Source organism: Caulobacter sp. 05L422 (assembly GCF_056397765.1).
This window is the reverse complement of record NZ_JBFTOB010000002.1, coordinates 113874-167913: the sequence shown is the minus strand read 5'-3', so window position 1 is coordinate 167913 and position 54040 is coordinate 113874. Positions and strand designations below refer to the sequence as shown.

At 69.9% G+C, this 54040-nt stretch carries 59 protein-coding genes and 2 tRNA genes (2 of these 61 only partly in view); 35 read left to right on the top strand and 26 right to left on the bottom strand.

What is annotated here, in order from left to right:
- The 3 genes from AC1DMQ_RS03105 to infC all read right to left on the bottom strand — a co-directional run.
- A protein-coding gene (locus AC1DMQ_RS03105) for an MFS transporter (protein WP_477032087.1) crosses the window boundary here: on the bottom strand, positions 1–703 show its 5' portion. Its footprint begins 548 nt before the window's first position; the window shows 703 of its 1251 coding nt (coding positions 1–703); it begins with the start codon at positions 701–703; its stop codon lies beyond the left edge, outside the window.
- A 77-nt stretch (positions 704–780) separates the two neighbouring features.
- Entirely contained in the window at positions 781–2721 is a 1941-nt protein-coding gene (locus tag AC1DMQ_RS03100) for an alpha/beta hydrolase family protein (RefSeq protein ID WP_477032086.1), read from the bottom strand.
- Positions 2722–2876: 155 nt separating this feature from the next.
- Positions 2877–3398 (bottom strand): translation initiation factor IF-3, encoded by a 522-nt coding sequence (gene infC, locus AC1DMQ_RS03095; RefSeq protein ID WP_007672122.1) that lies wholly within the window; start codon positions 3396–3398, stop codon positions 2877–2879.
- A gap of 270 nt (positions 3399–3668) precedes the next feature.
- Between infC and AC1DMQ_RS03090 the strand changes: the two genes are divergently transcribed.
- The 3 genes from AC1DMQ_RS03090 (at position 3669) to AC1DMQ_RS03080 (ending at position 5647) form a co-directional block, all read left to right on the top strand.
- The gene (locus AC1DMQ_RS03090; protein ID WP_477032085.1) at positions 3669–4280 is read left to right on the top strand and encodes a YitT family protein; all 612 of its coding nucleotides are present in this window, start codon (positions 3669–3671) and stop codon (positions 4278–4280) included.
- 155 nt (positions 4281–4435) lie between these two features.
- Positions 4436–4948 carry a hypothetical protein gene (locus AC1DMQ_RS03085; protein WP_477032084.1) on the top strand — a complete coding sequence of 171 codons (513 nt, stop codon included), beginning with the start codon at positions 4436–4438 and terminating at the stop codon, positions 4946–4948.
- Positions 4949–5224: 276 nt separating this feature from the next.
- Positions 5225–5647, top strand: coding sequence for a hypothetical protein (locus AC1DMQ_RS03080; protein WP_477032083.1), 423 nt, complete (start codon positions 5225–5227; stop codon positions 5645–5647).
- 7 nt (positions 5648–5654) lie between these two features.
- On the opposite strand, the gene AC1DMQ_RS03075 is transcribed toward AC1DMQ_RS03080, so the two are convergent.
- Both AC1DMQ_RS03075 and AC1DMQ_RS03070 read right to left on the bottom strand, forming a co-directional pair.
- Positions 5655–6626: a glycosyltransferase family 9 protein gene (locus AC1DMQ_RS03075; protein ID WP_477032082.1), complete on the bottom strand. Its 972-nt coding sequence runs from the start codon at positions 6624–6626 to the stop codon at positions 5655–5657.
- Complete coding sequence (locus AC1DMQ_RS03070) at positions 6623–7789, bottom strand: glycosyltransferase family 4 protein (protein ID WP_477032081.1); 1167 nt, start codon at positions 7787–7789, stop codon at positions 6623–6625. The genes AC1DMQ_RS03075 and AC1DMQ_RS03070 overlap by 4 nt, the downstream gene beginning before the upstream one ends.
- Before the next feature lie 56 nt (positions 7790–7845).
- Between AC1DMQ_RS03070 and AC1DMQ_RS03065 the strand changes: the two genes are divergently transcribed.
- Positions 7846–8721 carry an alpha/beta hydrolase gene (locus AC1DMQ_RS03065; protein WP_477032080.1) on the top strand — a complete coding sequence of 292 codons (876 nt, stop codon included), beginning with the start codon at positions 7846–7848 and terminating at the stop codon, positions 8719–8721.
- A gap of 71 nt (positions 8722–8792) precedes the next feature.
- Positions 8793–9149, top strand: a complete 357-nt coding sequence (locus tag AC1DMQ_RS03060) for a hypothetical protein (protein WP_477032079.1) — start codon at positions 8793–8795, stop codon at positions 9147–9149.
- A 19-nt stretch (positions 9150–9168) separates the two neighbouring features.
- Here the strand turns inward: AC1DMQ_RS03060 and AC1DMQ_RS03055 are convergent, their stop codons facing one another.
- A complete protein-coding gene (locus tag AC1DMQ_RS03055) occupies positions 9169–10029 on the bottom strand; it encodes an SDR family oxidoreductase (RefSeq protein ID WP_477032267.1) in 861 nt (286 codons plus the stop codon).
- Positions 10030–10233: 204 nt separating this feature from the next.
- On the opposite strand from AC1DMQ_RS03055, the gene AC1DMQ_RS03050 reads away from it, so the two are divergent.
- From AC1DMQ_RS03050 to AC1DMQ_RS03035, 4 genes are all read left to right on the top strand, one after another.
- Positions 10234–10308 (top strand) — tRNA-Gly (locus AC1DMQ_RS03050).
- 46 nt (positions 10309–10354) lie between these two features.
- Positions 10355–10429, top strand: a tRNA-Gly gene (locus AC1DMQ_RS03045).
- Positions 10430–10560: 131 nt separating this feature from the next.
- Positions 10561–11196 carry a hypothetical protein gene (locus tag AC1DMQ_RS03040; RefSeq protein WP_477032078.1) on the top strand — a complete coding sequence of 212 codons (636 nt, stop codon included), beginning with the start codon at positions 10561–10563 and terminating at the stop codon, positions 11194–11196.
- A 63-nt stretch (positions 11197–11259) separates the two neighbouring features.
- The gene (locus AC1DMQ_RS03035; RefSeq protein ID WP_477032077.1) at positions 11260–13020 is read left to right on the top strand and encodes a DUF885 domain-containing protein; all 1761 of its coding nucleotides are present in this window, start codon (positions 11260–11262) and stop codon (positions 13018–13020) included.
- Here AC1DMQ_RS03035 and AC1DMQ_RS03030 read toward each other — a convergent pair.
- The gene (locus AC1DMQ_RS03030) at positions 13017–14516 is read right to left on the bottom strand and encodes an alpha/beta hydrolase (protein ID WP_477032076.1); all 1500 of its coding nucleotides are present in this window, start codon (positions 14514–14516) and stop codon (positions 13017–13019) included. The two genes, AC1DMQ_RS03035 and AC1DMQ_RS03030, sit on opposite strands and share 4 nt — an antisense overlap.
- Before the next feature lie 91 nt (positions 14517–14607).
- On the opposite strand from AC1DMQ_RS03030, the gene AC1DMQ_RS03025 reads away from it, so the two are divergent.
- From AC1DMQ_RS03025 to AC1DMQ_RS03010, 4 genes are all read left to right on the top strand, one after another.
- A complete protein-coding gene (locus AC1DMQ_RS03025) occupies positions 14608–15114 on the top strand; it encodes a MarR family winged helix-turn-helix transcriptional regulator (RefSeq protein WP_477032075.1) in 507 nt (168 codons plus the stop codon).
- Positions 15115–15164: 50 nt separating this feature from the next.
- Entirely contained in the window at positions 15165–16094 is a 930-nt protein-coding gene (locus tag AC1DMQ_RS03020) for a sugar kinase (RefSeq protein WP_477032074.1), read from the top strand.
- A gap of 140 nt (positions 16095–16234) precedes the next feature.
- Positions 16235–16621 (top strand): helix-turn-helix domain-containing protein, encoded by a 387-nt coding sequence (locus AC1DMQ_RS03015; protein ID WP_477032073.1) that lies wholly within the window; start codon positions 16235–16237, stop codon positions 16619–16621.
- On the top strand, positions 16618–17340 hold the full coding sequence (locus tag AC1DMQ_RS03010) for a DUF6456 domain-containing protein (protein WP_477032072.1): 723 nt from the start codon (positions 16618–16620) through the stop codon (positions 17338–17340). The genes AC1DMQ_RS03015 and AC1DMQ_RS03010 overlap by 4 nt, the downstream gene beginning before the upstream one ends.
- A gap of 90 nt (positions 17341–17430) precedes the next feature.
- Here the strand turns inward: AC1DMQ_RS03010 and AC1DMQ_RS03005 are convergent, their stop codons facing one another.
- The gene (locus tag AC1DMQ_RS03005; protein ID WP_477032071.1) at positions 17431–17883 is read right to left on the bottom strand and encodes a PA2169 family four-helix-bundle protein; all 453 of its coding nucleotides are present in this window, start codon (positions 17881–17883) and stop codon (positions 17431–17433) included.
- A 78-nt stretch (positions 17884–17961) separates the two neighbouring features.
- Positions 17962–18288 (bottom strand): hypothetical protein, encoded by a 327-nt coding sequence (locus AC1DMQ_RS03000; RefSeq protein WP_477032070.1) that lies wholly within the window; start codon positions 18286–18288, stop codon positions 17962–17964.
- 113 nt (positions 18289–18401) lie between these two features.
- On the opposite strand from AC1DMQ_RS03000, the gene AC1DMQ_RS02995 reads away from it, so the two are divergent.
- Complete coding sequence (locus AC1DMQ_RS02995) at positions 18402–18716, top strand: hypothetical protein (RefSeq protein ID WP_477032069.1); 315 nt, start codon at positions 18402–18404, stop codon at positions 18714–18716.
- On the opposite strand, the gene trhO is transcribed toward AC1DMQ_RS02995, so the two are convergent.
- Positions 18713–19660: an oxygen-dependent tRNA uridine(34) hydroxylase TrhO gene (gene trhO, locus AC1DMQ_RS02990; RefSeq protein ID WP_477032068.1), complete on the bottom strand. Its 948-nt coding sequence runs from the start codon at positions 19658–19660 to the stop codon at positions 18713–18715. The genes AC1DMQ_RS02995 and trhO overlap by 4 nt on opposite strands.
- 78 nt (positions 19661–19738) lie before the next feature.
- Here trhO and AC1DMQ_RS02985 point away from each other — a divergent pair, with 78 nt between their 5' ends.
- The gene (locus tag AC1DMQ_RS02985) at positions 19739–19900 is read left to right on the top strand and encodes a hypothetical protein (protein WP_477032067.1); all 162 of its coding nucleotides are present in this window, start codon (positions 19739–19741) and stop codon (positions 19898–19900) included.
- Positions 19901–19926: 26 nt separating this feature from the next.
- Here AC1DMQ_RS02985 and AC1DMQ_RS02980 read toward each other — a convergent pair whose 3' ends face one another.
- Positions 19927–20352: a SufE family protein gene (locus AC1DMQ_RS02980; RefSeq protein WP_477032066.1), complete on the bottom strand. Its 426-nt coding sequence runs from the start codon at positions 20350–20352 to the stop codon at positions 19927–19929.
- A 40-nt stretch (positions 20353–20392) separates the two neighbouring features.
- Positions 20393–21256, bottom strand: coding sequence for a sensor histidine kinase (locus AC1DMQ_RS02975; protein WP_477032065.1), 864 nt, complete (start codon positions 21254–21256; stop codon positions 20393–20395).
- A 188-nt stretch (positions 21257–21444) separates the two neighbouring features.
- On the opposite strand from AC1DMQ_RS02975, the gene divJ reads away from it, so the two are divergent.
- Positions 21445–23199, top strand: coding sequence for a cell cycle sensor histidine kinase DivJ (gene divJ, locus AC1DMQ_RS02970; protein ID WP_477032064.1), 1755 nt, complete (start codon positions 21445–21447; stop codon positions 23197–23199).
- Positions 23200–23352: 153 nt separating this feature from the next.
- On the opposite strand, the gene AC1DMQ_RS02965 is transcribed toward divJ, so the two are convergent.
- Positions 23353–24246: a hypothetical protein gene (locus AC1DMQ_RS02965; RefSeq protein ID WP_477032063.1), complete on the bottom strand. Its 894-nt coding sequence runs from the start codon at positions 24244–24246 to the stop codon at positions 23353–23355.
- Between the two features lie 69 nt (positions 24247–24315).
- On the opposite strand from AC1DMQ_RS02965, the gene AC1DMQ_RS02960 reads away from it, so the two are divergent.
- Positions 24316–24657, top strand: a complete 342-nt coding sequence (locus tag AC1DMQ_RS02960) for a DUF1491 family protein (protein WP_477032062.1) — start codon at positions 24316–24318, stop codon at positions 24655–24657.
- A 144-nt stretch (positions 24658–24801) separates the two neighbouring features.
- On the opposite strand, the gene AC1DMQ_RS02955 is transcribed toward AC1DMQ_RS02960, so the two are convergent.
- Positions 24802–25542 carry a 2OG-Fe dioxygenase family protein gene (locus tag AC1DMQ_RS02955; protein ID WP_477032061.1) on the bottom strand — a complete coding sequence of 247 codons (741 nt, stop codon included), beginning with the start codon at positions 25540–25542 and terminating at the stop codon, positions 24802–24804.
- A gap of 177 nt (positions 25543–25719) precedes the next feature.
- Between AC1DMQ_RS02955 and AC1DMQ_RS02950 the strand changes: the two genes are divergently transcribed.
- The gene (locus AC1DMQ_RS02950) at positions 25720–26100 is read left to right on the top strand and encodes a hypothetical protein (protein WP_477032060.1); all 381 of its coding nucleotides are present in this window, start codon (positions 25720–25722) and stop codon (positions 26098–26100) included.
- Between the two features lie 57 nt (positions 26101–26157).
- Here the strand turns inward: AC1DMQ_RS02950 and AC1DMQ_RS02945 are convergent, their stop codons facing one another.
- The gene (locus tag AC1DMQ_RS02945; RefSeq protein WP_477032059.1) at positions 26158–26301 is read right to left on the bottom strand and encodes a hypothetical protein; all 144 of its coding nucleotides are present in this window, start codon (positions 26299–26301) and stop codon (positions 26158–26160) included.
- Positions 26302–26556: 255 nt separating this feature from the next.
- On the opposite strand from AC1DMQ_RS02945, the gene AC1DMQ_RS02940 reads away from it, so the two are divergent.
- The 9 genes from AC1DMQ_RS02940 (at position 26557) to AC1DMQ_RS02900 (ending at position 36790) form a co-directional block, all read left to right on the top strand.
- Positions 26557–28101, top strand: a complete 1545-nt coding sequence (locus AC1DMQ_RS02940; protein WP_477032058.1) for a DUF1570 domain-containing protein — start codon at positions 26557–26559, stop codon at positions 28099–28101.
- Positions 28102–28220: 119 nt separating this feature from the next.
- A complete protein-coding gene (locus tag AC1DMQ_RS02935; RefSeq protein ID WP_477032057.1) occupies positions 28221–29705 on the top strand; it encodes a DUF1570 domain-containing protein in 1485 nt (494 codons plus the stop codon).
- 79 nt (positions 29706–29784) lie between these two features.
- On the top strand, positions 29785–31269 hold the full coding sequence (locus AC1DMQ_RS02930; protein WP_477032056.1) for a tetratricopeptide repeat protein: 1485 nt from the start codon (positions 29785–29787) through the stop codon (positions 31267–31269).
- Between the two features lie 9 nt (positions 31270–31278).
- Positions 31279–32880 carry a peptide chain release factor 3 gene (locus tag AC1DMQ_RS02925; RefSeq protein ID WP_477032055.1) on the top strand — a complete coding sequence of 534 codons (1602 nt, stop codon included), beginning with the start codon at positions 31279–31281 and terminating at the stop codon, positions 32878–32880.
- 35 nt (positions 32881–32915) lie between these two features.
- Positions 32916–33791 (top strand): hypothetical protein, encoded by an 876-nt coding sequence (locus AC1DMQ_RS02920; RefSeq protein WP_477032054.1) that lies wholly within the window; start codon positions 32916–32918, stop codon positions 33789–33791.
- A 113-nt stretch (positions 33792–33904) separates the two neighbouring features.
- Positions 33905–34999: a hypothetical protein gene (locus AC1DMQ_RS02915; protein ID WP_477032053.1), complete on the top strand. Its 1095-nt coding sequence runs from the start codon at positions 33905–33907 to the stop codon at positions 34997–34999.
- Positions 34996–35556, top strand: coding sequence for a hypothetical protein (locus tag AC1DMQ_RS02910; RefSeq protein WP_477032052.1), 561 nt, complete (start codon positions 34996–34998; stop codon positions 35554–35556). The genes AC1DMQ_RS02915 and AC1DMQ_RS02910 overlap by 4 nt, the downstream gene beginning before the upstream one ends.
- Before the next feature lie 87 nt (positions 35557–35643).
- Positions 35644–36024 (top strand): methylglyoxal synthase, encoded by a 381-nt coding sequence (locus tag AC1DMQ_RS02905; RefSeq protein WP_477032051.1) that lies wholly within the window; start codon positions 35644–35646, stop codon positions 36022–36024.
- A gap of 1 nt (position 36025) precedes the next feature.
- The gene (locus AC1DMQ_RS02900) at positions 36026–36790 is read left to right on the top strand and encodes a DUF6438 domain-containing protein (protein WP_477032050.1); all 765 of its coding nucleotides are present in this window, start codon (positions 36026–36028) and stop codon (positions 36788–36790) included.
- Between the two features lie 3 nt (positions 36791–36793).
- Here AC1DMQ_RS02900 and AC1DMQ_RS02895 read toward each other — a convergent pair whose 3' ends face one another.
- On the bottom strand, positions 36794–37264 hold the full coding sequence (locus AC1DMQ_RS02895) for a ribonuclease H family protein (RefSeq protein ID WP_477032049.1): 471 nt from the start codon (positions 37262–37264) through the stop codon (positions 36794–36796).
- A 119-nt stretch (positions 37265–37383) separates the two neighbouring features.
- Between AC1DMQ_RS02895 and AC1DMQ_RS02890 the strand changes: the two genes are divergently transcribed.
- From AC1DMQ_RS02890 to AC1DMQ_RS02875, 4 genes are all read left to right on the top strand, one after another.
- On the top strand, positions 37384–37833 hold the full coding sequence (locus AC1DMQ_RS02890) for a DUF2214 family protein (protein WP_477032048.1): 450 nt from the start codon (positions 37384–37386) through the stop codon (positions 37831–37833).
- Between the two features lie 363 nt (positions 37834–38196).
- Complete coding sequence (locus AC1DMQ_RS02885; RefSeq protein WP_477032047.1) at positions 38197–39573, top strand: hypothetical protein; 1377 nt, start codon at positions 38197–38199, stop codon at positions 39571–39573.
- Positions 39574–39634: 61 nt separating this feature from the next.
- Positions 39635–39952 (top strand): hypothetical protein, encoded by a 318-nt coding sequence (locus AC1DMQ_RS02880; RefSeq protein WP_477032046.1) that lies wholly within the window; start codon positions 39635–39637, stop codon positions 39950–39952.
- A 74-nt stretch (positions 39953–40026) separates the two neighbouring features.
- A complete protein-coding gene (locus tag AC1DMQ_RS02875; protein ID WP_477032045.1) occupies positions 40027–40470 on the top strand; it encodes a hypothetical protein in 444 nt (147 codons plus the stop codon).
- Positions 40471–40472: 2 nt separating this feature from the next.
- On the opposite strand, the gene AC1DMQ_RS02870 is transcribed toward AC1DMQ_RS02875, so the two are convergent.
- The 8 genes from AC1DMQ_RS02870 to AC1DMQ_RS02835 all read right to left on the bottom strand — a co-directional run bounded on the left by AC1DMQ_RS02870 (position 40473) and on the right by AC1DMQ_RS02835 (position 49428).
- Positions 40473–41093 (bottom strand): hypothetical protein, encoded by a 621-nt coding sequence (locus AC1DMQ_RS02870; protein WP_477032044.1) that lies wholly within the window; start codon positions 41091–41093, stop codon positions 40473–40475.
- Between the two features lie 98 nt (positions 41094–41191).
- Entirely contained in the window at positions 41192–42283 is a 1092-nt protein-coding gene (locus tag AC1DMQ_RS02865; RefSeq protein WP_477032043.1) for a DUF2336 domain-containing protein, read from the bottom strand.
- Complete coding sequence (locus AC1DMQ_RS02860; RefSeq protein WP_477032042.1) at positions 42280–43020, bottom strand: hypothetical protein; 741 nt, start codon at positions 43018–43020, stop codon at positions 42280–42282. Before AC1DMQ_RS02860 ends, AC1DMQ_RS02865 begins: the two co-directional genes overlap by 4 nt.
- A gap of 130 nt (positions 43021–43150) precedes the next feature.
- Positions 43151–43909 (bottom strand): ABC transporter permease, encoded by a 759-nt coding sequence (locus AC1DMQ_RS02855; protein ID WP_477032041.1) that lies wholly within the window; start codon positions 43907–43909, stop codon positions 43151–43153.
- A gap of 139 nt (positions 43910–44048) precedes the next feature.
- Positions 44049–44792, bottom strand: coding sequence for an ABC transporter ATP-binding protein (locus AC1DMQ_RS02850; protein WP_477032040.1), 744 nt, complete (start codon positions 44790–44792; stop codon positions 44049–44051).
- Positions 44789–45769 (bottom strand): ABC transporter substrate-binding protein, encoded by a 981-nt coding sequence (locus AC1DMQ_RS02845; RefSeq protein ID WP_477032039.1) that lies wholly within the window; start codon positions 45767–45769, stop codon positions 44789–44791. Before AC1DMQ_RS02845 ends, AC1DMQ_RS02850 begins: the two co-directional genes overlap by 4 nt.
- 224 nt (positions 45770–45993) lie before the next feature.
- Positions 45994–48057, bottom strand: coding sequence for an MASE1 domain-containing protein (locus AC1DMQ_RS02840; protein ID WP_477032038.1), 2064 nt, complete (start codon positions 48055–48057; stop codon positions 45994–45996).
- A gap of 99 nt (positions 48058–48156) precedes the next feature.
- Complete coding sequence (locus tag AC1DMQ_RS02835; protein WP_477032037.1) at positions 48157–49428, bottom strand: cation:proton antiporter; 1272 nt, start codon at positions 49426–49428, stop codon at positions 48157–48159.
- 118 nt (positions 49429–49546) lie between these two features.
- On the opposite strand from AC1DMQ_RS02835, the gene AC1DMQ_RS02830 reads away from it, so the two are divergent.
- The gene (locus AC1DMQ_RS02830; protein ID WP_477032036.1) at positions 49547–50032 is read left to right on the top strand and encodes a low affinity iron permease family protein; all 486 of its coding nucleotides are present in this window, start codon (positions 49547–49549) and stop codon (positions 50030–50032) included.
- 54 nt (positions 50033–50086) lie between these two features.
- Here the strand turns inward: AC1DMQ_RS02830 and AC1DMQ_RS02825 are convergent, their stop codons facing one another.
- A complete protein-coding gene (locus AC1DMQ_RS02825) occupies positions 50087–50398 on the bottom strand; it encodes a polyhydroxyalkanoic acid system family protein (RefSeq protein WP_477032035.1) in 312 nt (103 codons plus the stop codon).
- 126 nt (positions 50399–50524) lie between these two features.
- On the opposite strand from AC1DMQ_RS02825, the gene didA reads away from it, so the two are divergent.
- Positions 50525–50734, top strand: a complete 210-nt coding sequence (gene didA, locus AC1DMQ_RS02820) for a DNA damage-induced SOS-independent cell division inhibitor A (protein WP_477032034.1) — start codon at positions 50525–50527, stop codon at positions 50732–50734.
- Between the two features lie 90 nt (positions 50735–50824).
- Positions 50825–51838, top strand: a complete 1014-nt coding sequence (gene dgcA, locus AC1DMQ_RS02815; protein ID WP_477032033.1) for an N-acetyl-D-Glu racemase DgcA — start codon at positions 50825–50827, stop codon at positions 51836–51838.
- On the opposite strand, the gene AC1DMQ_RS02810 is transcribed toward dgcA, so the two are convergent.
- The gene (locus AC1DMQ_RS02810) at positions 51835–52779 is read right to left on the bottom strand and encodes a winged helix-turn-helix transcriptional regulator (RefSeq protein WP_477032032.1); all 945 of its coding nucleotides are present in this window, start codon (positions 52777–52779) and stop codon (positions 51835–51837) included. The two genes, dgcA and AC1DMQ_RS02810, sit on opposite strands and share 4 nt — an antisense overlap.
- A 133-nt stretch (positions 52780–52912) precedes the next feature.
- Here AC1DMQ_RS02810 and AC1DMQ_RS02805 point away from each other — a divergent pair, with 133 nt between their 5' ends.
- A protein-coding gene (locus AC1DMQ_RS02805; protein ID WP_477032031.1) for an acetyl-CoA acetyltransferase crosses the window boundary here: on the top strand, positions 52913–54040 show its 5' portion. Its footprint extends 93 nt past the window's final position; 1128 of the gene's 1221 nt are visible here — the first part of the coding sequence; the start codon lies at positions 52913–52915; its stop codon lies off the right edge, out of view.

Genomic DNA, 54040 nt, shown 5'->3' with positions numbered 1-54040 from the left:
GCACCGGATGGGCGGCGGCGGCGGCCAGGTGGTCGCGACGGCGGATCACCGGCGCGTCCTTGTGGCTGGGCGCGCGGCTCTCGACCACGAACAGGAAGACGCCCAGTGAGGCGATCGCCGCCAGGGCCGCGGCGGTCAGCAGCGGGATCTGGAAGGCCAGGCGGCCGGTGTCGGAATGGCCGAAGAACTTGGCCAGGCCCGGCAGCAGCCCGCCCAGGGTGGGGCCGACCACGAAGCCCATGCCGAACGCCGCGCCCAGCAGGCCCATGCGTCCGGCCCGCTTCTCGGGCGGGGTGACATCGGCCATGTAGCCCTGGATCGTCGAGATGTTGCCGCTGCCGAAGCCGCTGGCCAGGCGGATCGCGAAGGCCCAGCCGATGCTCGGGGCGAAGGCCAGGGCGATGTACGACACGGTGTTGGCCAGGATGGTGACGATCAGCACCGGCCGCCGGCCGATGCGGTCGCTCAAGCGTCCCCAGAACGGCTCGGCGATGAACTGGCCCAGCGAATAGGCCGAGAACAGCGCCGTCACCTGCCAGGGGCTGGCGCTCAGCGACTTGGCGTAGAAGGGCAGCAGCGGGATCACCAGCCCGAAACCGACCAAGTTGATGAACACCACCAGCAGCAGGACATAGAGCGCGCGCGGACTGGCGTCCGGCGATGTGGCGGTGGTCGGGTCGGCGGGCGTGGAAAGCGTGGTCATCAGGCCGCGCGGTTTACGCCTCATCGCGCGCCGTGGCGACCGCTATCTGAAATTTCAGATAGCGGTCATTTGTCGCCTCAGTTCGATGGGTTGTTCTTCTCGAGGAAGTCGACCACCGAGGTCAGCATCTGGAGGCGGGTGGCGCCGCGCGACAGCCAGTGGTCTTCGCTGGGCAGGGTGACCAGCTCGACCGGCTTGCCGGCCTTCTTCAGGGCGTCGGCCATCAGGGTGCTCTGGACGTAGGGGACGACGGTGTCGTCCTTGCCATGGATCAGCAGCACCGGGATTTCGGCCTTGCCCGCCTGCTGGACCGGCGAGATGGCCGCCAGATCGGGGTCCTTCAGGCCGTCCGCGCCCATGAACTGCAGCCAGAAGCGCGTGGTCGAGTTGGCGCGGCCCTCGTAGAGCCGGTCCTTGTCCAGCACGAAGCGCTTGAGGTCGGCCGGCCCGGCGATCGAGGCCGCGCACCGATAGACGCCGCGGTCCAGCGTGGCCCCGGCCAGGGCCGCGTAGCCGCCGTAGCTGGCGCCGACGATGCAGACGCGCTTGGGATCGATGGTCCCCTGCTTGGCCAGGTAGCGGACGCCGTCCGACAGGTCGGTCTGCATGGCCTTGCCCCATTGGCCGAAGCCCGCCTCGACGAACGCCCAGCCAAAGCCGTCCGAACCCCGGAAATTGGGTCGCAGCACCGCATAGCCGCGCGAGGCCAGGGCCTGGCTCCACCAGTCGAAATCGGGCGTGTCGCGGGACTTCGGGCCGCCGTGCGGCAGCACCACCAGCGGCAGGTTCTTGGGATCCTTGCCGCGCGGCAGGGTCAGGTAGCCGGTGATCTCCAGCCCGTCGGCCGCCTTGTACTTGATCGGCTGGACCTTGGAGACGCCTTCCTCCGTCAGGCCCCGATAGACGTCGGTCAGGAAGCGGGCGCTCTTGGCGTTCAGGTCGACCAGGGCGTAGGCCGGGCCCATGGTGGGGGAGTCGACCTCGACCACCAGCTGGCGCTTGTCGGCCGACCACGAGGCCAGCGACACCCGATCGCCGGGGAACGCCTTGACCACGGCGGCCCAGCTGGCGTGCAGCTTGGCGTCGAAGAAGGTGTAGCGGCGCTCGTCGCCGACTAGGCTGATCGCGCCCACCAGGCTGGATCCGTCCGAGGCGTGGATCAGGTTGTCGAACTTGGCGCTGTCGGGGATGACCACGTAGCTGCCGTCCTGCGCGTATTCGCGCAGCACGGTCTTGTCCTCGTCGTCCTCGTCCTGCATCCAGGAGAGCACCGAGCGGCCGTCGCGACCGACGCCTGCCAGGCCGAGCGAGCCCAGTTTCGAAACGACGCGCTCGGTGGTGACCCAGCCCTTGTCGCCCCTGATCCTCAGCGACCAGTCGCCCTTCTTCTCGTCGTATCGCGACTGCGCCAGGGGCTGACCGTCCAGCGACACGGCCCAACCGTCGGTGTCCTCGTCGCCGCCGCCGTCGAGCATGCGCGTCGCGCCGTTCTTCAGATTGACCCTGTACAGCGTGTTCTGGCCGTAGTTGTCGACGAAGTGGACGGCCTTGACGAAGGCGTAGGGCACGCCCTCGACGAAGCGCACGTCCGGCGCGCCCAGGACGACGTTCATCGCCTCCTTCTCGTTCTCCATCAGCAGCCGCTGCTTCTTGGTGACGAGATTGTAGTCGAAGGCCATCCAGTATTCTTGCTTGGGCCCGGTCAGGCCGTAGGGCTGGGCGGTGCTGGAGGTGGTGACCAGCACGTGCTCCTCGCCGGCCCATTGCACGCCGCGCAGCTTGGTCGAGGCGAAGTTCATGGCCCCCAGCAGCTTGCCGCCTTCGGCCGCCTCGCGGATCACCAGCATCCGGTTCTCGCCGTCGGTGACGGAGAGCGCCAGCTTGCTGCCGTCCGGCGAAATCTCGACCTGCTCGACGTTGGGCAGGCGCCCGTAGACCGAAAGCGGCGGGGTCTCGGCCCAGGCTGCACTGGTCATGGCTATACCGGCCGTCATGACGGCCAAGACACTCTTCAACACGCGAAACTCCCCCCAACTGCGCTCAAGCTAGCAAAGCTCAGCGTACTGTCGAGCTTGTTCTCACCGTGGGGTTGCGCCGCCCCCCGTCGCGCGAGGCAAAGAAAAACGCCCCGGCCTTGCGGGCCGGGGCGTTCTGCAGAGCTTGGTTGGAAGCCTTAGCGCGGCGCCAGGATCATGATCATCTGGCGGCCTTCCATGCGTGGCTCGTATTCGACCTTGGCGATCTCGTCGAAGTCCGCCTTGACCTTGAGCAGCAGCTTCATGCCCAGTTCCGGGTGCGCCATTTCCCGGCCGCGGAAGCGCAGGGTCACCTTGACCTTGTCGCCTTCCTCGAAGAACCGGGTCATCGACTTGGCCTTCACGTCGTAGTCGTGAATGTCGATGTTGGGGCGCAGCTTGATTTCCTTGAGCTCGACGATCTTCTGCCGCTTGCGAGCCTCGTTCTTCTTCTTCTGCTCCTGGAACTTGAACTTGCCGTAGTCCAGGATCTTGCAGACGGGAGGGTTCGCGTTGGGAACGATCTCGACCAGGTCCAGGCCAGCTTCCTCGGCCGCTTCGAGCGCGGCGGAGATCGGCATCTCGCCTTGCTTCTCGCCGTTCTGGTCGATCAGCAGGACGCGAGGGACGCGGATGTCATCGTTGATACGCGGACCATCCTTGACGGGCGGCGTTTGCATAGGACGGCGAATAGGGCGGCTCCGGTGTTGTTTAAGGGCTTTTGCCACCGGACGTGTCGATCCGGGGGCGTATCGTTGAATGAGTTCGCGCGGAGTCCAGGGGACGCCGCGTTCGCAAGTGATATATGACGAAGGAGTCCCGCGCTATCAAGGCGCATGCGTACGAGAGGCCCGTCTTTTAAGGGTTTGGGCGCGCCAACAAGGGATCGGGGAGCGAAACGTCGGGGTCGGGTCGATCTTCATTTCCAATCGTGACCCGTTTTCGCCGCCATGAGCACGCCCACTTCCGCCGCCCGCCACACCCCGATCGAGGACGTTCACGCCCTGCTGATCGGCTCCAGCTTCATCGCCGTGGGCCTGACCCTGCTGAAGGCGGCCGGCCTGTCGACCGGCGGCGTCGCGGGCGTGGCGCTGATCGTCTCGTACCTGATCCACTGGCCGGTCGGGGTGCTGTTCTTCCTGCTGAACATCCCGTTCTACGTGCTGGCCCAGCGCACCCTGGGCTGGACGTTCACCGGCAAGACCCTGGTCACCAACCTGCTGCTGGCGGGTCTGGCCCTGGGCATGCCAGCCTGGCTGAAGATCACCACGGTCGATCCCGTCTTCGCCGCGCTCTTCGGCGGCACGGTCATCGGCATGGGCATCCTGGCCCTGGCCCGGCACAAGTCCAGCGTCGGCGGCATCGGGGTTCTGGCGCTTTGGCTCTACGAAAAGCGCGGGATCAGCGCCGGCAAGGTGCAGATGGCGTCCGACGTGGTGATTGTGGGCGCGGCCTTCGCGGTGATGTCGTGGGACAAGCTCTTGCTGTCGATCCTTTCGGCCGTGGCGCTGAGCGTGGTGATCATCGCCAACCACAAGCCCGGGCGATACGAAGGGTACTGAAATACCGTTCCGGATACCGACGATATTCCACTGTCAAGATTGGTTAATTTATTGTAAAGCTAAGCAGAGCCGCACGCCGTCGCGGGCGCTGTGTTGGCTCGATCAAGGCCGCGCGTCGGAAGCCTGTGGCCCTGGTCCTTTTGGGGGATGGGGACGTGCGGAAAGTTCATCTGATCATTGCGGCCGCGTGCGCGGTTCTGGGCGCGACGGCGGTCTATGCGGCCGATCCGCTGGGCATGATGTCCAAGGGCAGCGTCTGGAGCGCGACCAACGCGCTCAAGAGGCTGGTGGCCGCCGACAATTCCCCCATGAACCGGTTCAACCTGGCGACCGGCTACCAGCGCACCGGGCGTATCGAGCAGGCCCGCGGCCTCTACCGGGAACTGCTGGTCGACGGGCAGGCCACCACCGCCACCTCGACGCCTTCCAGGGACGCTCCCTCGCGGGTCTTCAACGTGGCCGACGAGGCCGCCTCGCGGCTCGTCTATCTCGATTGGATGAGTTCCGAAGCGACGCGGCGGGTCATGGCGCGCAACCAGGGAGCCGTTTCGGCCGACGTCGTCGGCGTCGACGCCTCGACCACGGTGGGCGGTCCGACCTATGGCGACGTGTCCGACGAGGCGGCGAAGAATCTCGATCGGCAGGCGCGTCGACGCGCGTCTTACTAGCCCGTCACCGTGTCGAGCGATTATTTACGAATCATAGTGAACTAAAACCTTCACCGCACGCTCTTGTTTCCGGAACAAGTCTTCACACGTCGGAAGCCTGTGAAAATTTGAAATTTGGAGGACGGAAAAGTGCGGAAATTCCACGCTATGCTTTTGGCTGCCTGTGGCGCCTTGGCCTCGACGGCGGTCCATGCTCAAAATAGTGCAAATGCACTAACGTCAGGCGCGGCGGTCACTCAGTCTCAACCTGTGGCCGAATCCGATGCCTTGAAGATGATGGCTCAGGGCGATGACTGGGCCGGGACCAACGCCTTCAAGAAGATCGTGGCCAAGAAGGGCGGTCCGGTGGATCGGTTCAACCTGGCGACCGGCTATCAGCGGACGGGCCGGCTCAATCAGGCCAAGACCCTCTATACCGATCTGCTGGTCGACGGCCGCACCACGATGATCTCAGCGATCCCCATCGGCGGTCTCGGCGGGCGGACGTTCAACGCCGCGGACGAGGCCGCGTCGCGTCTGCTCTATATCCAATGGCTGCAGTCGGGCGGCGTGCGAGCCAAGTCGGCTTCGGGCGTCACCTCGGCGGACCAGCTGGGCGTCCCCGCCGCCACGATCGAAGGCGGTCCGCGCGGCGAGGTCACCGACGCCCAGGCCGTGGCGCTTGATCGCCAGGACCAGGGCCAGGGCGTGACCCCCTAAAAAGGGTCTAGCGCGGCAGCAGCGCGATCGCGGCGCTGGCCACGGTGCTGACCGGCAGGGCCTTCAGGTCCGGCGAGCGGATCACCGCCACGTGGCCGCGCGGCCCGCACAGCTCGGGGTCCGAGGCGTCGGAGAACAGGGCGATGGTCGGCGCGCCGGCGGCGGCCAGCAGGTGGGTCGGGCCGGTGTCGTTGCCGACGGTCAGGGCCGCCTTGGCGCCCAGCACGGCCAGTTGCGCGAAGTCGGTGCGGCCGGTCAGGTCGCGGGCCTGGCCCACGGCCTTCTGGATCTGGCGGGCCATGGCGCTTTCCTGCGGACCGCCGATGATCACGATGTCCAGTCCGCGCGCCTTCAGCAGCGCGGCGAGCTGCGCGTAGCTCTCGGTCGGCCAGCGCTTCTCGGGCCGGTGGGCCGAGCCGCCCGGCACCAGCAGCACATAGGGCTTGGCCGCCGTCGCGCCGGCCACCGGCCGCGCTTCCTTGGTGCGGCGCAGGATCCACGACAGGTCGGGGGCGGGCGCGCCGCCCGGCTCGGTCGGGGCGTCGGGCCAGATACCGGCCTGCTTCAGTTGGTCGGCCTGCCGTTCCAGCGTGTGCATGTGGTAGCGGGCCTTGCCGCGCTGGGGCAGCGAGCAGCCCGCCGCGATGCCCGACCATTGCGGCGCGAACGGTCGCAGAGCCTGGAAGTACCAGTTGGTGCGGCTGTTGGTCTGCAGGTCGTAGACGCGGTCGTAGCGGGCCTTGCGCAGCCGGCCGAGCAGGGCGGTCAGGTCGCCGAAGTCGCTGGGACGCCCGTCGGTCTCGACGCTGTTGAAGTAGGGCGACAGCTTGGCCAGGGCTTCGAAGGGCGGGGTGGTCAGCAGCGTGATCTTGGCGCGCGGATGGGCTTCGCGGATCTTCTTCATCGCCGCCAGGGCCAGTACGAAATCGCCGAGGGCGCCCAGCTTGATCACCAGGACCTTCTTGATTTCCTTGCTCAACTTTTCGTCTCCAGAACGCGTGCGTAGACCTTGAGCGTTGCTTCGACCATCGCGTCAACAGAATACAATTTTCGGGCGCGGGCCCGGGCCGCCATACCCATGACCTGGCGTCGCGCGGCCCCCGTTTCGCAGGCGTTGGACAGGGCTTCAGCCCAGGCCTCGGCGTCGCCCGGCGCGACCAGCCAGCCCGTCTCGCCGTTGATCACGGTCTCGCGCGCGGCGCCGTGATCGGCGGCCATCACCGGCTTGCCCATCACCTGCGGCTCGACCGCGGTTCGTCCGAACGCTTCGGGCTCCAGCGACGGGGCGATGGCCAGGTCGGCGACCAGATAGGCGGCCGGCATGTCGTCGCAATGGCCCACCAGCTTGACGCTGTCCTGCAGCCCGGCCTGGGCGATCATGTGCTCCAGCTCGGCGCGGTAGGCCTTGCGCCCCTGGTCGTCGCCGACCAGCAGCAGCAGGAAGCGGGCGTCGGAGACCGCCTTCAGCCGCGCCATCGCCTCGATGACTAGGGCCTGGCCCTTCCAGCGGGTCAGGCGGCCGGCCAGCAGAACCTTCAGCCGACGGTCCTCGGACGACACGCCCCAGGCCTCGCGCAGCGCCTTGACCCGTTCGGCCGAGACCAGGCCGGGCTCGAAGCGGGTCAGGTCGACGCCGCGCGGAATGGCCACCACGCGGTCGGCCGGGATGCCGTGCTCGGCGATCACGTGGGCGCGGGTGTATTCGGAATTGGCGATCACCAGGTCGCCCTTGGTCATCACCGCGTTGTACCAGCGCTTGAGGCTGGACTTGGCGTTGTAGACGCCGTGGTAGGTGGCCACGAACGGCACCTTGGTGGCGTGCGCGGCCCACAGGGCGCTGAAGGCCGGGGCGCGCGAGCGGGCGTGGACCAGGCTCACCTTCTCGCGACGGATCAGGTCGATCATCCGGGCGGCGTTGCCCAGCATGATCAGCGGGTTCTTGGACTGGGCCGGCATCTGGGCCAGGCGGCCGCCGTCGGCCTCCAGGCGCGCGGCCATGCGGCCGCCCTTGGTGGCGACCAGCGCCTTGCCGCCCTGGGCGATCACGCCGTGGGCCACGTCGATTGTCGTCTGTTCCGCGCCGCCGGTTTCAAGCTCCGGGGTCACCTGCAGAAGAGTGAAATCGTCGGGGAGGATGGACACGCGTTGCTCTAACGAGGTTAGGGGGTCGTAGTTATCGAAATGAACAAGGCGGCGCCATGACCGATTCCCTTCAGCACCTCGTTCGCAACGACAATCTGCGGTTGGCGTACCGCATCGTCCATGGAACCCAGCCCACGGTTGTGTGGCTCGGCGGATTCCACTCCGATATGACCGGGACCAAGGCCCAGGTCCTGGCCGAGCAGGCCCAGGTCGCCGCCGGCGGCTACCTGCGGTTCGACTATTTCGGTCACGGCGAGTCGGACGGCGACTTCGCGGACGGCACGATCAGCCGCTGGCGCGAGGACGCCCTGGCGGTGATCGACGAACTGACCGAAGGACCGCTGGTGCTGGTGGGCTCGTCGATGGGCGGCTGGCTGGCCTGCCTGGCCGCCATCGCCCGTCCCGACCGGGTCAAGGCGCTGGTGCTGATCGCCCCCGCGCCCGACTTCACCGAGAAGCTGATGGAGCCCGAACTGTCGGTCGAGGCCAAGGCGGCGATCGCCCGCGACGGCCGCTGGATCCGGCCTTCGGAATACGACGACGGCGGCTATCCGATCACCCGCCAGTTGCTGGAGGACGGCGCGCGGTGGTCGATCCTGCCGGGCCCCGTGCCGATCGACATGCCGGTGCGCGTGCTGCAGGGCGGCGCCGATCCCGACGTGCCGTGGACCCACGCCCTGGAGCTGGCCAACGGCCTGACCTCGACCGACGTGGTCTTCACCCTGATCAAGGACGGCGACCACCGGCTCTCGCGGCCGCAGGACCTGGACCGGCTGGCGGCGGCGGTGGCCGAGGCGCGCGGTCTGGTCGAGGCGGCGGGCGAGGGCGACCTGATCGCGCGCCGCCTGGCCCGGGCGGCGGCGGCGCGGGCCGCCGGCGTGGCTCCAGCCCCGCCCTGGGCGGCGGCCGAGATGGGGCCGGACGAGGACTAGCGCTCTTGATCGCAAAGCGTCGCCCATGGAAGGCTGCCCTCGGAGCGTGTGGCTCCGTTGGGGGATTTCCGATGATTCGAAGCGCGACCTGCGCCGCCCTGGTCCTGGCGCTGACGGCGGCCGCGCCGGCCCGAGCCGAAGCGCCGGAAACCACGACCGACCTGAAGTGCCTGGCCTTCGCGTTCAACATGAGCAGCGACGCCGATCAGGCCAAGGCCTCGGTCGGCACGATGGCGGCGCTCTACTTCCTGGGTCGGATCGATGGGCGCGAGCCCGGGCTGAGCCTGGAAAAACGCCTCGTCCAGCCCGATCTGCAGATCAAGCCGGGCGAGGTGGCCGGCCTCGGCGTGAAGTGCGGCGGCATGCTGCAGGCTCGAGGGCGCGAGCTCACGACGATGGCCGAGCGCCTCAAGCCCGCAGGGCAGTAGACGCCGTCAAAGCCCTGTTTCAAGCGCCCTGTTTCAGGATCGCCGCCAGGCCTTCGCGATAGGTCGGGTATTTCGGGCGCCAGCCCAGTTCGGCCTTGGCCAGAGCGTTCGAGACCCGCTTGTTCTCGGCGTAGAAGCGGCGGGTGGCGGGCGACAGGCCCAGCTCGTTGAACGGCAGGTCGGGCGGCACCGCCACGCCCAGCAGGCTGGCGGCGTGCTCCATGACGTCCTGCGGCGGGGCCGGCTCGTCGTCGACAAGGTTGTAGACGCCGCCCGCGCGTGGGCGGTCCAGCGAGGCCAGCAGGCCCGAGACGATGTCCTCCAGGTGGATGCGGCTGAACACCTGGCCCGGCTTGACGAGGCGTCGGCCTTCGCCGGCCCGCAGGCGGTCCAGGGCGCTGCGCCCGGGGCCGTAGATGCCGGGCAGGCGGAAGGTGGTCACCGTCAGGCCCATGCCGCGCCCGACCTGCCGCCAGTCGCGCTCTGCCCCGACCCGGCGCGCGCCCTCGACCGACTGGGCCTTCAGCGGCGAGCTCTCGAACACCCAGCGGCCCTCGAAGTCGCCGTAGACGCCGGTGGTCGACAGGTAGCCGATCCAGTCGGGGAACGCCTCGGCGGCCGCCAGGGCGGGGATCGTCGCCTCCAGGCCCGGACAGCCGTCGACGGTGGGCGGGGCGGTGATCAGCACGGCGTTGACGCCGACCAGGGCGGCGGTCATCGCGGCGCGGTCTTCGGCGTCGACCGGCTCGATCCCCAGCGCGCGCAGCTGCGCCGCGCGGTCGGCGTCCCGCGCCGTCGCGGCGACTGCCCAGCCCCTGGCCATCAGCGCCTCGGCGAAAGCCCGGCCGACATAACCCAATCCGAACACGAACAGACGCAAAAGGCTCAAGTCCCCGAAATGAAGGGAGGATTGAGCGCGTAAAACGTGCGTTCGCGCAAGTGGGGTTCCTCCCCCTGCGGGGGGAGGTGCTATGTGTTGTCCACAATGACGCGCCCGAACCGGCGTCAGACCGCTTGCCAACCGCAAGGCGCTCTGCCATAAGCCGCCTCCTCGTCGCGGGGCGCTGTTTTCAGCCTCGCCGATGCGGGCGTAGCTCAGTGGTAGAGCACAACCTTGCCAAGGTTGGGGTCGAGAGTTCGAATCTCTTCGCCCGCTCCATTCTCCGGTCTTCCGGCGGTGGAACGAGACCCGAAATATCCCGGATGCGGGCGTAGCTCAGTGGTAGAGCACAACCTTGCCAAGGTTGGGGTCGAGAGTTCGAATCTCTTCGCCCGCTCCAATTTCCCTCCCAGAATTTGAAGTGACGCATCCGGTGGGCAACTGATAGCCCTAGGGAACTCGTTGCGTGGGCCGCCGTTGCTGATCGGTGATCATCCTGCTCGGAGCGGGTGGGACTGGGGATGCGGGACAATGACTGACTTCAAGCTCGGACAAACGCAGGCGGCCCGCATGGCGGCGCTCGCGACGCTGCTGATCCTGACGGGGGCCGTTCAGGCCCAGGCCGAACAGGCCAAGCCTCAGTACCCGACCCGGAAACCCGCGGCCGAGGCCCCAGCCGAGAAGCCTCTCAAACACGTCACGCCGCCTGCCTCGTCCACGACTCCGGCAAGCGCAGAGCCGAACGATGGCGGCTGGACCGAGGTCCGCAAGAAGTCCGTGAACATCGGCACCCAGCCGGCGCGCGACGTCGGCATCATGAAGCGCCAGGTCCCGCCGATCCTGGTCAAGGCGCAGAACGATCCCTACAGCCTCAAGGGCCTGAAGACCTGCAAGCAGCTGTCCGGCGAGTTGACGGAGCTCAACGAGGTGCTGGGCGCCGACTACGTGGTCGGCAACGAGGTCAAGGAGAACCGCGCCGGCAAGCTGGCCGAGGCCGGCGGCAAGACGGTGATCAACTCGATCATCCCGTTCCGCGGCCTCGTCCGCGAGGTCACGGGCGCGGCCCCGGCCGACCGCCGCCTGAACGCCGCCCTCGACGCCGGCTACGCCCGACGCGGCTTCCTGCGCGGCGTGCACGCCAATCGGGGCTGCAAGACGACGTTCTAGCGCCCGCCTTCTAGCAACGCGCGATTGCTGATCTAACCCGCACAGACCTGCGGGGAGTTTTCGATGTCCAAACGCGTCCTTCTGGGCCTGGCCCTTGCTCTGGCCCTGAACGGCGTCGCCGTCGCCGCGACATCGACCGCCGCCGACAAGTTGGCCCAGGCGGTCAAGGCCTATGAGGCGGCCGGCGCCGGCGAAGACGACGGCGAGGGCGGGGCGGACGAGGCTTCGCGGTTCAAGTTTCCCCCGGTGGGGCCCAAGGCCGACATCGACCGCAAGGCCCTGCTGACCTCGGCCCGCCAGTCGCTGGACGGCGTCGACCTGGCGGCCCTGACCCCCGATCAGCGCCTGACCCACGCCATCCTCAAATGGAGCCTGGACGAGCGGCTGGAGGGCCTGTCGTTCGACGAGGCGCGGATGCCGTTCAGCACCGACGGCGGCTTCGACGTCATCCTGCTGTATCGCGCCAACGGCATGCGGCTGAAGTCCGAGGCCGAGGCCAGGAAGTGGATCGCCCTGCTGGCCCAGACGCCAGACTGGTACGCGGCCAATATCGCGGGCGCCCGGCGTGGGGTGGCCAGCGGCTTCGTCCAGGCGGTCCCGACCGCCCAGGCCGTGCTGGACCGCGCCCGCCGCACCGCCGCCACGCCCCTGGCCGACGAGCCGCTGCTGGCCCCGCTGCGGAACCTGCCCGCCAGCATCCCCGCCGATCGCCAGGCCGCCCTGCTGGCCGAGGGGACCCAGGTGGTCACCGACAAGGTCGCCCCCGCTCGCGCCGGCCTCGTGACCTTCATGGAGTCGGAATACGTCCCGCACGCCGCCAAGAGCCTGGCGGTGTCGGACCTGCCCGACGGCCAGCGCTACTACGCCTTCCTGGTGCGTCGTCACACCACCACGACCATGACCGCCGACCAGGTCCACGCCCTGGGCCAGTCCGAGGTGGCGCGGATTCGGGCGCGGATGGAGGTCGTGATGAAGCAGGCCGGCTTCCAGGGCGACCTGCCGGCCTTCATCGCCTATCTGCGCAAGGACCCGCGCTTCTACGCCACCAGCCGCCAGCAACTGCTGGAGAAGTCCAGCGAGATCGCCAAGCGGGCCGACGACCAACTGCCGGCCCACTTCGGGACCTTGCCGCGCCTGACCTACGGCGTGCGGCCGGTGCCGGCCAGCATCGAGCAGGGCTACACCACCGGCCGCTATTTCGGCGGCGACCCCAAGACCGGCCGGGCCGGCGGGCTGATGATCAACACCTCGGCCCTGGACCAGCGGCCGCTCTACGAACTGCCGGCCCTGGTGCTGCACGAGGGCGCGCCCGGCCACCACATCCAGACGGCCCTGGCCCAGGAGCAGACCGGCGTGCCGGAGTTCCGCAAGACCGTCTATTTCAACGCCTATGGCGAGGGCTGGGGCCTCTATTCCGAGTGGCTGGGCGAGGAGATGGGGATCTATCGCGACCCCTATGAGCTGTTCGGCCGGTTGTCCTACGAGATGTGGCGCGCCTGCCGGCTGGTGGCCGACACGGGCCTCCACGCCAAGCACTGGACGCTCGACCAGGCCAAGGCCTGCTTCCTGGACAACACCGCCCTGTCGCCGACCAATATCGACGTCGAGGTGGCCCGCTACGTTTCCTGGCCCGGCCAGGCCCTGGCCTACAAGGTGGGCGAGCTGAAGATCCTGGAGCTGCGCCATCGGGCGGAGAAGGCCCTGGGCGACAGGTTCGACGAGCGGGCCTTCCACGACGCGGTGCTGCTGAACGGCTCGCTGCCGCTGGCGGTGCTGGAGGCCAAGATCGACGCGTGGATCGTGGAGCGGAAGAAGGCCGGTTAGTTCGGCGGGGCGAAGTCGGGCCTGGCGAAGACCATCGGGTCCAGGGAGGCTTCGGCCGGCAGGTCGGCCGTGCTTCCGTCGCGCAGGAAGGCGTAGACCTTGGCCGCCAGCTCCGGACGGGTTCGCAGCAGGGCGAAGGTTCCGTTGTGCTGCGCGCGGTGCAGGACGATCGCGCGGCTGTTCGGGAAATAGGGCAACATGGACAGGGTGTTCTCGATCGGGGTCGAGGTGTCCCAGTCGCCCTGCACGAACACGATCGGCGTAGGGTCGAGCACCGGCCTGCGGAAGGCGTCCCCCGCGTCGGGCGTCGGCCACTCGCCCTTGGTCGCCAGGTAGCCGGCGAAGTTCCAGGCCCCGAGCATCGGCAGCGCCGGATCGCTCCACAGCAGACGCTTGCGGGCGTCCGTCATGTCCAGGCCGACGTTGATCAACGGGTTGATCAACGCCCGCTTTTCGGAAGCGCGCCAGCCGACGGCGTCCCTGGCCCAGTCCTCGTAGCGCTGGTGATAGGCCGAGAGCACGAAGCGCGGAAAGGTCGAGGCGTCGGCTGAATAGGTTATCAGCGCCAGCTGGTAGTCCTCAGCGCCTAGGACGATGCGGCGCGTCTGGCCGTCCTCCGTCGTGGTCTCGACCGTCACCGGGCTTTGGGCGAGTCGCTCGCGGGTGGCGTGCATGGCGGCGACGAGGCCGCCTGGTGGCAGATAGGGCTTCAGGCCAGGATCCTGGTCGGTCTCGACGGCGATCCGCTGCAGGGCGGCGAACACCTGGGACGGCATGTCGTAGCCCTGGTCCAGGGGTTCGGCGGACGAAATCACCGCGCGCGCAACGCGGCCCGGATGGGCCTTCATGACGGCAAAGGCCCATTGCGAGCCGAAGCTGGCGGCGACGAGGCTGATCTTGTCGTAGCCCAGGGCGCGCCGCAGGTCGTCGACGTCGTCGGCGATCTGGGTGATCGAGTAGCCAGACAGGTCGGCGTTCGGATAGGCCGCCTGGGCGCGGCGCGCCAGATCGCGGGTGATCTCGATGTCCTGCGCCGTCGTCGACGGACGGTCGAGCGGCAACGCGCCGCTGTCGATCTCCATCAGATCGCCGCGCAGGGTGTAGCCGCGCTGCTCGATGACCACCAGGTCGGCGACCTCGGCGTAGGCCCGCCAGGCCTTGAGGCGGCGCCGGGCGAGGTCGTCGTGGTCCAGCACGATGTCCAGCATCGTGACGCCAGGGCCGCCGGCCAACAGGAAGATCGGCGGCGCGCCGGTCGGATGCGTCGCCTTGATCCTGGCGAAGCCCACCCCGATCAGCCGGCTGTCGGCCTTGTCGCGGTTTTCCGGCACGTAGAGCGTGCCGATCTCATAGGGCGTCGCAAGTCCGTCGATCGTGGTGGCGATGGCGCTTTCCGTCACGATGTCGCCGGCCCGTCGTGGCTGCGCCTGGGCGGAAGTCGCCGCCAAGGTCAGGAGCGCCAGGGCCAAAATGGAGAGCGCGGCGAGCGATTTCATGGTGCGATCTTCCCTGAGAGGGTTGCGGAAGGTTCGCTGAAGATGTCTTCATGTCAAGATATCTTCAGCGAACCGCAAGGAGGGCACGGCCATGGCGAGGGACGATGAGGGCGGGGATCTGGTCGATCGCCTGCAGGAGGACTGGGCGCGAGAGCGTCCCGAGCTCGACGTCTCGGCCATGGCCGTCGTCGGCCGTCTGCTGCACCTGGGACGGGCGCTCGAGGCGCGGGCCAACGCGGCGCTCAAGCCGGTCGGGCTGGCCTATACGGACTTCGATGTCCTGGCGACCTTGCGGCGAGCTGGCGAGCCGTTCCGCCTGACGCCCACCGCGCTGCGCCGCTCGGTGGTGCTGACGTCCGGCGCGATGACCGCCTGCCTCAACCGCCTGGAGGCCCAGGGCCTGCTGACGCGCGAGCCCGACGCCGAGGACGGGCGCGTCCTGACCGCCCGCTTGACCCCGCAAGGCCGCGCCCTGGTCGATCGCGCCGCGGCGCTGAGGTTTCAGGAAGCCGCGGAGGCGCTGAAGGGGCTGACGCCCCGGCAGGCCGAGGATCTCTCCAATCTGCTGCGGACATTGAACCTGAGCCTGGGCCGCTAGAAGCCGCCGCGAAAACCCCCTATCACCGCGACAAACAGGGGACCCACCACATGGCGCGCATCACCGTCCTGGGCGAATGCATGGTCGAGCTGTCGCCGGAGGGCGAGGGGCTGCACCGGATGGGGTTCGCGGGCGACACCTTCAACACCGCCGTCTACATGGCGCGGCTGGGTGACGCGGTCGCCTACTGCACGGCCCTGGGCAAGGGCGATCCGTTCAGCGACGGGGCCCTGGCCGCCATGCGGCGCGAGGGGCTGGACACCACCCTGGTGCGCGAGGCCGAGAACCGCCTGCCGGGCCTCTACGCCATCGTGCTGGACGACAGCGGCGAGCGGAAATTCCACTACTGGCGCGAGCGGGCCCCGATCCGCGACCTGTTCTCGCAGCACACCGCCGACCAGCTGATCGCCGCCGCCAAGGCCAGCGACCTGGTCTATCTGTCGGGCGTCACCCTGGCGGTGATCGGCGACATCGGGCGGGCGCGGCTGAAGGACATTCTCGCCTACGTCCACTCGCTGGGCGTGGCCGTGGCACTGGACTTCAACTACCGCCCGGCCCTGTGGGCGTCGCCGGAGGCGGCGCGCGAGGCGCTGGACGGCGTCGTGCCGTCTTGCCGCTACGTGTCGCTGAGCAGCGAGGACAGCCGGCCGCTCTACGGCCGCGAGGCCGAGGACCTGGCCGTCGAATGGGCCGCCCCAGGAACCGGGTTTGGGGCCGAGGTGGTGGCGCGCGACGAGAGCCACGCGGTCAACGTCCACACCCCGCAAGGCCGGATCGCCACCCCGGCGCCGGCCCGGGTCAAGGCGCTGGACACCACCGGCGCGGGCGACAGTTTCAACGCCGCCTACCTGTCCTCGCGCCTGGCCGGACTGCCGGTCGAGACGGCCGTCGCGCGCGGCCACGAACTGGCCGCGGCGGTGGTCACGAGCAAGGGCGCGATCATCCCGAAAGCCTCGATGCCCGTTTGGTCGCGGGGATAGAGCGGGGCCGACGTTAACGCAATCAAAGGTTTATATTCCTACTGGACGCGCGTAATAGGAAAGTTATCCTCACCCCTGGAATATCGACCTAGGATTCGGGTCAGAGGCGTCACGGGGACGCCGTTCGCAGGGGGAAGCCGATGCTGGCTCAAGCTCTCGAGGATCTGTGGGCCATATCGCCCGACCCACGCCGTGATCGGCTGACGGCCGCCTTCATCACCCACGCCGTGGCCTTGGCCACCGGAGTCTCGCCCGCCGACATCGCCTCGGCCAAGCGGACCAGCAAGGCGGCGGCCCGGGCCCGGCAGATCGCCATCTACCTGGCGCACGTCAATTTCAACTGGCCGCTGATCCGGGTGGCCTTCGCGTTCAACCGCGACCGCACCACCTGCGGCCATGCCTGCCACCGCATCGAGGACATGCGCGAGAACGCCGCCTTCGACGCCCGGATGAGCGTGCTGGAGGCGTGCGTGAAGCAGGCGCCCGAGAGCATTCCGGAACTGACCCAACTGGGGGCGGACCGATGAGCGGCGGGGGGAGCGGCGCGTTCGAGAGGGCGCTGGAGGCCGAGCACCTGGCCGCCCGCGCCGAGCGGCTGCTGCGGCGGCCGGGCGCGCTGATCGAGGTCAAGGGTCTGGGCTATGTGGTCCGCTTCGGGCCGCGGCGGCGGACCATGCTGACCGTGGACGAGCCCGCCTTCCGCATGCTGGCCCGCGACGGCGCCCTGGCCGTGCGTCGCGAGGGCGGCTGGCGGCTGGTCAAGCCGCTGGGCCCGCCGAAGCCGCCGCCGGGACGTCCGGGCGTGATCGAGGGCGAGCGCGTGGTGATCGAGGGCAGCGACCAGCACGTGGTGCTGCGGGCCAATCTGGGCGAGTCGCCTCTGGCGTGGCTGGCGCGACGGGGCGGGCTGGAAACGGTGGAGATCGCGGCTGGCGAGCGGCTGCGCGAGGACTTCCAGAAGGCCGGGACGGTGGGCCGCCTGACCATGAACTGGGACGCCCAGCCGCGCGGCGAGGGCGGCGGCCAGGTCCTGGAGCCGGCGCTGCGGGCGAGGGCCGCCAAGGACCGGATCGCGGCGGCGCTGGCGGCCGTGGGGCCGGGCCTGCGCGAGATGTTGGAACGGGTGTGCCTGGCCGAGACCGCCCTGCAAGTCGCCGAGCGCGAGCTGGGACTGCCGCGACGGGCGGGCAAGACCGTGCTGAAGCTGGCGCTGCAACGGCTGGCGATGCACTACCGGATGGTTTGAGGGGCCGAAGGAGGGGACACACACTCGCGCTTGGCGCCTCGCCATCCTGGCTCGGACCTTGCCGCGAGTGTGTGTCCCCCGTGTCGGTCGCTAGTGCTTCAGCATGTGCTTGATGTCGCGCATCTGGTCGTGGCCCGACTTGACCGAGGTCCAGGCCTTTTCGATCGCGGCGCGGGTCTGGGGCTGGACGTCGGAGTCCTGCAGGGCCTTCTCGAACTTGGCCTTGATGTAGTCCTCGCCGGACTCGACCTCGTTGACGACGGCTTCGTCGCCCTTGGTCAGGCTGTCCTTCAGATTGACGAAGGCGCGGTGGGCGGCGGCCAGGATGGTGCCGTCGTCCTTGGCCTCGCCGCCCAGGCGGCGGACCTCGTCCTGCAGCTCCGACGCCACCGAGCGGCGCTCCTGGGCGCGCTGGGTGAACAGGGTCTTGAAGCGGGCGCCGTCGGCGTCCTTGGCGGCTTCGGCATAGCCGTCGGCGCTGTCGATGGTGGTCTCGACCAGGCTGTTGACGAGCTTGATGTGGTCTTCGTTGGTATGGGCCATGGAGGCTCTCCTTGAATGGGACCAGAAACGGGGGACCGGCCTAACGCGGGGCGTCGGCGAAAGGTTCGAAGCGTGGCCTTACTTGGCCAGCTTGGAGCCGAAGAAGCTCCAGGCCGTGGTGGCCGCGGCGATGGCCGGGGCGCGGGTGCGGCGGTTGATCAGCAGGGCGGCCACGAGGCCGGCCCCGATCACGGCGACCGCGACCGGCACCTTGTAGCCGGCCAGGGTGACCTTGCCCTCGGCGTCGGGCGTCAGGGCGTAGTCGGCCGGCGGGGCCGGGGCGTACGGATCGGCGGTGTTTTCCGGCGACTTGTGGAACAGGCCCGAAAGCTTGTCGGAGAGGCTGGACAGCAGGCCCTGGCGAGCAGCGGCGGGCGTGCCGTAGGAGGCGTCATAGGCGGCCATGGGAGGCTCCGTCAGATATGGGAGCCTCGATAACGCGGTGGCGGCGGGGACGATCCGTTCGGACTTGTCGGATCGGGCGGCCAGCTAGACTATGAGGTATGTCGGAAAGTCTCGTGGACGCCTTGTTGAACGTGCTTCTCTCCCTGGTCGTCATCGGGGTGTTGGCGGCGAAGTGGGCCCCGGCGTTCTTCAGGAGCGGATCCGACGCGCCCCGGATCAAGCGTGACTACGAGGCGAATGGAGCGCGCGTGACCAGCATCGAACCGGCGGGAATCCAGCTGGGCGGCCGGTCATCGCCGAGCTATCGGAAGTACGAAATCGTCGTCGACCATCCGTTCAAGGGCCGGCGCGGCTATCTCGTGGGCGTTCAGGCGTCGGTTCTGTCCGGCGACCTTGATCTCAAGCTGTACAGGGAGTGGCGTTCCTAGTCGTCCAGGCGTGGAGCCGGCGGCTCCATCACCGCCCCCACATGGGCGATGCCCAGCTCCTTGGCCCGGGTCGCCTGGCGGTGGCGTTCGGCGTAGCGGGCCTTCGCCTCGTCGTCGCGGGCGTCGTGGCAGGCGGGGCAGGACACGCCCTCGACATAGTGCTCCGAGCCGCGGTCTTCCGGGCTGACCGGCATGCGGCAGCCTCGGCACAGGGCGTGGCTACCCGGCGTCAGGCCGTGGCCGACCGCCACCCGCTCGTCGAACACGAAGCACTCGCCATGCCACAGACTCTCTTCGGCCGGCGTGGTCTCCAGATAGTTCAGGATTCCGCCCTTCAGGTGGAAGACCTCTTCGACGCCCTCGCTCTTCAGGAACGCCGTCGACTTCTCGCAGCGAATGCCGCCGGTGCAGAACATCGCCACCTTGGGCGGCGCGGCCGGGCCCCAGGTCTGGCGGAAGGCGCGGAACCAGGCGGGGAAGTCGCTGAAGCTGGCGGTCTTGGGGTCGATCGCGCCCTCGAAAGTGCCGATCGCCGCCTCGTAGGCGTTGCGGGTGTCGATCACCACCACGTCGTCGCGGGCGATCAGGGCGTTCCAGTCGGCCGGCTCGACATAGGTCCCGGCGTTGTTGACTGGATCCAGGTCGCCGGCCCCCAGGGTGACGATCTCGCGCTTGATCCGCACCTTCATGCGGTGGAACGGCATGACGTCGGCGTCGGCGAACTTCAGTTCCAGCGTGTCGCAGCCGGGCAGGGCGCGGATATGGGCCAGGACCTGGTCGATCGCCTCGGGCGTTCCGGCGATCGTGCCGTTGATCCCCTCCCGGGCCAGCAGCAGCGTGCCCTTGACGCCCAGGCCGCAGCACAGCTTCGACAGCGGCCGCATGATGGTCAGCGGGTCGGCGAAGGTCGTGAAGCGATAGAGGGCGGCGACGCGGAAGCTCATGGAACGGCTGATAAGCGCAGGTCGGCGGCTTCTCAAGCGTCAGTGGAACTTTCAACCCATGGACGCGCTTACACCGACATGAGCATTCTGATCGTCATCGTCGTCGCCCTCGTGCTGCTTGGCCTGGCTCTTTACGCGGTCCAGCGCAGCCCCATTCCGTCGCCGGTCAACTGGCTGTTGCAGCTGGTGCTGATCATCATCGCGATCTGGTTCATCGGGACGCGCGCCGGGTTCTTCTGAACCTAGCGAGGCGCGCGGGAGGGCGGTTAGCCCGCCAGCGCGCCGGCATCCCGCTGGATTCGCGCGACCATCGCCTTCAGTCCGTTCGACCGCTGTGACGACAGCGCCTCCGACAGGCCCAGCCGGGCCATGGCGGCGGCGGCGTCGAAATCGACGATGTCTCGGGCCGGTCGTCCCGAATAGAGCCGCATCAGGATGGCGATCAGCCCGCTGACGATGTGGGCGTCGCTGTCGCCGCGGAACAGGATCGTGCCGTCGGCCTGAGGCTGGGTCACCAGCCACACCTGGCTGGCGCAGCCGCGCACCTTGTTGGCTTCGGAGTGCTCGGCCTCGCTGAGCGGGGCCAGCTCCTTGCCCAGCTCGATCACGTAGCGATAGCGCTCTTCCCAGTCGCCGAGCAGTTCGAACTCGTCGGCCAGTTCGTCGAGGGCGGCGTCGATAGGGCGTTGCATGGGCGGGACTTAGTGCGGCGGCGCCGAAAGGGGAAGACCTTTACGGCCGCGCGCGCGCCATCGAGGTCCGCGCCGTGGCTTCCGGCAGGGTGACGATGGCGGTGAAGCCCTCGCCCTGCGCCGATTTCAGCCGCAGGCTTCCATCCATGGCCCGGGTCAGCAGGTCGACGATCGGCAGGCCCAGGCCCGCGCCGCCGGACACCCGGGTCAGGGTGGCCCCGCCCTGTTCGAACGGCCGGACCAGCCGGGCCAGGTCGGCCGGATCGGCGCCTTCGCCATGGTCCCGGATCGCGACCTCGACAAAGCCGCCGTCGATTTGCCGGGCCTCGATCACCACCAGCCCGCCCTGCGGCGAGTGGGTGATGGCGTTCTGCAGCAGGTTGGTCAGGATGGTGCGCAAGCCCCGGCCGTCGGCCCGCAGGCAGGGCAGGGTTCCGCACTCGGGGGCCACGATGCTGATCCCGCGGGCCGAGGCCTCGCCGCGCAGCTGCAGGACCACGTCCTCGACGGCGTCGTCCAGGCTCTCCTCGCCCAGGTCCAGGTCGGTCACATGGCCTTCCAGACGGGCGATCTCGACGATCTGATTGACCAGCCGCAGCAGCTTCAGGCCGCTTTCGTGCACCAGGCTGGCGTATTCCTTGTACTGCGGCGCGCCCAGGGGGCCGTACAGCTCGCAGGACAGGATCTCGGAAAAGCCGATCACCGCGTTCAGCGGCGTGCGCAGTTCGTGGCTGACCATGCGCAGGAACGAGCGCTTCTGTTCGTCCAGCGCCTGCTGGCGTCGCGCGCGCGCCGCCGCCCGCCGGAAGGCGGTGGTCTGCGACATCAGGCCCGTATCGGCGCCGGCGCTTTCGCGCGGCGTCTCGGCGGGGCTCGATGCGTCGGTGATCGCCGGTGGCGGCATCAGGGACTCCCGGACCTTCTGTCCGTAACTTCGATGGGCCAGAATGAACCAAGGCGCTTACGAATCCGTTTCCGTCCACAAGAAGCTCTGGCGTTAACGATCGCGCGCCGATTGTGCGGCCTTGGGAGACTCCCCGGCCCGCGTTAAGCTTTGACGACGAAGACTCACCGAAAGGGATTCTCGCGGCCTTGCCCATCGACGGCGCCCCGCTCCAGACCGGCTCCAGGCCGGGTCCGGCCTCGTCCACGACGACGGCCTTCGGCGCGGCGCATCTGTGGCGGCTGGGCTGGCTGGCGACCGTGATCTTCGCGACCGGCGCGGCGGCCTTCACGCCCGGCGTCGTCGGCCTTCCGATCTGGCTGGCCCTGGCGGCCGGCGCGCTTCCCGCCCTCGCGGCCCTGGCCGTCGGCGACCGACGCGACGAGCGCCTGCAATCGCTGATCCTGGTCCTCTGGGCCACCTGCGGCGCGGGTGCGGCGGTGGTGACCGGAGGCGTTTCGGGCGCGATGAGCGCCTGGATACTGGCCCCGGTGGCGGCCGCCTCGACCCTGTCTTCCCCCCGACGCCTGGCCGAGGGCGCCAGCCTGGCCTTGATCGGCGGCGCGGTGGCGGCCCTGACCCAGCTGTCGGGCCTGGCCCCGCCCGCGCCCACCGGCCCGCTGGCCTTCATCCTGGGCTTCCTGTCGTTGGCCACGGTCGGCGTCGGCCTGGCCTCGGGCCTGATCCTCACCCACCGCCGGGCCGGCGAGCGCGACAACCGCAACGTCGGCGAGCTCAACACCCTCCAGACCCTGGTCGACGGCGCGCCGCAGCTGCTGCTGGTCATCGCCGCCAACGGCCGGGTCAAGAGCGTGCGCGGGGCCGCCCCGCGCGGCGTGGCCACGGTCAGCCTGGTCAACGAGGGCCTGGCCTCGGTCGCGATGGCCGGCGACCGCCAGAAGGTCAGCGCCGCCCTGGCCGCCGCCCTCGACGCCGGCGAGGCCAGCGTCGCCTTCGCCCCGCTGCTGGATCCCACCCGCACCGTCTGCCTGGACCTGCGCCAGGTCTCGCCCGACCTGCTGGTCGGCGTCATGCGCGACGCCACGATCGACAAGGCCCGCGAGACCGCCCTGCAGCAGGCCCGCGCCGAGGCCGAAGGCCTGGCCGCCGGCCGCGCCCGCTTCCTGGCCAATATGAGCCACGAGCTGCGCACGCCGCTGAACGCCATCATGGGCTTCTCCGACATCATGCGCGCCCGGATGTTCGGCCCCCTGACCGACCGCTACGGCGAATACGCCGAGCTGATCCACGAAAGCGGCCGTCACCTGCTGGACCTGATCAACGACGTGCTCGACATGTCGAAGATCGAGGCCGAGCGCTTCGAGCTGCAACGCGGCGAGTTCGACGCCCGCGAGGCGGTGACGGCGGCCATGCGCCTGCTGCGCGTCCAGGCCGACGCGGCCGGGGTGCAACTGCGCGGCGTGTTGCCGCCGGGCGAGCTGGAGGTCGACGCCGACCGCCGGGCCCTGAAGCAGATCGTGCTGAACCTGGTGTCCAACGCCCTGAAGTTCACCCCGCGCGGCGGCCAGGTGACGGTCACCGCCGACGGCCACGACGGCGAGTTCGAACTGGTGGTCGCCGACAGCGGCGTCGGCATCAGTCCCGAGGACCTGGAACGCCTGGGCCGCCCCTACGAGCAGGCCGGCGGCGTCGACCAGCGGGCCAAGGGCACGGGCCTGGGCCTGTCGCTGGTGCGGGCCTTCGCCAAGCTGCACGGCGGCGAGATGAATATCGAAAGCCGCCTCGGCGCGGGGACCAGCGTCTCGGTGCGCATGCCGGTGCTGCTGGGCGTTTCGCGCCCGGCGATGGAGGCTCCGCTGCTGGAGCCGCTGTCGTTGTCGGAGGTCGAGCCGGAAGAGGCCGAGCTAGGCCCGAACGTCGTGAAGTTCGCCCCGCCGCGCTGAAAGCGCGGTCGGGCCCTCCCCCCGTGGGGGAGGTGTCGGCGAAGCCGACGGAGGGGGAAGTGATCGGCTCTCTCCGCATCTCGGATCGAAGACCCTAAAACTCCCCCCACCGATCGCTGAGCGATCGCCTCCCCCACAGGGGGAGGGCCTGAGCTACCGCAAGAAAGCCCGCCCGGCCGCGAAATCCCCCACCTCCACATAAGCCCGCCGCACCGCGTCCACGCCGCTGCGGCTGGTGAACACGAACTCGACGGTGGCCGCCTCGCGCGGGTCCAGGCGGCTCATGGCGTCGGCGGCTTCGCGGGGGAAGCGGAACGACAGGCCGGTCTTGGCGCCGGTCGGCAGCAGGGTGACGGGGGCGGTGTCGCGGGTCTCGGCCCCGAACACCCGACTGGCGTTGCGCGGCGCGGCGTTGGCGGCCAGGCCCTTGGCGTTTCGGGCGTTGAGGTACGGCCCCTGGGTGCGCAGCGTGTCGCGCAGCACCAGGCGGGCGGTGTAGGGCTGGGCGTTGTCGGCGAAGGTCGCCACGGCCAGCATGTCGTTGCCCCGGCCCGACAGGCCGAACACCAGCCGGTCGCCGCCGAAGCCGGCCGGCTGCGACAGCCGCCAGACCGGAATGGTCGCCGAAACCGAGCGGTCGGCCTGCCACGCGGCGCGGTCGCCGGGATAATTCATCCGCAGCATGGTCGAATAGCCGTCGAAGGCCTGGCGCACGCGGCCGGCGGCCGTCTGCAGGTCCTTGGAGCCGCACGCCGCCGCCCCGGCCTTGGCGCGGGCCCGCTGTTCCACCGCCTGGACCTGGACCTCGCTGGCGCCCGAACGCAGGGTCGCGCCGCGCGCCTGGGCGCGGGCGGCGTCCAGGGCCGAGCCCACGGCGGGCTTGAACAGCCGGCAGCGGGCATCGGCCGAGGTCATCAGCGTGCGTTCGTAGAGCTGGTCGGCGGCGGAGGCGGCATGGGCCTGGCTCGACGCGCCGAGCCCGGCGGTCGTGACGAAAATCCCTAGCCACCGCGCCATCCGACCCCCAAGGGTCTTTCTTGACGTCATAATCTCGTATTCTGCGAGAGCGGTTTCAGCAGGCAGCCTTAGGGCGCCGAGGTTGCGGTTCGGTTAGCGATGCTACTTTCGACGGACATCTGGGTCGGGGCGCTGATCCGCCGCGCCGAACTGGGCGGCGCCTTCGCCATGGTGGCCCGCAAGGGCGATCCCCGGGCCGGGGCCGTGCTGGTCAAGGCCGTCGACCGCCGCGCCAACACCGCCAAGCTCTATAGCGAGGCCACGCGGGGCGACGGCGAGCGCTTCTGGATGCAGCCGGTCCGCTCGGACTTCGAGCCGGATCTGGACGCCTACGCCGAACGCGCCGCGCGGATCGATCCGGACATCTGGGTGATCGAGATCGAGGATCGCGAGGGGCGGCACTTCCTGACCGAGCCGGTGGAAGCCGATCCCAAGGGCTGACGATGATGTAGCTCAAGAAGCGACTGTCATCCCGGACAAGGCCCGAAGGGCCGCCGATCCGGGACCGCCGGAAGCGCTGAGTTCACGCGTCGGTCCCGGATCTTCGCGCTGCGCGCTCGTCCGGGATGACAGCCTTTGTGGCGCCTATTCCCGCCGGAAGGTCGCCACCAGCACGTCGCGCCGCGCGGGCCGGCCCGGCTCTAGAGGATGGATCGCCGTCACCCCGTGCAGCACGCGGTGGTCGTCGAGGAACACCGTGTCGCGCGGCTGTTCCAGGGTGAAGGCCCCCAAGCGGGGGCCGTCGTTGGCGAAGATGTCGGTGACGCCGCTGGCCACGTTGTGGCGCTCCACAAGCATGACGATCACCCAGTCCACGCCGTCGCGGTGCGCGCCCTCCGGCGTGGGCAGACCCGCCTCGCCTTCGCCGGCCTCGATGCGGAACTGGTGCAGCTCCACGTGCCAGCGCGCGGGCGGATCGATCGTCAGGGGATGGAACAGCGCCAGGCCGGCGGCCAGCACGCCCCGGGTCACCGGGTGGTCGGCGATCACGTCGACCACCGGCTCGAACCAGCGCTGCACCCCGCCGTTCAGGCCGTTGTAGTCGCGGCTTTGATAGTGCGGCTGGTGCGGCTTGCGCACGACGCCTTCCGGCGAAGCCGAAAAGGCCGCGAACCGCCGCCGGCGATAGCGGCCGCCGTCTGCCATGAAGCGGTCCAGGCCCAGATCGTTCCAGCTGTCGGCGAACGCGTCCCAGCCGGCCACGGCCTCGGAGCCGAGCAGGGCGTCGGTTTCGACGGGCGGGACACGACAGAAGCCGGTCTCATGCAAGGCAGCGGTGATGTGGGGCGGGATCAAGCGCTGCCTCCGGCGGAACGAGGCCTCCACATGGGACGCCGAGGCCCTCGCGCCAAGCCTTGTTCCGTGTCCCCGCATTTATCCGGGCGTCTCATTTCCCACGCCGTTAACCCTGATCCTAAACCGGACCGAAAGCTCGATGCGGCAGGGTGACACACGTCTCCCCGACCTCCCCGTCCGCCGCCGCCAGGCCTCACCAGGGTTCCGATGCTCTTCCTGCTTAACGACGTCATTCTCAGCATCGACTCGGCGGAACTGACCCCGCCGATCACCAGCGATCGTTTCGCGCAGGTGTCGCTGAACTATGTCGCCAAGCTGGGCCAGGAGCTCTACGCCGCCGAGCCGCTGCTGCATCACAAGGATCCGGAGAAGGCCCAGCGCCTGGCCGCCCTGATCATCGCCAAGGCCCCGGACATCAACGCGGCCCTGTTCATCGCGCCGTCGCGCGGCTGCCTGGTCGACCAGGTGCAGGTGCGCTACGCGCAGCTGGGTCTGGAGATCATGGGATCGCTGTTCGAGCGCCAGAAGGCCGGCGCGCTCAGCAACGTTGAAGCGGACCGCCAGGTATGGCGGCGTCTGGCGGCCTGACCGCCGGGGCTTGAAGCGCCCCTGGGACCCGTTCGTGGTCCCAAAAGTCCTGGTCGCCTACAGAAAGCCGACCAGGCTGAACAGCCAGCTCAGGACCACCGCCAGGATCACCAGGCCCGCGAACGCGGTGCCCAGGCAAAGGGCGTTGCCTTGAGGGGTGCAGACTCCGCGCCGGTGACGCGGCTCGTGAACCATAGCCATTGTCGTTTCCTCTTTCGCGGCCGCCCCTCTGACGTGGGCAGGTCCGCAGTAACGTCAGCATGACTCTAAAACCCTGCAATGACTAGGGTCGTTCCCCGGTTTTCGTAGGCTGGGTACGGGCCAGGATGTCGCAACGCCCGCGGCGCGCCGCGCCGGCGCCGATCGTCACGTTTTGGGCGTACTCAATCTGCACCGTATGGTTGTCCGATGGCGTGCCGACATGCCACAACGACCAACGCCGCCTGGAGAATCCGCATGTCGCAGCGCTCGATGTCCCGCCGGACGTTCGCCCTGTCCGCCGCCGTCGCGCCGCTGATCGGCCCCGGGGTCGCCGCCGCCCGCGCGGGCGGCGACTGGGTGCGCACCGAGACGCCGGGCTTTGTCCTGTACGGCGACGTCGGCGAGAACACGCTGCGGGGCTTCGCGCGCGATCTCGAGGATTTCGACGGCCTGCTGCGAACGCTGCACGGGGCGATGGAGCGGTCCGACGGGCGGCCTCTGCCGATATACCTGGTGCCTCGCCGGTCCGACCTGCGGCGGGTGAAGCCCGACCTCGACCAGGCGATCGGCGGCTTCTACTCGGCCTCGATCGGCGACACCTTCGCGGTCATGAGCATCGAGGGCGGGGAGGACCGCGGGCGCGGCACCCTGTTCCACGAATACACCCACCATTTCATGAGTCAGCACGCGCCGGCCGCCTATCCGTCCTGGCTGATCGAGGGCTATGCGGAATATTTCAAGACGGTGCGGTTCAAGCCCGACGCCGTCGAACTGGGCGTGACCAACGAGCGGATCGCCTGGCTGCGCGGCCGCGTCTGGGACCCGTACGATCAGATCCTGAGCCGCCAGGCCCTGGAGGGCCGCGACCGGGACGTCGACGCGTTCTACGCGCAGTCCTGGATCCTGACCCACTACATGATGTCGGATCCCGAGCGACTGAAGCGCCTGACGGCTTATGCTGGGGCGGTGGCGGCCGGCGGCGATCCGGTCGGCGAGATGGTCACGGCGGCCGGCATGCCCCTGGCCGATCTGGACCGCACGCTCAAGCGCTACATGGCCAAGCTGCCGGGACTGCGGATGCCTCGGCCCACGCCCAGCGCCACGCCGGCCGCCGTCGTGCGGCTGCCGCCCTCGGCCGACGACCTGCTGCTGGAGAACCAGCGCCTGAAAATGGGCGTGCCGCCCGCCGACCGGCCGGCCGTGCTGGCGATGGTGCGCGAGCGCGCCGCCCGCTATCCCGACGATCGGCTGGCCGATCTGACCCTGGCGCGGGCCGAGAACGACTTCGGCGACAGGCCCAAGGCCCAGGCCATCCTCAAGCGCCGGATCGAGGCCGATCTCCGCGACGTCGAGGCGATCCAGATGCTGGGCTGGTCGTTCATGCTGCAGGCCCGCGCCGACCGGCCGCAGGCCGCAGGCCTGCTGAACGAAGCGCGCAACTGGTTCGGCAAGGGCTTCGCGGTCGATCCGAACGTTCCCCTGCTGCTCTACGACTATGGGATCAGCCGGCGCGGCGAGACGGGCTATCCCAACGACAACGCCGTCAACGTCCTGCTGAAGGCCCAGCAACTGGCGCCGCAGGTGGCGGCCTTCCGGCTGGCGGCCGCCGACGCCCTGATGCGCCGCGACCGCTTCGACGAGGCCGCCGCGCTGCTGGAGCCGGTGTTCAACAATCCGCACGGAGGTCCCGAACGCCAGCAGGCCCGCGCGCGGTTCGAGCAGGCGGTGGCCCGCCGCCGCCCGGTCGGGACTGGCGCGGAGCCCGCCGCCGAGGACGACAAGGCCGCGCCGGCCAACTGATCGCCGGTCTTGCGCATGGTGGCGATACCCGTCTAGCTTCGGTGCAACGTTAGGGGGAGTGGCGTCGCGTGCGTGGATTTCTGAACCGGCTCTTGCCGGGGCTGTTGGCGGCCGCTGTCTTGGCGGCTGGTTCTCCGGTCAGGGCCGAATGGCTGCGGGCCGAAAGCGAACACTTCGTGGTCTACGGCCGCAGCGAGAAGTCGGTTCGCGAATACGCCACCATGCTGGAGGACTTCGACTCCCTGTTGCGCCGCATGCACGGCCGGCCCGAGGACGAGGTCACGCCTCGCAAGCTGCCGGTCTATCTGGTCTCGGACCTCAAACAGCTCCAACGGGTTCGGCCGCAAGCCAAGGCGGGCCTGGCCGGGGCCTATTTTTCCGGGTTCCCCGAAGTCTTTGTCGTGGCGATCCGCAATAGCGGCACCGGCGCCGTCGATCTCAACAAGGGCGACGACACGGTGCTGCACGAGTACGTGCACCACTTCATGATGCAGTACTATCCCAGCGCCTATCCCAGCTGGCTGGTCGAGGGCTACGCCGAATATTACATGACCGCCGACCTGGCCAGGACGCAGCTGGTGGTGGGCGGGTTCAACCAGGGACGGGCTCGAACCCTGATGCAGCCGGGCTCGTGGATCCCGATCCAGGACGTGCTGGCCAAGCGGACCAGCGAGTTGAAGACCCCGCGCGAGCACTACGCCTACTACGCCCAGGCCTGGCTCCTGACCCACTACATCCTGTCCGATCCGGCGCGCCGCAAGCTGCTGTCGACCTATCTGGACGCCGTCCGCGACGGGCGTGATCCGGTGCAGTCCTGGAAGGACGTCTATGGCGACGACCCTGCGGGCCTGACCCGCAAGCTTTCCAACTACATGCACCGCCCCATTCCGGCCGTCGGCCTTTCGCGCACCGGTCCGCTCGACGCCCCGGTGACGGTGACGCATCTGTCGCTGGGCGCCGACGACCTGATCCTGGAGGGACAGCGCCTCAAGGTCGGCGTGCCCAAGGCGGAACGACCCGAGATGCTGGCGCAAATCCGCGAAGCCGCCGCCAAGCAGCCCAAGGACCGGTTCAGCCGGCTGGTCCTGGCCAGGGCCGAGACGGTCTACGGCGATCGCGCCGCCGGCGAAGTGATCCTGAACGACCTGCTGGCCGCCGATCCCAAGGACGAAGAGGCGCTGGTGGCGCTGGGCGAGAGCAAGTTGGCCGCCTCTCGGGGCGATCCCGGCCAGCGGGCCGCCAACCTGGCCCAGGCTGGCAAGCTGTTCGCCCGCGCCTTCAAGGTCAATCCGGACAACCCCCAGACCCTGCACGGCTATGCCGACGCCCGGGGCATGGAGCCCGTGACCGAGAGCCTGGCCGACATCCGCGTGCGGGCGGTGGTGCTGGCCCCGCAGATCGGCCACCTGCGGCTCGACGCGGCCCGGACCTTGATCCAGGTCAACGATCTGGAGATGGCGCGCACGATCCTGGCGCCCCTGGTCACCAATCCGCACGGCGGCCCCGAGGTCGCGGCGGCCCAGGCCATGCTCAAGAGCATCGAGGCCAAGGATGTCGAGGCGGCCAACGCCGCGGCGCCGGAACTGGAAGAAGATAAGACCTAGGGTTTTGTCTCCGGAGTCTTTTCTTGCGGTTGAGCTTCCTCTAGCCTGAGGCCGGGGTTTAGTTTCGGGGGCGTTTCGCGTGAAGTTGTCTTGGTGCGTCCGCATGGTGTCGGGCGCTGTGGTGTTGGCCGCCACGCTCGCGGGCTCGGCCGGGGCGGGCGAGACCTGGACCAAGGCCGAGACCCGCCACTTCATCATCTATAGCGACGGCGACACGGGCGGCCTGCGCAAGTCCGCCGAAGATCTCGAGTCGTTCGACGACCTGTTCTGGAGCCTATACGGCCTGGAACCGCCGAGCGAACCCGAAGCCAAGCTCAAGGTCTACATGGTGGGCAGCATTGGTGGGCTGCGTCGGGTGGCCCCCGCCATGCCCGGCAACGTCGCGGGCTTCTATTCCGCCTCGCCGGACGAGACCTACGCCCTGTCGATCCGGGGCGCGGGCCAGTCCGTGCTGCAGCACGAATACGTCCACCACCTGATGATGCGGCATTTCCCGGCGGTCTATCCGGCCTGGTTCGTCGAGGGCTATGCCGAGTATCTGATGACCGCCGAGATCCGCGGCAAGAGCGCCGATGTCGGCAAGCCCGACGAGGGGCGGCAGTACGATCTGACCAACAACAAATGGCTGCCGCTGAGCGATGTGTTGGGCGAGGAAGTCTGGACGATCCCTCCGGCCAAGCGCACGCAGTTCTACGCCCAGGCCTGGCTGCTCACGCACTATTTCCTGAGCGAGCCGGCGCGCATGCCGCAGTTCCAGGCCTATATCGCCGCCATCTCGAACGGCGAAAAGTCGGTCGACGCCATGGTCAAGGCCACCGACATGACGCTTCCGGCGCTGGAGAAGGCGCTGCGCCTCTACTACGCCGGCGCGTCCCACTATCGCGAGATCGATCGCTCCAAGCGTCCCAAGCCCGAGGTCACGATCAAGACCATGCCCGCCTCGGCCGAGCTGATGCTGGAAGACCTGGATGTGCGCACGGGCGTGCCCGAGGCCTCCAAGGCGGCCCTTCTGGCCGATCTGCGGACCCGCGCGGCCGCCTATCCCGACGACGCCTTCGCCCAGGTGGTCCTGGCCCGAGCCGAGATCGTACTGGGCGATCCCGCCGTCGGCGCGGCCGTTCTCAAGAAACGCCTGGCGGCCGATCCGCGTGACGTCGAGGCGTTGGCCCTCGAGGCGCAACGTCTCGTGGCGGCGGGCGACGCCGACCCGGCCCGCCAGCAGGCCGACTACGATCAGGCCGGCGCGCTGCTGGCCTCGGCCTTCAAGCTGGACCCGACCCGCTACCAGACCCTGTACGCATTCGCAGAAACCCGCCGTCTGGATCCGCACTATCCGTCGGACAACGCCCTGCAGGCGCTGCTGATCTCGTTCAAGCAGGCGCCACAGGTGGCGGAGATTCGGATGGCGACGGCGAGCGCGCTGATCGCGCGCGGCAAGAAGGCCGAGGCCAGGGGATTGCTGTCGCCCTTGATCAACGACCCCCACGGAGGCTCCGCCGCCGAGGCGGCCAAGGCCATGCTCAAGTCCATCGAAGAGGGTGACAAGGACGCCTCGGGGAGCTAACCCCCGGGGATGAGCACCTCCCTCGCCCTCGAGGCCGCCCGTCGGCGCACCTTCGCGATCATCAGCCACCCCGACGCCGGCAAGACCACCCTGACCGAGAACCTGCTGCTGGCCGGTGGCGCCATCCGCGCGGCCGGCGCCGTGCGCGCCCGTGGCCAGGCCCGCCGCACCCAGTCCGACTGGATGAAGATCGAGCGCGAGCGCGGGATCTCGGTGTCGGCCTCGGTCATGACGTTCGACCACGACGGCCTGATGTTCAATCTGCTGGACACCCCGGGCCACGAGGACTTCTCGGAAGACACCTACCGCACCCTGACGGCCGCCGACGCGGCGATCATGGTGCTGGACGCCGCCAAGGGCATCGAGCCCCAGACCCTGAAGCTGTTCGAGGTGTGCCGCCTGCGCGACATTCCGATCATCACCTTCATCAACAAGATGGACCGCGAGGCCCAGGACCCGTTCGAGCTGCTGGACGAGGTGTCGTCCAAGCTGGCCCTGGACCCCGCGCCGCTGTTCTGGCCGGCCGGTTCGGGCGGGCGGTTCAAGGGCATGCTGGACCTGCGCGCACAGACCTTCATCCCCTACGCCAAGAAGAGCTCGACCGACGAGGAAGGCCATCCGCCCGCCGTGTCGCTGAAGTCGAACGCCATCGTCCAGTACCTCGACCCCGAGGAGCTGTCGGAAGTGGAGGAGGGGGCCATGCTGGTCTCCGAGGCCGCCAAGCCGTTCGACGTGCAGTCGTTCCTGGAAGGCCACATGACGCCGGTGTTCTTCGGCTCGGCCCTGCGCCACTTCGGCGTCAACGAGTTGCTGGCCGGCATCGGCGCCTACGCCCCCCCGCCGCATCCGGCCAAGGTCAGCAAGGGCGGGGTCGACACCCACATCGCCCCCGGCGACAGCGAGGTCTCGGGCTTCGTGTTCAAGGTCCAGGCGAACATGGACCCCAATCACCGCGACCGGATCGCCTTCCTGCGCCTGACCAGCGGCCGCTTCACGCGCGGCATGAAGCTGAAGGCCCAGAACACCGGCAAGGCCATGAGCGTCAACGCGCCGATCATGTTCTTCGCCAGCGACCGCGAGCTGGCCGAGGACGCCTTCGCCGGCGACGTGATCGGCATCCCCAACCACGGCGTGCTGCGGGTGGGCGACAGCCTGTCGGAGACCGGGACCCTGCGCTTCGCCGGCCTGCCCAACTTCGCCCCGGAAATCCTGCGCCGCGTGCGCGTGAAGGATCCGCTGAAGGCCAAGCACCTGAAGAAGGCGCTGGAAGGCCTGGCCGAGGAGGGCGTGACCCAGCTGTTCCGCCCGATGATCGGCAGCTCGGACTTCATCGTCGGCGCCGTGGGCCAGCTGCAGTTCGAGGTCATGGCCGACCGCCTGGCCAACGAATATGCCCTGGACTGCATCTTCGAGGCCGCGCCCTACGCCGAGGCCCGCTGGCTGGGCGGCGATCGCGCCGACGTCGAGGACTTCGTCAACAAGCACCGCACGGCCATGGCCCACGACATCGACGAACAGCCGGTGTTCCTGGGCAAGTCGAGCTGGGAAATCGGCTATGTCGCCGAGCGCTTCCCCAAGGTACGGTTCGAGCGGACGAAGGAACGGGGATAGGGCTCACCATGCGTCGGGGCGGGGTTGGCGTTCTCTTGGCGGCCACCTTGCTCGGCGCGGGTCCTGCCTTGGCGCAAGAGGCCATCCCGGCAGATGCGCCCGTACGGGTGAACCACGACGACGTCAGCCGCTACTATCCTATCGAGGCCTGGCGGGCGCACGTGTCCAGCTGGGCGCGGGTGCGGTGCACGCCCAACGACAAGGGCGTTCTGCTCGACTGCATCGTGGTCGGCGAAGGCCTCGCCGATCAGGGCTTCGGCCAAGCCGTCTTGAAAGTGGCCCGGCTGACGCGCATTCCGCCCACCAGGCGGGCCGAGTTCGCGGGCAAGCCGTCCTATCTCCTCTATGTGTACCGCCACCCCGACGGCGGCGAGCTCGGCCCCGGCCCGGTTCGTGGCCCGGATCGGGCGGTGATCGAAGGCGCGCGGCCGGCGGGTTCCGAACCGATCGGCATGGCGACCGTCAGGTGCCCCGTGCCGCTGACGAAGCCGGATCCGCTGCACGACTGCGTGGCCGTCGCCGAATCCCCATTCGGCCAGGGGTACGGCGCGGCGGCGGTCGGTCTCGCCGAACGCGACTTCCACCTGATCTCCGACGCGCCGGCCGAGGTGGAGATCCGGTTCGCCTTGCCGCATCCCATGACGCCGAACCGGCGCTGGACCGCCGAGGTGAAGGCGCCGGGCAGGGGTCTTGAGCTCGTGCCGGTCGGCCCGGGCCCCAGCATCGCCGGGACGCCGGAAATCTACGTGAACCTGATATGCCGGTGGCGGCCTGACGGACGCCTGCGGAAGTGCCGGGCGGTTCCCACCAATCCGCCGATGCCCAGGAAGACGGTCAAGGCGGCCATCGCCTTCATGCCGAGCCTGAAGCTGGTTCGGCATGTGACGTTCAACGTCAACTGGGGCCAATAGCGACTTCGCACCCCTTTCCATGGGTTGCTGTATAGCTTCAATTCTACTTGACCGCGCATTGTCGCGGGCGGACCCTCCCGCGCTCTTCCTCGCCATTTGAAGGGGCGTCTGGAGTGACACGGGATCTGGGCAGGGTTGGAGGCGGCCAGGCCGGGCGCTGGCGCGGCGGCTTCGTCGCGGCGTTGCTGCTGTCGATCGCCACGCCCGTCGCCGCGTTCCAGCAGCGCCCGGTGACGACCACGGCCGTTCCCACCGCCGCGCCCGCCGCGACGCCGGCCGCCGCCGCGCCCAGGACCTATGCCGAATGCCTGCGGTCCTATGTCGGCCGGACGAACGCGGCGGCCTATTGCCAGCGTCTGTTCCCGACAACGGCGCCCGCCGCCGCGACGCCGTCCACGACCGCTCCGGCCGGCGCGACGTCGACGACTCCGACCCCGCCCGCGACGACCCCGCCAACCCGTGAGCCGGTCGACCTCACCAAGCTGATCGAGGCCTGGCAAAACCGTCCGAGGACGCCTCCGGTCACGCCTAAACCGCCGGCCGATCCGCTGGCCGTGATCCCCGAGATCCAGGCCGCCTGCGCCAGCTACGCCAGCGTTCCCGAGCGTTGGCGACGCTGTGTGGCCGATGCCTGGCGCACGGCCGGACTGCGGGGCCAGCCGCCGCTGGTGCTGCAGAACCCGCCCGTGGTCGAGCCGCCGCCGCCGGTCGTCCAGCCTCCGCCGGTTCAACCGCCGCCGCCCGTCGTGTCGAAGCCGCCGATCCAGACCCCGCCGGTCCTCACGCCGAAGACGGTCGAGCCCGAGCCCGTCGTCGAGCCCACGCTTCCTCCAGTCGCGATCGTCGAGCCGCCGCCGCCGGCGCCGCCTCCCGTGGTGGTCGCCCCGCCGCCCTTGCCGCAAGCGCCGCCTGCGCCCAAGCCGCCGGCGACGCCGATCTGGTTCTGGTTGATCGCCCTGGTCGCGGCCGCGGGCGGCGGCTTCGGCGTCGCCAAGCTGCTGAGCCGGGCCCGTCCGTCGTCGTCGCGTCCCGCCAAGGTCGCGCCAGCGCCCTGTCCCGAGATCGCCCTGGTCGCCGATCCCGGCGTCGTCGTCCTGACGCCCGACGGTCCGCCCCGGGCCGGCATGGCGGTGTCGCTGCGGTTCGAGGCCGCCGTCGACGGCGGCGAGGTGAAGCTGGACTATCCCACGCTGGAGACCGCGCCATGACCGAAGCCGCAGCAAGCGCGCCGACCACCTGGCGCGCCCTGTTCGCCGCCGACGGCGGCGATCCGCTGGAGGCCTGCAAGGACGCCCCGCCCCTGACCGAGGCGATCTCCCAGGCCGCCCAGAAGTTTCCCAGCGCCTGCTGGGACGACGTCGAGGGCGGCTGCCGTCGCGAGGTCGGCAAGCTGATGGACCTGTCGGTCGAGAAGGTGCTGTTCGACGGCTGGATGAAGCTGGAGCGCTTCAAGAAATGCGTCGAGGAGTCCAAGGCCAACCCCGACGACGCCTTCTTCCAGGATCTCGACGACCACAAGATCGCCTCCACCCACAAGCCGCGCATCGAGCTGCGCTACGGCGCGGTCAAGATCGCCGACCTCGACTTCGAGATGGAGCTGGCCCTGAAGGTGAAGGGCGTGCGGCTGGAGGTGCGCGGCGGCAAGGTCGTCTGCGCCACGGCCGGGGTGTTCGCCGCCAACGCCAAGCTGTCGCTGCACGACCAGATGCTGATCGAGAAGGGGACGCCGGAGTTCTCGGCCCCGACCAAGATCCGCTTCTCCTGACGACCGGCGTTCGCTGTTTCTCCAAGCGCGGCTTTTCCACTTCCCCGGGATGCGGCTAGGAAGGAAGCCGGAACCTGGAGAATCCCCATGCCCGCCAACGCGCCGCTCGCCATCGGCCTGGTCGCCCACGACGACAAGAAGGCGGCCCTGGTGGATTGGGCGGTGGCGCATCGGGCGTTCCTGTCCCAGCACAAGCTGTACGCCACCGGCACCACGGGCGGACGCATCCTGCAGGCCCTGCCGGACCTGGCCCTGACCCGACTGAAGAGCGGCCCGCTGGGCGGCGACCAGCAACTGGGCGCGCTGCTGGCCGAGGGGCTGCTGGACATGCTGGTGTTCTTCGTCGACCCGCTGTCGCCCCAGCCGCACGACGTCGACGTCAAGGCGCTGATCCGCATGGCGACCCTCGCCGACATCCCCTTCGCCTGCAATCCGGCAACGGCGGACCTGATCGTGGCGGGACGCTGAGATGAGCGGGCGGGGCGCGGGCGTCGCGGCGCTGGCCCTGCTCGTCCCATTGCTGGCGGGGTGCGACGGCGGCTTTCCCGAGGGCTCCCTTAAGGCGGCGCGTCTCACCCGCGGCGATTGCTTCTGGGCCTGCCCGGCCTACTCGGTCGAAATCCGCGGCGACGGGCGGGTGATCTATCAGGGGCGCAAGAACGTCGTGGTCGTCGGCCCGCGAGAAGGGCGAGCCGCGCCGGACGACGTGGCGCGGGTGCTGGCGGCGGCGCGGGCGGCGGACTTCTACGGGCTGCGTCGGGTCTATCTGGGGCGCGTCAGCGACAATCCCCTGAACACGGTGCGCGTCCGCGTCGGCTGGCGGAGCCATACGGTGACCGAATATGCCGGCGAGCACGCCTGCATGCCCGCTTCGGTCGGGGCCCTGGAGGCGGCGATCGATCAGGCCGCCGGCGTGCGGCGCTGGGTGGCCGGCGACGCCTCGACCCTGCCGGCCCTGCGCGCCAAGGGGTACGACTTCGGCTCGGCGGACGCCGCGCGGATGCTGAAGCAGGCCCTGACCTATGGCGGCCCGGACGACCTGATCCTGGCCCTGATCGCGGGCGGCGCGAACGTGGACGCGAAGGACGACGACGGCCTGGGTCTGGCGCATCTGGTCACGCTGGACCGCTGGCCGCGCGTGCGGGCCTGGCTCGTGGCGCACGGCAAGCCCGTCGAACCCGAGGAGGCCGGGTCGGTGCAAGAAAAGGCGAGGGCCCTTTCGCCGAACTGCTGACGTCTAGCCTGGGAACTTCAGCAGGTTCGGCCTGGGGATCGCGGCCTTGAACGTGCCCCGGGTCTTGGCGGTGTCGAGGCCGAAGTCGGCCCAGGCTTTCAGGAAGCCGGCGGCGGGCGTGGCGTCCGACAAGGGCGACAGCACCAGCACCGGGCGGGCGGCCAGCAGCTTGCGGGCGGCGGCCCAGGCCTCGGGCTCGGCCGTGGCGTAGGCGCCGTCGCCGGCCACCAGCTCGGCGGCCAGGGCCGGATCGGCGAAGTGCAGGGTCACGGCCGTGTCGGCCGGGAGTTCGGCCAGCGCCGTCAGGGCCTCGATCACCCCAGTCAGCACCATCTTGGCGCCGCTCACCCGTCGCTCGCCGCCGGCCGCGCCGGCCAGGGTCCCGTCGGCGTTGCGGCGGACATGGGCCCAGCCGCCGTAGCCAGGGTCGGGTTTGCAGAGCGAGGCGGTCCAGAGGTCGATGGAGCTGGTCATGTCCCTCTGTTTAGAGACGAGGGCGAAAGCTGGCCAGAGGAGGAGGCCGGCAGCGGCGCCGTGACGAACGCCGTTCTCCGGATCATGCTCGCGTCCCGCCCACCGAGTCGGAGCCTGGCATGGCTGATCTCATTCTCGCCGTCCTGCACCACCTGCTGATCCTCTCGCTGGCGGGGCTTCTGTCCGTGGAGCGGGTGCTGGTCAGGCCCAGCCTGAGCGGCTCGTCCCTCAGGATCCTGGTGAAGATGGACGCCGCCTACGGCGCGACGGCGGGGCTGATCCTGGTGGTGGGCTTCTGCCGCGTCTACTGGGGCGCCAAGGGCGCGGCCTTCTATCTCGAGAACCCGCTGTTCTGGGCCAAGATCGGCGCCTTCGCGGTGGTCGGGCTGCTGTCGATCCTGCCGACGATCATCATCCTGCGGTGGGGCAAGCAGGCCAAGGCCGATCCTGCCTTCGCCCCCTCCGACGCCGACATCGCCAAGGTTCGGCGGGCGCTCGGCTGGGAGCTCGTGGTCTTCGCCCTGATCCCGATCTTCGCCGCCGCCATGGCGCGCGGCTACGGCCTCTAGAGGTCCGCGAACCGCCGACCGGGCAGGGCGCGCGGAGCTCCGCCGGAACGGATGGTAAACGCGATCTTAAATTCTATGGTTAACGTCATTTTCACTTGAGTGAACAATGTTCTAACAAGTGCGCCCACACGCGCTTTCCCATAAAGATCCGCCAAGCAAGAAGTGTGCCAAATCGGTGCAAAAACAGGGGTTTGGCGGGCATTCGGGAACGAAGTGTAAACAAGCTCCAAATATTTATGGTTAACGCCATCTTCACACCCGTTAACCGCTTGTTAAACGCGTTGGCTCCGGCTTTGCTACTCGAGCGTTGAACCCTTGCCGGACGTCCCGGCGTGGGACGGTCCGTGTGCGGAGTGCGCAGCGATGTTTGATTTCGGTCGTGATCTGAAGAAGCTCTTTGGAGTCGACGCCGGGGCGCCCGCCCGGGCGGCGGCGCATCGCGACGGGCTGACGGGCGGCGACACCTCGCTGCTGGAGCTGCTGGACCTTCGGCTGCTGGTCAACGAGGCCCGCTCGGCCGACGTGGCCGCCGGCCGGATCGGCGCCAAGGATCGCGGCCATCGCCTGCTGGAAGCCGCCGTCGTTTGGCGCGAACTGGCCCGCCGCTCGGGCGACGCCACGGCCCTACGTAAAGGCGCGGCCCAGGCCGAGGCCGCCGCCAAGATCTTCGAAGCCGAACACAAGCAGGACAGCCTGGCCGCCGCCCGCTGCGAGCAGGCGACCCTGGCCGTGCTGGGCGCCGACCTGTTCGGCGACGAGGGGCTGCACGCCGCCGCCGGCGCCACCCTGACCCTGGCCAAGACCGCGCCGGGCCATCGCTGCGCCATGGCCGAGGCCCTGCTGGCCGGGCTGGAGGGCCGCGTGGCCCTGGGCGAGAACGACCTGGACCGCGCCCTGGCCGCCGCCGAGGCCTTCGAGGCGCCGCTGCGGGGCCTGTCGGCCGCGCGCCGCGTCAAGGGCGGGGCCTCGCGCCTGCTGCTGGCGGACCAGCGCGCCGCCCGCGTCGAACTGCTGCTGGCCTGCGCCGCCCGCCTGAAGGACCGCGCCCTGACCGAAGTGGCGCTGAACGAGGCCCGCGAGGCCGAGGCCGGCCTGGATCCCGATTTCGAACCGCTGGCTTGGTCGCGGCTGGAGTCCCTGCGCGGCGCCGCCCTGGTGCAACTGGGCGAGCTGGACGGCGAGATCAACAACATCGCCGACGGGGTCGAGGCCCTGGCCGCGGCGCTGGAGCCGGTCACCGCCGACCACAGCCCGATGGACTGGGCCCGAGCCCAGGCCGCCCTGGGCGCCGGCCTGCAGGCCATGGGCGAGGCCACCACCTCGGAGCGCTGCTTCGAGCGGGCGGTCACCTGCTACGACCGCGCCTCGCACATCCTCAAGACCCAGCCGGCCCTGGCCCTGCGCGCCGTGGTCGCCAACAACCGCGCCCTCAGCCTGGCCCGCTGCGCCGAGCTGACCGCCGACCTGGCCGTGTTGGACGCCGCCGAAATGGCCTTCAAGGCCGAGCTGGCCGCGACCCCGGGCGCCCGCGACCCGGCCACCTGGGCGGTGACCCAGATGAACCTGGCCCGCCTCTACGAGGCCCGGGTCGAGATCACCGGCCGCGACGACGGCCGCCTGGACCGGGCCGCGATGGCCCTGGCCAGCGCCTTCGACATCTTCGCCGAGCTGGGCCTGCGGTCGCTGACCGACTTGGCGGCTCAAGGGTTGCAAAGGGTGAAGCAGGCGCACGCCGCCTGACCCAAAATGAAACCGGACGGCCTCGAACGGGCCGGACCCAAAGACCAGTAGGGAAGACCCAGTGATCGCTTCGTTGCTCGCCGCCGCCGCTGTCTCGATCGTTCCGACCCCCGTCAGCCAGGGGGGCGCCGACCAGCCCGCCGTCACCCAGGTGAAGGATGTCCAGCCGCAGATCGCCGAAGCGATGCTCAGCTGCATGGTCAAGCGCGACGGCGGCTTGACCGCCTGCTCGGTGCAAAGCGAATTCCCCGCCGACATGGGCGTCGGCAAGGCCGCCGTTTCGATGGCCTCGCAGTTCCAGGTCGAGCTGATGGGCCCCGATGGCAAGAGCCGCGCCGGCTCGTTCATCGACGTCCCGGTCCGCATCCGCATCCGCTAAACGGTTCGTCCCGAAGCCTCGACCCGAGACGCGACACGCCCTAACTTTGGCGGCGTAGCGTTTCGGGGGCGGGCATGGGCGGAAGTTTCGAGGACCTGGACGTCTCGCGGGTCGTCTATCTCCTCATCTATCTTTTCATCGTGATCATGGGACTGCGCGGCCTGCCGTCGGTGGTCCGCCGTCGCGCCGAGCCCGCGCGCTGCAAGGCCTGCGGGACGCCGGTCGGTCCCGGCGCCGCGCCGCACGGGCCCTGGGGCGGCTGGACCTGCACCGCCTGCGGCGGTCCCGTCGAACCCGCCGAAGGACCGCCGGCTCGGACCGGCCTGCGAGGCTGGATGGACCAGTATCCGTGGGCGGTGCACGGCGCCGTCTGGGGTCTCGTCGTCTGGGGCCTGCTGGCCGGCCGCGATCTGTGGCTGCACGAACCCACGCCCGACATCGTGACTCTGCCGTTGACCGTCGCCGGCGGCCTGGGCGTCGGCTGGCTGCTGACCCTGATGCAGGGCCGGCGCGGCTAGGCTCACCAGCGCCTGGGCGGCGGAGCGTCGTCGTCTTCCGGCAGCGGCGGATCGTAGCGATCGTCTTGGCGCTCGGCGTCGTAGCGATCCCGTTCGCGAGCCTCTTCCCAGCGTCGGCGATCGTCGCGTTGCGCCTGCTCCCAGGCCGCCCGTCGATCGCGCTCACGCCGGGCTTCGCGTTCATCTTCCCACCGTTGCTGGGCCAGCTCGTAGCCGCTCTCGCGTTCACGATGCCATCGGTCGTCGACCGGCTCGGGCGGCGGCGCGAGATCGTCCTCGTCGTCGACCTGGGCGACCCGCGCGGGCGCATACCGGGGCGGTGTCGGCGCGGGTCTCGGCGACGCGGGACGGAAGGTCGGCGTCTGGACGAACAGCGCCTCGCGGCCCTTGGCCATGGCCTGGGCGGCCTCGGACAGGCCGACGTCCAGCGGACTGGCGCGCGCGACCAGCGCCTTGGGCGGTTCGACCAGGCGGATGCGCAGGCCGTCGTCCCCTGTCGCCTCGGCGGGCGGATCGGGCCGGGTCAACGCGGGCCAGACGGCCATCGCCAGCGCGGCCGTGGTCACGGTCGCGGCCACGGCGACGCCGGCGGCCAGGGCCGTCTTGTTCTTGGGCAGTTCCACTAGGGCGCTCCGGAGACGGAAGGCCCCTCGACGGGAAAGGGAACGGCGTCGGCGGGCGCCAGTTCCGCGCGAATTCACGTCTTTGGTGGAGGAAGGCCTTAGGCCGCCGCGACGTCGCCCGTGGTGCGGCGCATGCGCCAGAAGCGGATGGTGCGCAGGGCCGCCTCGCGGGGCAGGGCGGCGTAGAGCTCGCCATAGCCCTTGGCCTTGCCCATGGCGTTGTCGTTCGGATCCAGGATCAGCAGGGCGAAGGTCAGGAACAGGGCGCGGTCGAAGTCCGCCGCCTTGCAGACCACCGACAGGGCGTCCAGTTCGCGGCGCTCGATGATCTTGCGGGCGGTGTGGAAGTCGATGTCGGCCAGCTCGGCCAGGGCCACCAGGAACTGGCTGGTCCTGTTGCTGCGCAGCATGGCGACAAGGGCCTGGGGCGTGATCGCGCCGCGCAGCTTCAGCGCCACGATCTCGTCGACCGCCGCCTGGTAGTCGGCCGGCAGGGCGCCGTCGCCGGCGGCGACGCGGTTGCGGCCGGCCTTTAGCGCCGCTTCCAGGATGGCCGGATCGACATCGGCGTTGCGCTCCATGATCCGGTCGCGCAGGCGCGCCTCGGCCACGAAGTACATCTCGTTGAGCAGGTCCATCGGCATGGCCTTGCGGTCGATGACCGCCTCGTGCAGGGCCGGATTGGCCGCCGCGCGGTCGACCGCCGCCTCGTGGGCCTGGCGGGACAGAACCGCGCCCTCGTTGCGCAGCAGCACGCCCAGGGTGGTGTCGTCGCCGCGCTCGACGATGGCGTCGGACACCAGGCTGGGCACGACCGGGCGCTGCGAGATGGCCCGCAGGTGGTCCTGGCCCTGGGTGCGGGCCACATGCAGCAGGTCGGCTTCGCTGAGCTGGGGCGCGCCTTCCAGGATCGGACGGGCGATGGCGATGCTGTCGCTGGCCAGGGTGCGGGTCAGGGTCGGCGGCGGGGTGGCGGTCGCGCCCAGGCGCTCGGCCAGCTCGATGCGCACCGCCTCTTCCATCTCGCCGGCCAGCTGGCCCATCACGTCGTCGAACAGGCCCATCTCGACGTCGCCGTGACCGTCGGCGGCGAAGAACAGGTCGGTGACGCCGCGCAGCAGTTCGCGACGGCGCGAGCTGGAGGGCTCATCGGCCAGGGCGATGAGGTCATGGAGGCGCGACTGGATCAAAGGCCTTCGTTCCGGGTCTTGGCGCGGCGGGCCGCGCTGTCGTCGTCATTGTCGTCATCGCCGCGCGCGCCGGCCGCCAGCCAGTCGGCCGAGCCGTGCATCGGGACGGCGTCCTTGGGCTCGGGGGGCGGTTCGCTGGCGGTGACCAGGACGCGGTTGTCGGGGGTGGCCCTCGGCGCGGCGTCGGGCGTCAGGCCGTATTCGCGATCGACCGAATAGAAGCGGGCGCCGGTCGCGCCGGTCGCGGCGACGTCGGCGGCGGCGACTTGGCGAGGCGGCGGCTGCGGGGCGGGCGGGGCGACGGCGGTCATCCGGGAGCTGCGATAGCTCGACCAATCCTTGGCCGGGGCCGGGGCTTGGGCTTGGGCTGGGACCGGGGCTGTTGTCCGGGCGACGGCGGGCGCGGCGCGCGGCGCGGCGTAGAGGCTGGTCGGCGGCGTGGGGGCGGGCGCGCTCTGGGCGGGCGAGGCGTAGCCGGCGGGTGCGGGCGTCGCCCGGTAGCCGGCCCAGGGCGCGAGCGGCGCGGGTTGCGCCGGGGCGGACGTCGCGGGCGCGGCGACATTGCTCGCCGGCTGGCGCTTGTTGGCCCAGCCCAGCATCGGGCCGTCATAGCGCGCGGCGGCCGTGGCGGACGCCTGCCGGGGCGTGGTCGGGCCATAGCGGCTCTCGCGCGCGCCCTCGGCGTACGCCGGGGCGGCGAGGCTGAACAGCACGGGCAGGAGCAGGGCGAGGCGCATGAACCGGTCCGAAACGAGCGCGGGATCGGCCTGATTGATAGGCGTGCGGGCTTAATCTTGACCTAACGCGGCCCGGCCTCGCCGAAAGATTGTGGTGTCATGTCGCGTTTCCGACCTTGGCCGTCGGCGGTCAGCGGCCGCGCCACCAGGCCAGAAGGCGGCGTTCGGCCAGGCTCAGCAGGCCGTGCAGCGCCACGCCCAGCACCGCCAGCACCGCCAGGGCGGCGAACACCCGCGCGGTCTGCAGGCGGTTGGAGGCCTCCAGGATCCGCCAGGCCAGGCCCTGATTGCCGCCCGATCCGGCCACGAACTCGGCGACCACGGCCCCGACGACGGCCAGGCCCGCCGCCACCTTGTGCCCCTCCAGCAAGGCGGGCACCGCCGAGGGCAGACGCAGGCGCCACAGTCTCTGGACGCGGCGCGCGCCGTATAGGTCGAACAGGCGGGAGAGGTCCGGATCAGTCGCTTTCAGGCCGGTCAGGGCGCCCGAGAAGATCGGGAAGAAGGCCGCCACGGCCGCCAGGGCGACGACGGCCCGCTGCGGATGCTCGATCCCGGCCCAGATGGTCATCAGCGGCCCGATGGCCACCAGCGGCGTCACCTGCAGGGTGACGGCCACGGGGCGCACGGCGTCCTCGACCGTCGGGTTCAGGCTGACCAAGAGGGCCAGGCCGCAGGCCAGGACGCTGGCCAGGACCAGGCCGATCAGGGCGGTCGACAGGGTGTTCCAGGCGCTGGCCAGCAGCAGCGGCCAGCCCTCGGCCAGGCCCGCCCCGATCGCCGACGGCGCGGGCAGGAGATAGACGGGCACGGCCAGGACCCGGCAGGCGAGCTCCCAGGCGGCCAGGAGCAGGGCGATCAGGAGGAGGGGGGCGAGAAGGCGGGTCATGCGCAATAGACCCTCCCCCTGTGGGGGAGGCGATCGCGAAGCGATCGGTGGGGGGAACCTGCCGAGGTGGGATCACTCCCCCCTCCGGCCCATTCGGGCCGCCTCCCCCACAGGGGGAGGGACTGTTGGAGCGAAGCGCTCATGCTGCTGCTCCAACCCCCGTCGCCAGCAGCCGCGACACCGCCTCGGCCGTCTCGCGGAACGCCGCCGTGGTGCGGAAGCCCGGCGGGCGGACCACGGGTCCCTCGACCGGCGCCTCGCCGGCGATCCGGCCGGGGCCGGCGCTCATCACGACGACGCGCCCCGCCATGTAGACGGCCTCCTCGACATTGTGGGTGACGAAGACCACGGCCGGCGCCAACTGGGCCGCCAGGGCCAGGACGTCGTCGGCCAGGGCGCGTCGGGTGATCTCGTCCAGGGCCGCGAACGGCTCGTCCAGCAGCAGCAGGCGCGGGCGGGTGACCAGGGCGCGGGCCAGGGCGGCGCGCATCGCCATGCCGCCCGACAGCTGGGCGGGGCGGGCGTTCTCGGCGCCCGTCAGACCGACCTTGGCCAGGGCCTGGACAGCCTGCTCGCGGGCCTGGGCCTTTGGCGTGCCGGCCAGTTCCAGCGGCAGGGCCACATTGGCCGCCGCGCTCATCCACGGGGCCAGGGTCGGGGCCTGAAAGACCACCGAGGTCTCGCCCCGGCCGGCGGCCCGGGTCACGGTCCCACGCGTCGGCGGCTCCAGCCCGGCCAGCAGCCGCAGGGCCGTGGACTTGCCGCAGCCCGACGGTCCGACCAGGGCGACGATCTCGCCGGGGCTCAGCGCCAGGTCGACCGGCCCGAGGGCTCGGCCGCGACCGGGATAGTCGACCTCGACCTGATGGAGGGCTGCGATCACTTCGGCAGGAAGTCCAGCGTGTAGGCCGACTTGTAGTCCATGTCCTTGGGGTACACGCCCTGCTCGGAGGCGACCCTGAAAAACTCGGCCCAGCGCGCGTCGTCCATCTTGCCCACGCCCTGACGGGGCACGATGCCGTAGGACCGCATCTTCTCGCGGGCCTGGTCCAGGACGTCCTGGGTCATTTCCGGATTGTCCTTGAGGATCAGGGCGTCGCCCGGCTTGGCGTCGCCGTAGAGGTAGCTGGTCCAGCCCGCCGCCGTGGCCTCGACGAAGGCCTTCACGGCCGCCGGGTTCTTCTCGATCAGAGCGGTCGGGACCAGGGCGAACGAGGCGTAGGCGGGATAGCCGTCGTCGGCCAGCAGGAAGACCTTCGGCGTGATCTTGCCCTCCTTCTGGATCAGGTAGGGCTCGGACGTTGCGTAGCCCTGCTGGACCACGGACTTGTCGGCCAGGAACGGGGCGGACGAATAGTTGTACTTGCGCACCTGGTCGTCGGTGAAGCCGTGCTTGGCCTTCAGCCACACCCAGAAGGCGGTGATCGAGGCGTCCGACAACAGGATCGGATGACCCTTCATGTCGGCGATGGAATTGATGCCCTGGCCGTCGTGGGCGATCAGGACCTGGGGGTCCTTGTCCATGAAGGCGGCGACGGCTTTGACCGGGACCTTCTCCTTGGCCAGGTTCAGCACGATGAAGCTGTTGGAGCCGACGCCGACGTCGACCGCGCCGGTGGCCAGGAGCTGGGGCACGTTAACGCCTGGACCGCCCTGGATCAGGGTCACGTCCAGGCCGCGCTTCTTGTATTCGCCGGTCGCCAGCGCCTGGTAGTAGCCGCCCAGCTCGGCCTCGCCCTTCCAGTCGGTGGCCAGCTTCAGCGCGGTGCGGCCGGGGACCTCGGACGGCTGTTGCTTGGCCGGCGAGCAGGCCGCCAGAGCAGCGCAGAAGGCGAGGGCGGCCAGGCGCAGGATCTTCATCGTCGTCTCCCCGAAGTGCGAAGCGAAGGTAGTGGGGGAGGCGGGGCGAGGGAAGCCCGGTGTGGGGTCAGCGGCTCACCCACTTGCCCCCACCTGACGGCTTCGCCGTCTGTCCGCCCCCATAGGGGGCGGAGGACGAGAACGCGGCGCGCCTCTTCCCCCTGTGGGGGAAGACGACCGCGAAGCGGTCCGTAGGGGGCAAGTGTTCGCCGTTAGGACGGCGGCTATTTTCTAGCCAGCCACCGGCTGATCTTGGCGTACAGCACCTCGCGCTGCACGGGCTTGGCGACGTGGTCGACCATGCCGGCGGCGTAGCAGCGCTCGACCTGCTGGGGCAAGGCGTCGGCGCTCATGGCGATGATCGGCACGTCGCCGGCCCCGCCGTCCAGCGCCTTGATGGCCCGGGTGGCGGCCAGGCCGTCCATCTCGGGCATGTGGATGTCCATCAGGATGATGTCGAAGCCGCCGCGCGCCGCCTTGGCCACCGCCTGCTGGCCGTTGTCGGCGGTCTCGACCTGGCAGCCGACCAGGGTCAGCAGGGCCGCGCCGATCTCGCGGTTCATCGGGTGGTCGTCGACCAGCAGGATGCGCGCCGCGCCGGGCGCCGCCATCGGCCGGGGCTCGCCGGCGTCATAGGCCTCGACCTGGGGCGCCTGCAGTTCCAGCCAGAAGGCCGAGCCGTGCCCCAGCGCGCTGTCGACCTCGATCTTGCCGCCCATCAGCTCGACCAGCGCCTTGCTGATCGCCAGTCCCAGGCCCGCGCCGCCATAGGGCCGGCTGGCCGAGCTGTCGATCTGGCTGAAGCGCTGGAACAGCCGGCCCTGCTGCTCGATGGCGATGCCGACGCCGGTGTCGATGATCTCGAACCTGAGCCGGTCCTCCAGCTCGCCGGGCTCGATGGTCAGGCAGGCGCGGATCCGTCCGACCTCGGTGAACTTCACCGCGTTGTTGAGCAGGTTCAGCAGCACCTGGCGCAGGCGCAGGCCGTCCAGGTCGTGCAGGCCGCCAACGGGATCGACGACCTCGACCTCCAGCGTCAGCCCCTTGTTCTCGGCCTCGGGCCGGATGATGCCGACCGCGTCGTGCAGCACCGCCGCGGCCGAGGTCGGCTGGAACAGCAGCTCCACCTGGCCCGCCTCGACGCGCGAGAAGTCGAGGATGTCGTTGACGACGGTCAGCAGGGCCGTGCCGGCGCTGTCGATCAGGGTCAACTGGCGGCGGACGTCGGGCGGCAGGTCCTGGCGCTCGACCAGCAGCTGCGAGAAGCCCAGCATGCTGTTCAGCGGCGTGCGGATCTCGTGGCTCATGGTGGCCAGGAACTCGGTCTTGGCCTCGTTGGCGGCCAGGGCGCGGGCCCGGGCGGCGCGGGTCAGCTGTTCGCGGCGCACCAGCAGGCGGCGCAGGCGCTCCTGCTGGGCCAGGGCCAGGCCCGTGGCCAGGCTGGTGACGAACAGCACGCCGACGAACACCTGGACCAGCCGGTTCTGGTGGGCCTGGGACCAGTCGGTGGAGATCTGCGGGGTCCACAGCCCGTGGACGGTCAGCGGGATGGCCACGCAGGCGACGATCAACGAGGTCTGGGCCGCTCCGCGCGGGCCCAGGCGGAAGGCGGCCAGCAGGGCGACGGGGAACAGCAGGAACGGCGCGGGCAGACCCTTGGCGTGGAACACCAGCGCCGACAGGCCGGCCACCAGCAGGCCCAGGCCCAGCTGTTCCAGCACCGGGCGCTGGAAGGCCCGGCGGTGCTCGCTGTCCAGCAGCACCAGCACGGCGGGCAGGACGATCGCCATGCCCAGCACGCCGCACAGGAACCAGTCGGTCAGCACCGTCACGAAGGGCAGGCCGTAGCCCAGGGTCAGCACCGCCGCGGCGATCGCGGCCATGGCCAGGGTGACCGGCGCGGTCAGGGTGGTCAGCAGGGCCAGCTGCCGCATGGTCCGCACGCGCGGCGGTCCGCCGAAGAAGCGCCGGGTCACCCACCAGACCAGCAGGGCCTCGCCGATGTCGACCACGGTGTACAGCGCCGCGCGGCCCGGGCCGTCGCCGACCAGCAGGTCGATGGCCACGTGGCCGATCACGGCGATGATCGTCAGGATCAGGCGACGGCGCGGGTTCAGCACCAGCAGGCCGCCGGCCAACAGGGCGTTGGAAGGCCACAGGGTCGGGACGCCGAGCGCGTTGCGGGTCAGGAAATCACTGAACGCCTGGCTGGCCACCAACGCCACGGCCAGGACGAACAGGATCCTGTCCTGCCGCCGCTGTTCCTGATGGGCGACGTTAGCCTGCATTGTTTTCCCGTTCCCCGGACGGGAGAAATACGCGAACAGGGCCTTTACGTTTCGTCGATACGCGAAGCTGTGACGCTTTGCCGCATCCTAAGGTGAAGTTCAATCACGTCCTGGTTGTGGGTCGTCCTGGTGCAAGACTTCGCGCCGTCGCCAGGCGTCGATCCGGGTCATCAGCGGGGTGGCGGTGACACCGTGGATCAGGATCGAGCACAGCACGACGAAGCCGGCGATCGCCCATAGCCGGTCCCAGCCGTGGAAGTCGCCGTGGTTCAGGCCATAGGCCAGGTAGTAGAACGACCCGATCCCGCGAATGCCGAAGAAGGCCACGACCGCGCGCTCGCGCATCGAGTGCGGCGCGCCGATCAGGCCAATCCAGCCGGCCAGCGGGCGGACGATGAACACCAGCGCCAGGCCGAACGCCGCCTCCTTCCAGGTCAGGGAGCCCAGCAGGCCGCCCGCCACCGCGCCGCCCAGCAGCACCAGGACCAGCATCATCAGCAGGCGCTCCACCTGTTCGGCGAAGTCGTGCATGGCCTCGTGGAATTCGTGGTCGCGCTCGGTCGCCCGCAGGGCCAGGGCGGCGACGAACACCGCCAGGAAGCCGTAGCCGTGGGCGGCCTCGGCGACGCCGTAGGCCACCAGGGTCGCGCCCAGGGCCACCAGGCCGTCGCCGGTGCCCGAGATCCTGGCGTGCGGGGCCTTGAACGTGGCCCAGCCCAGCACCTTGCCGACCGCCCAGCCGACCCCGGCCCCGGCGACCACGCGCCACAGCACGTCGACCGCCAGCCAGTGCGTGACCAGGCCTTGGCCGACCGCGCCGCCGGCGAGAGCAATGGCCACGGCCAGGTGCACGAAGGGGAAGGCGAAGCCGTCGTTGAGGCCGGCCTCCGAGGTCAGGGCGAAGCGGGCCTCGCCGTCCTCGCCCGACCGCGGCGGCCCCACTTGGACGTCCGAGGCCAGCACCGGATCGGTGGGCGCCAGCGCGCCGCCCAGCAGCAGGGCCGAGGCCAGGCCCAGGCCCAGGCCGTGGACGCCCATCAGCGTCACCGCGACGATGCTCAACGGCATGGTGATGGCGATCAGCCGCCAGGACGAACCCCAGCGTCGCCAGCCGATCCGCCGGTCGATCTTCAGCCCCGCGCCCATCAGCGAGACGATCACCACGATCTCGGTCATCCGTTCGGTCAGGGTCGAGAACCTCACCGGATCGGAATGGAAGGGCAGGAGGCCGCCCTGGAACACCACCACGCCGATCAGCACGCAGAGGATGGCAAGGGAGAGCGGCAGGCGGCTGAGCGCCATCGGCAGCCACGCGACCAGCAGCACGACGACGCCGAGGCCGAGCAGGAACAGCAGATACGGATCGAACATCCGTCCCTAACGCGTGGGCGGGGTAAGCGGAGGCGCCTGGGATCCGAACCGCCCCGAACCCGGCGACCTCGTCGGGCGTTATGACCCCGGATCTTCAGGTCCGAGAGCTGGGAGCGTCATGGACAAGCTGTTCGCCAAATTCGCCAACGCCACGGCGCGGGTCACCGGCAGTCCGCCGGCCTTCATCCTCTGCGTGCTGCTGGTCGTCGTCTGGGCCGCCAGCGGGCCGATCTTCAAGTTCTCGGAAACCTGGCAACTGGTGATCAACACCGGAACCACGATCATCACCTTCCTGATGGTGTTCCTGATCCAGAACACCCAGAACCGCGACGGCGCGGCGGTTCAGACCAAGCTAGACGAGCTGATCCTGACCTCCGAGGCCGAGAACGACTTCATCGGCATCGAGAAGCTGACCGAGAAGGAGCTGGCGGCCATGCACGCCCGCTGCACCGAGCACGCCCAGATCGCCCAGGACCGGTTGGAGAAGGTCGCGGCCGAGCGCGAGTCCCGCAAGGGCGCCAAGGCCTCGCCGAAGGCAAAGCGTCCACCGGCCAAGCGCCCGGCCGCCAAGAACGCGCCGGCGCGGCGGGTTAAGACGTCGTAGTCCCCAATCCCGCTCATCCCGGCATTCGTCGGGATGAGCGGATGTTTTTGAGCGCTACTTCTTCTCCAGCAGCAACGTACCCTGCTTCTTGACCTGGCCGGTGATCTTGCCGGCGATCACGCCCAGCAGGCCGGGCAGGACGATGTCCATCCGCACGGAGTCCTCGAACACCGTCAGCACGCCCGAGATCGGCTGGCCCATGGCCTGGGCCGAGAAGGTCAGGGCGTCGCCGGCCCACGACTTCTGGACGTCCTTGACCATGCCGCCGGTCTGGCTGAGCAGTTGGCCGAACCCTTCCTCGATGCGGCGGTGCGCCTCGGCGGCGCCCAGTGCGTGGGGAATGGTGATGGTGACCGGCTTGCTCATGCCCGTGGCGCTCCTGCTCTGCGGGTCTAAACGCCCGTCGGCGAGATATGGGGGCGAAGCGGCCATATCATACGTCCGAAACTGACGCATCGGTCGACGAAGGTGTGGACATCCACGGAGGACGCCATGACCGATATCGCCATGCCCAGCCTGTTCCAGCCCCAGTCCCGCTCGGTCCGTTTCACGCGCCCCGGCCGTCCCGGCGGGGTGATCGGCGCGCTGAACTACGCCGGCGTGCTGCTGGTGTGGGGCGCGCTGTTCGTGTGGGATCCCCGGCTGGCCATGCAGGTGCTCCGCGAACGCCGCGCCGACTCGCCGATCCGCCGTCGCGACTAGATATTTTGAGCATGGCGGGCGCCGAAACCGGCATCCACTTTCGGCTGCCATGCTCTAGCCAAATCCGCCAGACGGTGGGATGGCAGGGACATGCAGCGCACCGTCTCGATCGCCCATGTCAGCCACCGCCTGAAGGCCCCGTTCCGCATCTCGCGCGGGGTCAAGACCGCCGCCGAGGTGGTGGTGGTCGAGGTCGTCGAGGACGAACTGATCGGGCGGGGCGAGAGCGTGCCCTACGCCCGCTACGACGAGACGGTCGAGAGCGTGGTCGCCCAGCTCCAGCCCGCCGCCCAGGCCCTGCGCGACGGCGCGCGGCCGCACGACGCCCTGGCGCTGCTGACGGCCGGCGCGGCCCGCAACGCCCTGGACTGCGCCCTGTGGGACCTGCGGGCCAAGCGCGAGGGGCTCAGCGTCGAGGCCCTGACCGCCCTGCGCGTGCCCGACAGCCTGGTCACCGCCGTCACCGTCAGCCTGGACGGCGTCGAGGCCATGGGCGCGGCGGCCCGGGCCGTGGCCTCCGCGCCGCTGATCAAGGTCAAGCTGTCGGCCGAGGATCCCGCCGCCCGCCTGTTGGCCGTGGCCAAGGCCGCCCCGGACGCCCGGCTGATCGTCGACCCCAACGAGGGCTGGGACTTCGCCATCCTCGACGGCCTCAAGCCGGTGCTGTCGGACCTCAACATCGCCCTGGTCGAGCAGCCCTTGCCGGCCGGCCAGGACCAGGCGCTGGAGGGCTACGACCCGCCTTATCCGATCTGCGCCGACGAGTCGGTGCACACCGCCGAGGACCTGGCCGCCCTGCGCGGCCGCTATCGCGCCGTGAACCTCAAACTCGACAAGTCGGGCGGCCTGACCGAGGCCCTGCTGATGCTGGAGGAGGCCCGCAACCACGGCTTCACGCTGATGGTCGGCTGCATGGTCGCCTCGTCCCTGGCCATCGCGCCCGCCCTGCACCTGGCGGGTTCGTGCGCCTTCGCCGACCTGGACGGGCCCTGGTGGCTGGCCGAGGACCACCCCGGCGGCTGCCGGGTGGCGGACGGGCGGATGACGAGGCCGGCCGAAGGGTTCTGGGGGGATGGCGTTACGGCGACGGGGCTGTGGCTCTAGCGCGGCGTTTCAGGTAGCCGCGTCGACCTTACGTCCACCGCCCCGTGGCATTCGCCGCACCGCACCTTGGTCTCCAGCGGATGTCCGCACGGCTTGTGGATCAACACCTCCGGCGGCCCGGCCTCGCCCGCCAGCCAGCGGTCGCCCCAGGCCATCAGGGCCGCGATCAGCGGGAAGAGGTCGCGAGCCTCGTCGGTCAGCCGGTACTCCCAGCGCTCGGGCCGGGCCTGGTAGAGCCGCCGCTCCAGCATGCCCAGGGCCGTCAGCCGCGCCAGCCGGTCGGCCAGAATGTTGGTCGCCGCGCCCAGCTCGGCCTGCAGGTCGTTGAACCGCCGCCGGCCGTAGAAGGCCGCGGCCAGCAGGTGGGCGGTCCAGCGGTCGCCCAGCACGGCGATCGAGCGTTCCAGCATCGGGGTCAGCGGCTGGGCGGTCTCGACGGTCGAGCGACGTTGCAGGCGGGCGCGGGGCGCCGGCTCCAGCCCGGCGCCCGGACCGGGGATCAGCTCGACGTCGCGCGCCTCGACCGGCCGGTCGCAGGCCTTGCAGACCAGCTCGGCGACCAGCGGCTTGCCGCAGGCGGCGTGTTCGATGCGATGCGAGGGGCTGGTCTCGTCATAGTGCCAGCGGGTCTCCCAGCGCAGGATCATCAGGGCCGCGTCGTAGAGGTCCTTGCCCATGACCGTCAGGTGATAGCCGTGGCGGACGGGGCGGTTCTGGTAGGGCCGCTTTTCCAGCACGCCGGCCGTTTCCAGCCGCGCCAGCCGATCGACCAGCAGCGAGCGGGCCATGCCGGTCAGGCGCACCAGGCCGTCGAACCGGGTCTCGCCCATGAAGGCGGCGTAGAGGGTCAGCAGGGTCCAGCGGTCGCCGATCAGGTTCAGGGCCCGCGCGGCCGAGCTGGCGCGGACCATTGAAGCAGGGGGGGCGACGACCTGGGTCATGATGCTTGGTTCGGGTGTTTCGCGTCGGTGTGTCAACGCGGAGCATTGTCTCGCGAGGGGTCGCTTGTATAGTCGGACTCACTAAGCCGAGGTCACATCGGCGAGTTGGGGTTGCGAGCGGGAGGCGACGGCCATGGTCTATATCCTGGGCGGCTGGCAGAGCGATTTTTCGGTCAATTGGGCGCGGCAAGGCCTGAGCCTGACCGACGCCTTCGCCCAGGCGGTGGGCGAAGGGCTGGCCGCCGTCGACCTGGACCCCGGGGACCTGGAGACCGGCCATGTCGGCAATTTCGCCGGCGAGCTGTTCGCGGGGCAGGGGCTGCTGGGCGGCTTCTTCGGCCAGGTGCATCCGGCCCTGGACGGCCTGCCGACCGCGCGCCACGAGGCGGCCTGCGCCTCGGGCAGCGTGGCGATCCTGGCGGCGACCGCCGAGATCGAGGCCGGCCGCTACGACCTGGCCTGCGTGGTCGGGATCGAGCAGATGCGCAACGTCCCCGGCCAGACCGCCGCCGAGCACCTGGGCTCTGCCGCCTGGGTGGGCGAGGAGTTCCAGGACGCCCGCTTCCTGTGGCCGCGCGCCTTCTCCGACCTGGCCGACGAATACGACCGCCGCCACGGCCTGAAGTACGAACACCTGATGGCGATCGCGGAGAACAACTTCGCCAACGGCCGCCGCAACCCCAACGCCCAGACCCGCGACTGGCGGTTCGGCCCCGAGGCCTTCTCGGCCGACGACGTCGCCAATCCGGTGGTCGAGGGTCGCACGCGCAAGCAGGACTGCGGCCAGGTGACGGACGGCACGGCGGTGGTGTTCCTGGCGTCGGAGCGCCGGGCCCGGGCCTACGCCTTCCTGCGCGGCGTGCCGCTGGATAGCCTGCCGCGCATCAAGGGCTGGGGCCATCGCTCGGCCCCGATCAGCTACGCCCGCAAGGTCGAGGCCAGCCGCGACCAGCCCTATGTCTTCCCGCAGGTGCGCCGCGCCATCGAGGAGGCCCGGGCCAGGGCCAGGATCACCGACTTGTCGCAGGTCCACGCCGTCGAGGTCCACGACTGCTTCACAGCCACCGAATACATGGCCATCGACCATCTGGGCCTGACCGCGCCGGGCGAGAGCTGGAAGGCGGTCGAGGATGGCTCCATCGCGATCGGCGGCCGCCTGCCGGTCAACCCCTCCGGCGGCCTGATCGGCGCGGGGCACCCGGTGGGCGCGACCGGCGTGCGCATGGCGCTGGACGCCTTCAAGCAGGTGACCGGCGCGGCC

What these genes read in the sequence shown, in the direction of transcription:
- infC (WP_007672122.1), bottom strand. Translation starts at nt 3,398, where the DNA reads ATGCAAACGCCGCCCGTCAAGGATGGTCCGCGTATCAACGATGACATC.
- AC1DMQ_RS03090 (WP_477032085.1), top strand. Translation starts at nt 3,669, where the DNA reads ATGAGCACGCCCACTTCCGCCGCCCGCCACACCCCGATCGAGGACGTT.
- AC1DMQ_RS03080 (WP_477032083.1), top strand. Translation starts at nt 5,225, where the DNA reads ATGGCTCAGGGCGATGACTGGGCCGGGACCAACGCCTTCAAGAAGATC.
- AC1DMQ_RS03065 (WP_477032080.1), top strand. Translation starts at nt 7,846, where the DNA reads ATGACCGATTCCCTTCAGCACCTCGTTCGCAACGACAATCTGCGGTTG.
- AC1DMQ_RS03060 (WP_477032079.1), top strand. Translation starts at nt 8,793, where the DNA reads ATGATTCGAAGCGCGACCTGCGCCGCCCTGGTCCTGGCGCTGACGGCG.
- AC1DMQ_RS03040 (WP_477032078.1), top strand. Translation starts at nt 10,561, where the DNA reads ATGACTGACTTCAAGCTCGGACAAACGCAGGCGGCCCGCATGGCGGCG.
- AC1DMQ_RS03035 (WP_477032077.1), top strand. Translation starts at nt 11,260, where the DNA reads ATGTCCAAACGCGTCCTTCTGGGCCTGGCCCTTGCTCTGGCCCTGAAC.
- AC1DMQ_RS03030 (WP_477032076.1), bottom strand. Translation starts at nt 14,516, where the DNA reads ATGAAATCGCTCGCCGCGCTCTCCATTTTGGCCCTGGCGCTCCTGACC.
- AC1DMQ_RS03025 (WP_477032075.1), top strand. Translation starts at nt 14,608, where the DNA reads ATGGCGAGGGACGATGAGGGCGGGGATCTGGTCGATCGCCTGCAGGAG.
- AC1DMQ_RS03020 (WP_477032074.1), top strand. Translation starts at nt 15,165, where the DNA reads ATGGCGCGCATCACCGTCCTGGGCGAATGCATGGTCGAGCTGTCGCCG.
- AC1DMQ_RS03015 (WP_477032073.1), top strand. Translation starts at nt 16,235, where the DNA reads ATGCTGGCTCAAGCTCTCGAGGATCTGTGGGCCATATCGCCCGACCCA.
- AC1DMQ_RS03010 (WP_477032072.1), top strand. Translation starts at nt 16,618, where the DNA reads ATGAGCGGCGGGGGGAGCGGCGCGTTCGAGAGGGCGCTGGAGGCCGAG.
- AC1DMQ_RS03005 (WP_477032071.1), bottom strand. Translation starts at nt 17,883, where the DNA reads ATGGCCCATACCAACGAAGACCACATCAAGCTCGTCAACAGCCTGGTC.
- AC1DMQ_RS03000 (WP_477032070.1), bottom strand. Translation starts at nt 18,288, where the DNA reads ATGGCCGCCTATGACGCCTCCTACGGCACGCCCGCCGCTGCTCGCCAG.
- trhO (WP_477032068.1), bottom strand. Translation starts at nt 19,660, where the DNA reads ATGAGCTTCCGCGTCGCCGCCCTCTATCGCTTCACGACCTTCGCCGAC.
- AC1DMQ_RS02985 (WP_477032067.1), top strand. Translation starts at nt 19,739, where the DNA reads ATGAGCATTCTGATCGTCATCGTCGTCGCCCTCGTGCTGCTTGGCCTG.
- AC1DMQ_RS02980 (WP_477032066.1), bottom strand. Translation starts at nt 20,352, where the DNA reads ATGCAACGCCCTATCGACGCCGCCCTCGACGAACTGGCCGACGAGTTC.
- AC1DMQ_RS02975 (WP_477032065.1), bottom strand. Translation starts at nt 21,256, where the DNA reads ATGCCGCCACCGGCGATCACCGACGCATCGAGCCCCGCCGAGACGCCG.
- AC1DMQ_RS02965 (WP_477032063.1), bottom strand. Translation starts at nt 24,246, where the DNA reads ATGACGTCAAGAAAGACCCTTGGGGGTCGGATGGCGCGGTGGCTAGGG.
- AC1DMQ_RS02960 (WP_477032062.1), top strand. Translation starts at nt 24,316, where the DNA reads ATGCTACTTTCGACGGACATCTGGGTCGGGGCGCTGATCCGCCGCGCC.
- AC1DMQ_RS02950 (WP_477032060.1), top strand. Translation starts at nt 25,720, where the DNA reads ATGCTCTTCCTGCTTAACGACGTCATTCTCAGCATCGACTCGGCGGAA.
- AC1DMQ_RS02945 (WP_477032059.1), bottom strand. Translation starts at nt 26,301, where the DNA reads ATGGCTATGGTTCACGAGCCGCGTCACCGGCGCGGAGTCTGCACCCCT.
- AC1DMQ_RS02940 (WP_477032058.1), top strand. Translation starts at nt 26,557, where the DNA reads ATGTCGCAGCGCTCGATGTCCCGCCGGACGTTCGCCCTGTCCGCCGCC.
- AC1DMQ_RS02925 (WP_477032055.1), top strand. Translation starts at nt 31,279, where the DNA reads ATGAGCACCTCCCTCGCCCTCGAGGCCGCCCGTCGGCGCACCTTCGCG.
- AC1DMQ_RS02910 (WP_477032052.1), top strand. Translation starts at nt 34,996, where the DNA reads ATGACCGAAGCCGCAGCAAGCGCGCCGACCACCTGGCGCGCCCTGTTC.
- AC1DMQ_RS02905 (WP_477032051.1), top strand. Translation starts at nt 35,644, where the DNA reads ATGCCCGCCAACGCGCCGCTCGCCATCGGCCTGGTCGCCCACGACGAC.
- AC1DMQ_RS02900 (WP_477032050.1), top strand. Translation starts at nt 36,026, where the DNA reads ATGAGCGGGCGGGGCGCGGGCGTCGCGGCGCTGGCCCTGCTCGTCCCA.
- AC1DMQ_RS02895 (WP_477032049.1), bottom strand. Translation starts at nt 37,264, where the DNA reads ATGACCAGCTCCATCGACCTCTGGACCGCCTCGCTCTGCAAACCCGAC.
- AC1DMQ_RS02890 (WP_477032048.1), top strand. Translation starts at nt 37,384, where the DNA reads ATGGCTGATCTCATTCTCGCCGTCCTGCACCACCTGCTGATCCTCTCG.
- AC1DMQ_RS02885 (WP_477032047.1), top strand. Translation starts at nt 38,197, where the DNA reads ATGTTTGATTTCGGTCGTGATCTGAAGAAGCTCTTTGGAGTCGACGCC.
- AC1DMQ_RS02875 (WP_477032045.1), top strand. Translation starts at nt 40,027, where the DNA reads ATGGGCGGAAGTTTCGAGGACCTGGACGTCTCGCGGGTCGTCTATCTC.
- AC1DMQ_RS02860 (WP_477032042.1), bottom strand. Translation starts at nt 43,020, where the DNA reads ATGCGCCTCGCCCTGCTCCTGCCCGTGCTGTTCAGCCTCGCCGCCCCG.
- AC1DMQ_RS02855 (WP_477032041.1), bottom strand. Translation starts at nt 43,909, where the DNA reads ATGACCCGCCTTCTCGCCCCCCTCCTCCTGATCGCCCTGCTCCTGGCC.
- AC1DMQ_RS02845 (WP_477032039.1), bottom strand. Translation starts at nt 45,769, where the DNA reads ATGAAGATCCTGCGCCTGGCCGCCCTCGCCTTCTGCGCTGCTCTGGCG.
- AC1DMQ_RS02840 (WP_477032038.1), bottom strand. Translation starts at nt 48,057, where the DNA reads ATGCAGGCTAACGTCGCCCATCAGGAACAGCGGCGGCAGGACAGGATC.
- AC1DMQ_RS02835 (WP_477032037.1), bottom strand. Translation starts at nt 49,428, where the DNA reads ATGTTCGATCCGTATCTGCTGTTCCTGCTCGGCCTCGGCGTCGTCGTG.
- AC1DMQ_RS02830 (WP_477032036.1), top strand. Translation starts at nt 49,547, where the DNA reads ATGGACAAGCTGTTCGCCAAATTCGCCAACGCCACGGCGCGGGTCACC.
- AC1DMQ_RS02825 (WP_477032035.1), bottom strand. Translation starts at nt 50,398, where the DNA reads ATGAGCAAGCCGGTCACCATCACCATTCCCCACGCACTGGGCGCCGCC.
- didA (WP_477032034.1), top strand. Translation starts at nt 50,525, where the DNA reads ATGACCGATATCGCCATGCCCAGCCTGTTCCAGCCCCAGTCCCGCTCG.
- dgcA (WP_477032033.1), top strand. Translation starts at nt 50,825, where the DNA reads ATGCAGCGCACCGTCTCGATCGCCCATGTCAGCCACCGCCTGAAGGCC.
- AC1DMQ_RS02810 (WP_477032032.1), bottom strand. Translation starts at nt 52,779, where the DNA reads ATGACCCAGGTCGTCGCCCCCCCTGCTTCAATGGTCCGCGCCAGCTCG.